The following is a 57,671-nucleotide window of genomic DNA, read 5'->3' as shown; positions in this document are numbered from 1 at the left end:
TTGCCGTTAATCTTTAGCATCGGCTTTGGCATCGTTTCTGTTAGCGGCATCATGCGTTTACCACGGCCCGCCGCTAGGATCATTGCTTTCATTTGGACTCTTTCGTTAATCGCTGCTTAGTCTGTGGAATAATAGTCTGCTCTATCCACTGGCCAAGGGCTGTTAACTCTGGGTATTCTTTACTGACATTACTAATGTATGTAAGGGTTGGCAGCACATTATTCAAATAACCAGACTTACCGTCACGTAATTTTAAGCGGCAAAATATACCTGCAGCTTTTAAATGACGCTGCACGCCGGTTAAGTCAAACCAGCGCTTAAACATCGCAAATGAGGTGTCTTGCAATAGCTGTTGCTCGCTGAATTCGTCATAAGCGTAATGTAAAAGGTAATCTAGCTCTTGCTCTGGTAACTTGAAATAGCAATCCCTTAATAACGACACAAGGTCATAACACACTGGCCCTTGTACCGCATCTTGATAATCGATAATTGCCCATTGCTGCCCCGTGCGCATAATATTGCGGCTATGGAAGTCTCGGTGCACTGTAACAATTGGTTGTTCAAGGGCATTGTTAACTAATAACTCACAAGCCTGTTGCCACATTTGCTGCTCATCAGCAGAAAGTTGCTCACCAATAAAGCTATCGACTAACCAATCTCTAAAAATGCTCAGTTCAAATTGTAAAAACTCGCCATCAAATACTTTCATGTATTGGGCTGGCGGGATTTGCGCCCATTGTGCACTTAACTTTATTAGATGTTTGTAGTGTAAAGTGCGGTCTTCGTCGCCCAGTAAATCAGCCAAATGAGTATTGCCTAAATCACTCAGCAAGAAGAAGCCTTGCTTTTCATCTGCTTGAAGAATTTTTGGTAATTTAAAGCCATGCTGAGAAAACACTTTATTGAGTTCTATATAAGGCGTGTTATCTAATTTATCTGGATCTGAGTCCATGACAATATAGCTCTGATCACTTGTATTTACGCGGAAATAACGGCGAAAACTCGCATCCCCTGTGATGGCGGCTAATTGATATTCATCCTCTTTAAAATGAGGATTCAAAAACTGCTGTAAACTTTTATAACGATTCATTTAGTAAGATATCTATTTTTCACTAAGTCAATTACTGTATTTGCCATTGTTTTCCTTTATTATGTCTAGCTTATATCCAACCAAAGAGCATTAAGGTCATTAAATGAGCAAAACCTGGGGCATAATGATGCTAAGCGTACTTAGCGCACCATCGTTCGCCGAAACTGAACTGACACACAATTTTTGTGGCACTTCAATGCAAACCAGAGCTTGGCAACCGCTCCCTGGCCTTGAACTTAATATGATCGATATCAAATCCGATGATATTGAACTATTGGGTACCCAAAGCGCAGAATTTACCGGTAATGTAGATATTAACACCCTAACGATGAATTTGTCCGCACAAAGTGCACTGATTGACAAACAACGTGGGTTACTTAATGCAACCGGCCCTATCGTTTATCGCGATAAAGTAAGCCAAATTAATAGTTCTGGGCTCAATGCGGATTTAAATAATTCTGAATTAAGCTTGCTTGGTGCTGATTATAAGCTCACCGACCAACTTGGTCATGGTGGCGCAGAAAAACTAACAGTCAACGAGTCTGGCCTAAACCTGATGAACGCAAGCTTTACTACCTGCCCGGGCGAAACACCGGTGTGGGCAATTGAAGCTGACGAAATTGACTTATCAAGTGAAGATGGCTGGGGCGAAACTCACAATACCGTATTACGGGTATTTGATACGCCAGTTCTTTATGTTCCTTATTTTACGTTTCCGTTAGATGACCGCCGTAAATCAGGTTTATTAACACCTAACTTCTCAAGTTCAGGCCGCTACGGTATTGAAACCATCACTCCGTATTACTGGAATATTGCTCCAAATTACGATGCCACCATTACGCCGCGCTATATGTCGAAGCGCGGCTTGCAAATGATTGGTGAGTTTCGTTATTTAACTGAGCAAAACAACGGCCTCATTGCCGTTGAGTACCTAGATAAAGATGATGAAGAGCCAAATGTTGACTCGCGTTATCTATTCCATTGGCAACAGCAAAGTTACTTTGGTGAAAACTGGCGCGGTAATATCGATATTACTAACGTTAGTGATGATAACTACTTAACCGATTTAAATTCTGGCTATGCGACTCGCACAGACACTCAGTTATACCGTACAGGTTCACTCACCCACTTAGGTGACACTTGGCGCACCAATATTAAGCTACAGAGTTTTGAAGTACTTGGTGATCACCGCGAGTCATATGCGGCGCTGCCACAAATTAGTTTTTCGCAAACTGATGCGTATGATTTTTATGGCGTTGATTTAACCCTTGATGGTGAGCTTAGTTATTTCACGAATGATGACGCAGTTATTGATGAAGCAAGCCGTGTTCACATAGAACCTAAAGCAAGCTTTGGTTATCAAGAATACGCATGGTCATTTTTATCTGAGTTCAGCGTATTACATACTGAATATAACCAGCATGGTGATTTAGCAGGGACAGACTACGACGAAAAAGTCACCCGTACCCTGCCAAAAGTGCGTTTATACAGCCAATTAAATTTTGAACGTGATACTGCGTTTTTCTTCAAAGATGGTATTCAAACTCTTGAGCCACAAATTCAGTACTTGTATACGCCAAATAAAGACCAATCCAATATTGGCCTTTACGATACGGCAAAATTACAAGATGACTTTTTTGGTTTATTTAGAGATCGTCGTTTCTCAAGTATCGACCGTATTGCTACTGCGAACCAATTTACGTTAGGTGCGACTACTCGCTTATTTAGCAATGAAAACGAAGAAGTATTTAATTTCAGCGCAGGCCAAATCTTCTATTTAAGTGATGATGCCAAGCCTACATCACAAGGTATTAATGTTGATACTAACTACAATGCCTTGTTCGCAGCGCAAACCATGTTACATTGGCACCGTCGCTGGTATCTATCAGGTGGTATTCAATACGACACTGATGGTAAAGAAATTATTCAATCAAATATCACCTTAGATTATAAAGGTGACGATAAACAGCTCGTGCAATTGAACCATCGCTATGCAAATGATGTCTCAGGCAATACAATCGAGCAAGTTGGTCTATTTACCAGCATTCCGCTATCGCAAGATTGGCAGTTTGTTGGCAGCTATCACCGCGATTTAGAAAGTGGTCGTAGCATTGAGGTTTTCAGCGGTCTTCAGTATGAATCGTGCTGTTGGGCGTTTCAAATCACAGGCCGTCGTCAAATCGAAACTGATTTAAACCAGGCGATTGGTCAAGAGCAAGCAACCTTTGATACCAGTATTGGCTTCAATATCGTATTAAAAGGGCTTGGAAGTAAAAGCCGTTATGATGCACAAAAATTATTACAACAAGGTATTTTTGGCTATCGTAGACCGTATTTTCTTAATAACTAGTACCGCAGTACTATTAGCAAGAGTATTAGAAAAAGTATGAATTTAAAAAAATTATTTGCATCTGCATTATTAACAGTTGGCCTTTGCCAAAGCGTTTTCGCAAAACCTGTCGAAATTGACAAAGTCGTTGGTGTAGTTAACCAAGGTGTTATTTTACAAAGTGAAGTAGACACCATTATCAATCGCGTAAAAACTCAAGCGCAAGAGCAAGGTCAGCAATTACCTTCTGATGATACGCTTCGCATTCAAGCAATCGAGCGTTTAGTAAACCAAACTCTGATGATGCAACTTGCTGAGCGCATGGGCTTAGAAATCTCTGACTCTCAGTTAGACCAAACTCTTGAAAATATGGCTCGTGAGCAAGGCGGTACAATCGCTGATTTACGTCGCACTATCGAGGCATCAGGCGAGAGCTACCCAGCATACCGTGAAGAAATTCGTAAAGAAATCACCACGCAACAAGTAATGCGTGCGAACGTTGACCGTCGTATTTATATTAGCCCACAAGAAATCGATAACCTTCTTAAAATCATGGAAACTCAAGGCAAGAATGCCGAAGAGTATGATATTGGTCATATCTTGATTGATATCCCAAGTGATGCAACAGCTGATGAAATCACCAGTGCTAAAACGCGTGCAGATAAAGTTATCGAGTTTTTAAAAGAAGGCAAAGAGTTCAAGCGTATCGCTATTTCATCTTCTAGCGGTTCAAAAGCCCTTGAAGGTGGTCAGCTAGGTTGGATGAGCATCAACGAAATGCCATCACTATTTGCAGAAGCGGTAAAAGGCCATAAAAAAGACGATATCGTTGGCCCGCTTCGTTCAGGTGCTGGTTTCCACATCATTAAAGTGCAAGATGTTCGTGGTCGCCAAGTTGTTGAAACAACTGAGGTTCGTTCACGTCACATCTTAATTAAGCCTTCTATCATCTTAAGCGAAGAAAAAGCGCGTGACATGCTAAAAGGTTTTGCTAAAGAGCTACGTGAAGGTAAAGCTGACTTTGGTGAACTTGCTAAAGAATACTCTGAAGACCCGGGTTCTGCATTAAAAGGGGGTGAGTACGATTGGACTGATCCAAGCACCTATGTACCAGAATTTAAAAATACCCTGCTTTCTCTAGATAAAAATGAAATCAGTGAGCCATTCAGAACACAGTTTGGTTGGCACATTGTACAGCTACTTGATAAGCGTGTAGCTGATAAAACAGAGCAAGCTAAGCGTAACCGCGCTCACCAACTACTGTTTAATCGTAAATTTAAAGAAGAAAGTTTCAACTGGCAGCAAGAAATGCGTGAACAAGCGCACGTTGATATTTTCCCAACAGAATAAAAATTATGACCATTAGAATTGCAATTACCCCAGGTGAGCCAGCCGGTATTGGCCCTGATTTACTTATCAAGTTAGCCCAGCACCAGTGGGATGCCCAACTGGTGGTGATTGCTGATGGCGCGCTGTTAAAACAGCGCGCTAAATTGCTTGGTTTAGATATTAATTTAATTGACTTCGATGACAGCCAAGCCCCAAGCATTGCCCCTGCAGGCAGCGTTTACTTACATCAAGTAGATTTAGGCTCTGACGTTGAAGTGGGCGTACTTAATGACGCCAATGGTCAATACGTGCTGGATACACTACGTATCGCCAGTGAAAAAAATATGGATGGTACCTTTGCCGCTGTTGTAACAGGTCCTGTGCATAAAGGGATTATCAACAAAGCAGGTATCTCATTCAGCGGTCACACTGAGTATTTTGCGCAGCAATCGAATACTGCCGATGTAGTGATGTTGTTAGCTACAGAAGGCTTACGTGTGGCGCTTGTTACGACGCATATACCGCTTGCTTATGTATCGCGCGCAATCACCGTTGAACGTTTAAGTAAAGTTGCCACTATTTTAAACCATGACTTACAAACTAAGTTTGGTATTGAAAAACCGCGTATCCTCGTATGTGGTCTAAACCCACATGCTGGCGAAGATGGTCATTTAGGCACTGAAGAAATTGATACCATAGCGCCAACTTTAGAGCTGTTAAATAATCAAGGCATGAACTTAATTGGACCATTGCCTGCTGATACCCTGTTCCAAGATAAATACCTTTCGCAAGCAGATGCCGTGCTTGCAATGTATCACGATCAGGGATTACCTGTGCTAAAATACAAAGGTTTCGGCAATTCGGTCAACATCACCCTTGGCCTGCCATTTATTCGCACCTCTGTAGATCACGGTACGGCTCTCGATTTAGCCGGCACAGGTACTGCTGATGTAGGTAGTTTTGAATTAGCGATCCGCGAAGCAATTAAGCTCGCCCATGAAAAAGCACAGAATCAATGACAGATAAAGTACATTTAGGACACCGCGCTCGTAAGCGTTTTGGTCAAAACTTTTTAAACGATGACATGATCATCGACAAAATCGTCACGGCTATCGATCCTAAACCTGAAGACAATTTAGTAGAAATCGGCCCGGGTCTTGGTGCAATCACTGAGCCAGTCGCTGATTTAAGTGGCCACCTAACAGTTGTTGAGCTAGATAAAGACTTAGCAGAACGTTTAACGAGCCACCCATTCTTAGGGCCAAAGTTAACAGTGCATCAAGGCGATGCAATGAAATTCGATTTTAGCTCTTTGATCAAGTCTGACGAAAAGTTAAAGATTTTTGGTAACTTACCATACAACGTTTCGACTCCGCTGCTATTCCATTTATTTGAGTTCGCAGATAACGTAGAGCACATGCACTTTATGCTGCAAAAAGAAGTGGTCAAACGTATGGTCGCAGGCCCGGGCAGTAAAGCATTTGGTCGCTTAAGTGTAATGACGCAATATTACTGTCACGCAATGCCAGTGATTGATGTGCCGCCAGAGTGCTTTAAACCAGCACCTAAAGTAGATTCAGCGGTTATTCGCTTGATCCCTAAAAAGCCTGAGCAACGTTCAGCTAAAAGCACGAAGTTACTAAACACGGTATGTTTAGAAGCCTTTAATCAACGCCGTAAGACTCTGCGTAATAGTTTATCTAACTTACTTACAGCTGAAGAACTAACAAGCATCGGCATTGATATCACTCTGCGTGCTGAAAGCCTGTCTTTACAACAATTTATTGATATAGCTAATTGGATTTATGACAACAAGCAGTAATTTAGGTTCTCCAATTAAGGTGTCGGTTGAGACCTTCTATGTAGAAGGTCAATCAGAGCCTGAACAAGATAAATACGTTTTTGCTTACTCAATCACCATAAAAAACCACAGTTTATGCAGTGCTAAGCTATTGAGTCGTTACTGGTTAATTACCGATGCCAACGGTAAAGAAGTGGAAGTACAAGGTGAAGGGGTTGTGGGTGAAACACCTACCATTGCCCCAGGTGAAAGCTACAAATACACCAGTGGTGCAGTGCTTGATACTCCTGTTGGGACGATGCAAGGCCATTACACCATGCGTAACGAATTTGGCACTGAGTTTGAAGCGCCAATCGAGGTGTTTCGTTTAGCTCGTCCAAACATATTGCATTAGGTAATAATGGCTAACTACGCAATTGGTGACTTACAAGGCTGTTATAGTGAATTTGATGCGTTACTAAAACGTGTCAACTTCAACCCAAGCCAAGATCACCTTTACTTAGTTGGCGATATTGTTGCTCGAGGCCCTGATTCACTCGCTTGCCTCGAGCGCCTTCATACTATGCAAGGCAGTGTAACTATTACTCTTGGTAATCATGATTTACACCTAATTGCTTGTCATTATCTAAATAAACCAGCAAATCCAAAAGATAAGCTTGCTGGTGTTTTTGACAGCCCAAAGCTCCCTGAATATATTCACTTTTTGCAACAACAACCATTAGCGATTTGGCTTGAACGCTATGACATGCTGATAAGCCATGCTGGCTTAAATCCAAATTGGTCAATAAAAAAAGCATTAAAACGCGCTCGCTTTGCCGAAAGTTGCTACCAAGGTAGTGATGCCTATCATTACTTTGCCAATATGTATGAACCCCACCCATTAGAATGGCAATCAACGCTACCTAACGAGGCTAAATTTCGTTATATCGTTAATTACTTCACGCGCATGCGCTTCGTTAATTTGCTTGGTGAACTCGATTTCAGCAATAAAACCAGCATTAGTGAAGATAGCTCAATAATCCCTTGGTTTGAGCATCCGAGTATAAGTAAGCTCAAGCAACAGATCACATTTGGTCATTGGGCTGCTTTAGAAGGTAAAGTTAAAGCCGAAAATATTCATGCCCTCGACACTGGCTGTGTATGGGGAGGCGCGATGACCCTCATGGAACTCAGCAAAAAAGACTGTTTTGTCGAAAAATCCCACTCTTTTATCTAAATAAACTGAAAAATAGCTGAACATCTGTTAGATTTATAACAATTAAAGTTAATTTAATTTTAAGCTAATTAAATTTAAATACTTAACTAATTGGCAACCTTGCCGATAAGTGTTGATTAGTACTATTTTCTGGAATTACATATGAACTTGACCGTTAGACAGCGTATTTGGGGTGGCTTTATTGTTATTACGTTACTCCTGCTATTTATTGGTGGTAACTCGTTGATCAGAATTACCAACATTGATCAATCGACACAGCGAGTTAATCAGCTGTCATTACCGGCCCTCGACAAAAGTTATGAGTTGCAGGTTGAATTCATCCTGATGAGTAAATCAGCGCAAGCTAGTTTTTACACTACATCACAAGATGAATTAGCAACTATTCGCAAGAACTTTACCGAACAGAAAAAGCGTTACGATAGCTCTTATCAAGACCTACAACAAATAGTGAGTAACGACCCTAAATTAAAACAAAGCAGTCAAGAAGTTGAGCAAACTTATAAGCGCTTTGCCAAGTCTGTCGATAACCTTTTTAAGGATAAACAAACTCAACTTGAACTTAACAATACGCTGCGCACCCAGCTTGAAGATATTGAGATCAGCGCAGAAGATGCTAACTCTGTTGTGCTTGACATCATTGATATTGATGGTCTTGAAGAGAACCATTCACGTGCCTACCAAGCTGCTAACAACATGGAAAACAACTTCCAGTCGGTAGTGACTAACAGTACCGATATGCTAACGGTTAAAACTCTTAACACGTTAGATATCGTGAAAAACGAACAAGTTTATTACTTAGAAGAAGTTGAGCGCAGCCTTGGCCTTATTCGCCCAGCTATCATTGAAAGTAATGCTGATTTATATAATGACCTAAACAGTTATGTTGAAAACCTTGTAAATAACGTACGTGGCAACAACAGCCTATCAGCAAATAAAAAGCGTTTAATTGATGCAATTGCACAAACTCAAGCTGAACTTGCAAATGCAGAGAAATCAACGACTGAAGCCCTAAAACAACTTAAAGAGCTTGTTGACCAAGCAACTGTACTTGCTTTTGACTTACAGCAAGATGTAAGTGGTAACGTATCTACAGCAACCATCTGGACTTGGATTGCCATGGTTATCGCCACTTTAATTGCAATTGCTGTTGCAGCAATTACTGTTAGCCGTATTACTAAACCACTTTCTGAAGTAAACCGTATTCTTGATATTGTTGCTAGCGGCGATATGACTCAACGCCTAGACGACTCTGCTAAAGACGAGTTTGGTGAGCTATCACGTAGTTGTAATACGCTAATCGAAAGTTTACGTACGCTTATTCAAGGCATTATCTCTCGCTCTACACAGCTTGCAGCTGCATCTGAAGAAACTTCAGCAATCACTGAAGAATCAAGCCAAGCTATTCGTAATCAACAAGCGCAAGTAGAACAAGCTGCTACAGCAACCACGGAAATGAGCAGCACATCACAAACGGTAAGCAGCAGTGCTCAACAGGCACTTAGTGAAATCAAGAACGCAGATAAAGAAGCTGACCGTGTTAAAGGTATTTCTTCGCAAAACAAAGCGACTATTGAACAACTTGCTCGTGAAGTTGATGATGCATCACAAGTTATCAATAAGCTACACAAAGATAGCGCATCAATTGGTGGCATCTTAGATGTTATTCGTGGCATTGCAGAGCAAACTAACCTACTTGCACTGAATGCTGCAATTGAAGCAGCCCGTGCCGGTGAACAAGGTCGAGGCTTCGCTGTTGTAGCTGACGAAGTACGCTCTCTAGCGAGTAAGACTCAAGAATCGACGCAAGAGATCCAAGCTATGATTGAATCGCTTCAAGTTGGTGCAGAGGCTGCTGTATCGGCAATGTCGAAAGGTAAGCAACAGGCTGAGTCTTGTGTTGAGCAATCAGACCTTGCCAACACAGCCCTTGACTCAATCACAGCAGCCGTTGCACAAGCGCATAATGTAAGTGAAGAGATCTCGACAGCCGCTCACGAACAGCAACAAGTATCGCAAGAAATTAGTGAACGCTTAGAGTCAATTGTGGCAATTGCAGAGCAAACAGCTGAGGGCGCAAACCAAACCAATATTTCAAGTTCAGAAGTTGCTAAGTTAGCCGAAGAACTACGTTTATCGGTAGACGCGTTTAAAGTTTAAGAAGCTGTAAACGAGTTACGAGTTAACAAAGATAGAAGCCGTGTTTGTGAAAACAAACACGGTTTTTTGTATGTATTCACTTTATAAGGTGTTATTCAGGCACAAAAAAACCGCAACGAGTGCGGTTTCTTAAATTCTATTGGCGTTTCAATTAAAGGCCTGCGCGGTCTTTAATAACAGCGATTAGTGGAGAACCACCGTGGCCGTTTGATTCTGCCCATGCGATGTCTGCACCGTCTGCTAAAGAGCTTTTAGATAAGTTCTTAACGATGTATTCACCAGCATCCGCAGCGCCGCTTTCAATTGCATGACGAAGCATATTGTTGCCGTTACATTTTACAGCATCAAAGATGTTACGAATTTTCACACGTGAGCTTTTAAGCTTACTACGTAAACGGTTTTTATCATCAGCTGCGATGTACTCACAGATAGAAACCGCTAATTGATCATCAGCTATTTGCTGGTGCTGTATACGCAACTGACGCTGAAACAACAGCCGCTGCAAGTAACATATTTGGTAACTTCATCATATTTTGCCCTTATGTAATACTTTCTTCTTACCAAGATTGTGTAATATTGTACCAACTAATTAATTTTACCGCAATAATGTTACGAGTTTTTATACAGGGTTACAAAAGTATACGAGTAAGGGTTTTTGTTATCAGGCTGATGCTTTTCTTGCTCGGCAACTGTCCAATTAGCAACACTTTCGTAATCTGGAAACTGCGTATCACCGGCCACTTCAAGGTCGATGAATGTTAAGTATAGACGATCTGCTTGAGATAGAAATTGTTCGTATATATTTCCGCCACCTATAATCATTACTTCTTCAACATCAGCAACCAATTCCAGCGCAGCCTCTGGTGAAGTAACCACCTCAATACCTTCAGCTGTGTAATCAGCATTACGCGTGATAATAATATTTTGACGACCTGGTAAAGGCCGACCTATTGATTCAAATGTTTTACGGCCCATGATCACAGGCTTTGCCATGGTTACTTTTTTAAAGTGTTGCAGATCGGCGGGTAAATGCCATGGCATTTGGTTGTCTTGGCCAATTACTCGGTTATTTGCCATAGCAGCAATCATTGAAATTTTCACACTAAACCTTAATACTTTTTTCTTATTAATAAAAAAGGAGCGCATGGCTCCTTTTCAGTTTTAAAATTTTATCGTTGGTAGATAACTTCTACATCGTAGTCATCATCATCCCAGTCGTCATCCCAATCATCATCGTCTTGAGATGTTGCTTTCTGATGATAAGTATCCCACTTAAATTCAACTTCTTCTTTCTCTTCTTCAGCGAATTTCTCTTTCGGCATACTATCAAGTAGCGCCATAATGTCATGACATAGTGCTTGAGTATTTTGCTTATTTGCTGCAGAGATACGGTAAACATTAACCTCTTCACCTAGCTCTTCGGCAATTTCATTACACAGCGCTTCAGCTTCATCTTCTGGTAATAGGTCAATTTTGTTAAATACTAACCAGCGCGGCTTTTCAGCAAGCTTAGGACTATATTGGTGTAGCTCATTAATAATCGCAAAGGCATTATCAACCGGATTTGTGCCATCAACAGGCATAACATCAATGATATGCAGTAATACACGACAACGCTCTAAGTGCTTTAAGAAGCGAATACCAAGGCCTGCACCATCTGAAGCCCCTTCGATTAGACCTGGAATATCAGCAATTACAAATGACTTATTCGCATCTGGGCGTACTACACCAAGATTAGGAATAAGCGTCGTAAACGGGTAATCTGCCACTTTTGGTTTAGCTGCAGAAACACTGCGGATAAACGTTGATTTACCAGCATTTGGTAAACCAAGTAAGCCAACATCAGCAAGTAGCATTAGCTCTAAGCGTAAGCTGCGAACTTCACCAGGTGTACCTAGTGTTTTTTGACGTGGCGCACGGTTTGTACTTGATTTAAAACGTGCGTTCCCCAAGCCATGGAAACCACCTTTTGCAACAACAACCTTTTGACCATGCTGGGTTAAATCACCTAATGACTCTTCAGTATCAACATCAATGATACGTGTACCAACAGGCACCTTAAGCGTTAAATCAGCGCCTTTTTTACCAGTCATGTTACGGCTTTGGCCATTTGTGCCGCGCTCTGCTTTATGAAAACGCTCAAATTGGTAATCAATTAACGTATTTAAGTTTTCATCGGCTTGTAGATAAACGCTGCCGCCATCGCCGCCGTCGCCGCCATCAGGACCGCCATCTGGTACATATTTTTCACGTCGGAAAGATACGACACCGCTGCCGCCATCACCCGCGTCACAACGAATTTCTACTTCATCTACAAACTTCATGATTACTCACTTTAAGATTGGCTTGTTAATAACTCTATTATATACCTAAGTGCCTTATTCAGCACCCAATGCCAAGGCGCTTAGGTATATATTTATGAGCCTTAAAACAAAAAACCCCGCAAAGGCGGGGTTTTTCAAATATCGAGATGATTACTCAGCTACGATATTTACGTATTTACGGTTTAAAGGACCTTTCTGTTCGAATTGAACTTTACCATCTGCTTTTGCGAAGATAGTGTGGTCTTTACCGATACCTACGTTTGCGCCAGCGTGGAAACGAGTACCACGTTGACGAACAATGATGCTACCCGCTAGAACTGATTCGCCACCAAAACGCTTAACACCTAGGCGTTTGCTTTCTGAATCGCGACCGTTACGAGTACTACCAGCTGCTTTTTTATGTGCCATTTCTCAGTACCTCTAATTAAGCGCTAATGCCAGTGATTTTAACTTCAGTGAACCATTGACGATGGCCCATTTGCTTACGAGAATGCTTACGACGTCTAAATTTAACAATCTTAACTTTCTCACCGCGACCGTGTGAAACAACCTCAGCTGTTACTTTACCACCGTTTACGAACGGTACACCGATCTCGATTTTCTCACCATCAGCAACTAAAAGTACTGAATCAAATTCAACTGCTGCACCAGTTTCAACGTCTAATTTCTCAAGACGAATTGTTTGACCTTCAGTCACACGGTGCTGTTTACCACCACTTTGGAAAACCGCGTACATAATTAACTCCGTCTGTGCGCCCTCAAATCGACGCAACTAAAATATTCTTCAATAGGGCGCGAAGTTTACGCTAATGTGCAAAAACTAGCAAGCCTCTTTTTCGATAAAATGAATAAAAAATAGCTGCATTGAGAGCAATTCAATATTTTCCCCTATTCTATCCTAAAAACACCACATGCCAAGCGGTTTTTACGATCTCATGACAATTAAATTACGCTAATAATACGCACCTTGAAAATTCAAAAAGCTGATCACTTATTAATCAAGACTATAAATTTATCTAGGCAAAATTGATCTCAAATAAAAAACTTTACAGTGTTTTTTTACTGAATCATCACAAAATATCGAGCAAGCGCTTTTTTTGTTGTACAATCAGCCCCGTATACCCATAAATATTGGCTCGGAGATCAATGGATATAAAAGCTATCCAGACGTTAATCGAAAATGAAATGGATGACGTCAATCAACTTATACATGCCCAAATGCGCTCAGATGTCGCATTGGTTAACCAACTCGGTTTATACATAGTAAACAGTGGCGGTAAACGCGTTCGTCCTATGTTGGCCATTTTAGCGGCAAAAGCACTTGGTTATGAGGGCAAAGACCATATTACGCTTGCCACTATCATCGAATTTATTCATACCGCAACTTTATTGCATGACGACGTTGTCGACGAGTCACATTTGCGCCGTGGTACGCCTACAGCCAACGCAGAGTTTGGTAATGCAGCGAGCGTTTTGGTGGGTGACTTTATCTATACACGTTCATTTCAGCTTATGGTTGGCCTAGGTAAAATGCCAATCATGCAAATTTTAGCTGATGCAACCAATGTCATCGCTGAAGGTGAAGTATTACAGCTAATGAATTGTAATGACCCTGACACCACAGAACAAAGCTATATGCAGGTTATTTACAGCAAAACGGCAAAATTGTTCGAAGCTGCAACCGGCCTTGCTGCAATTATTACCGAGCAAGACGAACAAACCCTTGAAGCATTAAACTTATACGGTATGCATCTTGGCACTGCATTCCAATTAGTGGATGATGTTCTAGATTACAATGCTGATGCCGAGCAACTTGGTAAAAACATTGGCGATGATTTAGCTGAAGGTAAACCTACCCTACCGCTTATCTACGCAATGCAAAAAGGCACACCAGAGCAAGTTAAGCTAGTACGCGAAGCAATTGAGCTTGGTAATGGTATGGAGCACTTAGAGAGCATTCTAGCAGCATTAGCTGACACTAAGGCCCTTGAGTTTGCAATGCAAAAAGCTGAGCAAGAAGCTGACAAAGCAATTGCTTGTATTGCGTTCTTACCAGACACACCGTACAAACAAGCCTTAGAGAGTTTGGCACGCATCGCCGTTGCCCGCGATCACTAAACGCTATTTATTCGAGCCATTAAAAAAGCCTGCATTTGCAGGCTTTTTTGTTTTCGGCGATTTAAAAAACCGCCTATCATCTGTCGGAATTAACCGTTGATGAAATCAACACCTTCTTGGATGTCTTTGTTAAGTGTAGCTAGCATGTCGTTTTTAGCTTGCTCTTCGAATGCACTTAACTCACCGTAAGAAAGGATTTCTTCAACGCCGTTTTTACCTAGACGAACTGGATGTGCGAAGTATGCTGCGTCACCGTTTTCAACTGCAACGTATGCGTAATCAACTACTTCTTCACCTTGTAAGCCTTTAACTAAAGACATACAGAAGCGTGCTGCAGCAGCACCCATTGAAAGAGTCGCTGAACCGCCACCCGCTTTAGCGTTAACAACTTCAGTACCAGCGTTTTGGATACGTGGAGTTAATGCTGCAACTTCTTCGTCAGTGAAAGTAACACCTTCAACTTGAGATAGAAGAGGAAGAATTGTAGTACCTGAGTGACCGCCGATCACTGGAACTTTAACATCAGTTGCGCTTAAACCTTTAAGTTCAGCAACAAATGCTTCTGAACGGATGACGTCAAGCGTTGTGATACCGAATACACGGTTAGCATCGTAAGTACCCGCTTTTTTGAATACTTCAGCAACGATTGGCACAGTGCCGTTTACTGGGTTAGTGATGATACCTACTAACGCTTTAGGACAGTTTTTAACGATGCCTTCAGCTAATGTTTTGATGATACCTGCGTTTACGTTGAAAAGGTCCGCACGGTCCATGCCTGGCTTACGTGGCATACCCGCTGGGATAAGAACGATATCACAACCAGCTAATGCTGCGTCTAGGCTGTCAGCACCAAAGCCTTCAACTTTAACGTCTGTTGGGATGTGAGAAAGATCAACCGCTACACCAGGAACAACAGGGGCAACATCGTATAACGATAATTCAGAACCTGCAGGTAAACTTGTTTTTAATAATAAAGACAATGCTTGGCCGATACCGCCAGCTGCGCCTAAAACAGCAACTTTCATTGGAATTCTCCGTAATTTGAGGTAGGAAATATTTGTGGCTCTAAAGATAATGAAATTAGCGACTAAAAACAAATTTATCCTGCTTATTTCGCGTATAATTTCGACCATAGTTGTAAACTTGGCTGTAAAGACACAGCATTTTGGACGACTTTGTAAACTAATACTGCATAAATATGCAGAGTTGTGTAGAATTACCCTACATTTTATGAATAAAGAAACGGCAACATGCAACCACAAGACAAACAAGAAGCACTGATCAAAGCGTTTAAAGCGCTATTAAAAGAAGAAAACTTCGGCTCACAAGGTGAGATTGTCGAAGCATTAAAAGAGCAAGGCTTTGATAATATTAGTCAAAGTAAAGTCTCTCGCATGTTAAGCAAGTTCGGTGCAGTACGTACTCGTAATGCAAAACAAGAAATGGTCTATTGTTTACCGGCTGAAATGGGTGTGCCAACAGCGAAAAGCCCACTGCGTCAGCTTGTTATTGATATTATGCATAACGAAATGATGATTATTATTCGCACCAGTCCAGGCGCAGCACAATTAATTGCTCGTTTACTTGATTCACTCGGTAAAGCAGATGGCGTACTAGGTACCATTGCAGGCGACGACACTATTTTTATCGCCCCTGCGAAGATTTCTGAAATTGATGTAACGCTTGATCGCGTACGCACTTTATTCGATACCGTTTAAAGTTGCTTTAAGAAGTTTACAGACGGGGCGAAAAACGCAGATCCCATATCGGCTTGAGTAAAATCGAGCCAATGATCATAGCAATCGCCCTGCCCCAAGCGACTCTTTAATACCTGCTCAAACGCATCCCCTTGCGCAGCACACGAAACCATTAAAATTCCCTGCTTATGCACATCACCAAATGGCATGCTTTGGTTTAGCAAAAGTGGCTGGCCATGCTCATCTTTTAATTCACTACGAACCGCATGACTGGTTTCTACAGCAGGCACAATCAAGGTATTATCTAGACGCGTGCGCCCCATGATTTGCTCTTGCTCAGACAACGATAAATGCTGCCAGACACTCAAATCATGCACAAAGCGCTGAACATGAATATAACTGCCTTGGTCTTCAAAGTGACCCGGTTTATCGATAAGTGCTGTACTACGTTTTTGACGGCCATGGGGTGTATCGCCTGCATAAATGAAGCCGTTAAAATCACGTCCATCTAAAAACCGAAAATTACGGACCTGCTCCACCAGCTCAACATCCGGTGTTAATAATTTTAGAATTTGCAGAGCAAATAGATGGTTTACATCTTCACGGTCTGAACGAATTTGCACAAACAAGTCAAATGGCTGCGCACTAATCACATGCTCACTATGAGTCACATTCGGAAAGCTTTGCAATTGGCTTGGGATAAACTCGGGCAGAATATGCGGCCAATACTGAGCGCCAAGGGCAACCACACACGATAGCATGGCTTCTGAGAACTGATCAGCAAACTCATCTTGAATGACGCTAACGCGTTTTAGTTTTTTACGTAATGACTCATCATGGCCATCGTAAACATTAAAAAACAGGTGCAAACCATGTAAGTTTGCTTCAGCACAAATCCCAGATTGCGCTTGCGCCATAGTGAATCCTTAGCTTCTCGTTATTTGCACAAAGCCAAGGATTCAAGATTGTTATTTATTACTAATCATGAAAAAAATTGACTGTGTGCGGCATTATTTTTATTTTTACAGGCTGCTCAACAGCTAACACGCGGTCTTGCTCTGCAGCAACTTCACACTCTTGCCCTGCAATATTGATACGATAAACATAACGCGTACCGATAAAGCGCCTGTGCAAGATAGTTAAACTGTTTGCGTCACTGTGCGCAGCTTCACACAACTGAATATGATGCGGCCTTATATACACTTGGCCTTGCTGACAATCTGCATTGTTCGCCGTCAAAGAGTGAACCACACCAAACGCCGTCTCATATTCAGTTGGCGTTAATACTTTTGCCGTTAAGTATATGCCCGTACCAAGAAACTCTGCAACCACCTTTGAGTTAGGTTGGCTAAATAACTGCTCAGGAGAGCCTTGTTGGGCGATTTTTCCACCATGCATAACCGCAAGCGTGTCGGCAAACGCGAAAGCTTCTTCCTTCGAGTGGGTAACAAATACCGCAGAAACCTGCTGATCTTTAATAATGCGACGTATATCGGCAATAAGCTCAAAACGCACTTGTGTATCAATATTCGAAAATGGCTCATCAAGTAGTAATAAACTTGGTTTGTAAGCAAGTGCACGGGCTATTGCCACTCGTTGCTGCTGTCCACCAGAAAGCTGATGCGGATATCGCTGTGCACAACCATCGAGTTTAACAAGGCTAAGCATTTCATCTACACGCTCGCGCTTTTGCGCTTTACTCATATTGCTTAGGCCAAACGCAATGTTGTCGCTTACCGTTAAATGAGGAAACAACGCATAGTCTTGGAACATCATGCCAATATTACGTTTTTCCGGTGCAACAAACAGCCCACTATCGTTGACCACTTTTGAATCAATACTCATATAGCCTTGCTCAGGTTGTAAAATTCCGGCAATTGCCTTTAAGGTAGTAGTTTTGCCGCAGCCACTTGCGCCAAGCAAACAGACGATTTCATCTTGTTCAACATTGAGGTTTAGTTCACTCAACACTTGAGTCGCATTGTACTGATAAGCTAAGTCTTTAATTATCAAATGACTCATGAGTGATTTTGCTCCATCGAACGATTAACGAAATACAAAGGGATTAACCCAACTAACACGATAAACAAGGCTGAAATTGACGCAAGCTCCAATTGCTCATCACTAACATATTGAAAAACATGAGTTGCCAGGGTTTCAAAATTAAAAGGTCTGAGTAATAAAGCCGCAGGTAACTCTTTCATGCATTCAATAAACACTAACAAGCCAGCTGTTAAAATGCCGCGTTTTAATAGCGGTAAATGTACTCGCCAAAGGGTTTGTAAGGGCCCTTTGCCCATTGATTGACTGGCCATATCTAGCGATGGGCTAATACGTAAAAAACTGCTTTCAAGCGCGCCATGCGCAATCGCATAAAAACGTACAACATAAGCAAAAATCATCGCAAATAAAGTGCCGCTCAAAAGTAATCCTGGTGATAAACCAAAAGGCTCAAGCCAATTGTTTAACGCATCATCCAGCTGAGTTAATGGTAGTAATACGGCAATAGCTAACACAGTACCAGGTAAGGCGTAGCCAGTACTTGCTAAACGTCCTGGGATCAAAGGGTAAGCTTGTTTCGCAATGCGCTGATAAAACAATACCAATAAGCTCAATAGGATAGTTGCAATGCTCACCACAACAGCCACTTTAAAACTTTGCCAAGCGTAATTAAAAAATGCCCCATTCCATGCTTCATCTGCATAGACAATGGCGTATTTAACTAACACCCCAACCGGTAGGATAAAAGCCAATACCAGCACAACTGTGCAAGCCAAGCTTGCAGCCCATGCGGCACTGCCTTTTAAGCGATACAAGGTTGCACTGTTAACGCTTGACTGACGTTCATACACAGCTTGATTGCGACGACTAAAGCGTTCAACCATAATGGTTAAAAACAAAATCAATAACATGATACCTGAAATTTTCGCCGCTGCCGTTAATGAGTAATAGCCAAGCCACGTATCGTATACAGCGGTAGTGAGCGTACTTACAGCAAAGTAATTGACGGTAGCAAAATCAGCCATGGCCTCCATACTGATTAATGTAACCCCTGCCACAATCGCCCCACGACCAAGAGGCAAACTAACGCGTAAAAAGCTTTGTAATGGTGATAGACCCATCAGTTGACTAGCTTGTACTAGTTTAAAAGACTGCTCTCTGAGTGCCGTTTTAAAAATAAGGAATAAGTAAGGATAGAGTACCAAGGCAATCATAATAATAGCCCCAGATAATGTACGAATATCAAAAAACCAGTAATCGTCTGGTGACTGCCAACCAAACCAGTCTCGAAGGGCGATTTGTACTGGCCCAGCGTAATCAAGCAAGTCGGTATACACATAGGCGATTAGATAAGTTGGCATTGCTAATGGCAGCATTAATGCCCATTCAAATTGCTTACGCCCAGGAAACTCACAATATGCAGTTAACCAAGCTAACGGCAATGCTATTACACAGCTCAGCAGCCCTACCCCTGCAATGAGTATGAGAGTATTACGGGTATAATCCCACAGCACAGTATCGAAAAGGTGCTGAAATACATCTGAATCTCCTTGCAGAGATTCAAATAGTAAAAAGCCTAATGGCGTAACAAGCAACAGGCCAATAAGCCAGGCTATAAGCTGCCAACGCGACAGCGAAAACTTCACATGCATAAGTGGATTAATACCAGATAAAATAAAAGCTGTTAAAAAACAGCTTTTATAAAAATGTGTTACGAGAAATATCCTCGTTATAAATCAAACTTTACTTCGTCAATCAGCTTCAGTGCCACAGGGCGATATTTGCTGATCTCATCAAGAGGAAGGCTATCTTCTTTAAACTCACCCCATGATGCAACCATCTCAGATAATGCAACCCCTTGCTTTACGGGGTATTCCATATTAACTGAAGCATACATATTTTGCGCCTTATTGTCGGTCATATACTCAACCAGTTTCAAGGCATTTTCAGGGTTTTTAGCATAACGGGTCATAACAACGCCCGATACATTGATATGAGAGCCACGGTTTGTTTGGTTAGGGAAGTTAATATAAACCGCTTCAGCCCATGATTTTTGCTGCTCATCTTGCATCATTTTGCCAAAATAATAGCTGTTGCCTAACGCCAGATCGCATAAACCTTCTTTTACGGTTTTGACTTGCGCTCTGTCATTACCTTGCGGCTTACGTGCTAAATTGGCTTTTACGCCCTCAAGCCATTGCTTAGTTTTTGCTTCGCCATGGTGAGCAACCATAGAAGCAACTAAACCTAAATTGTAAGGGTGTTTACCAGATCGAGTGCAGATCTTACCTTTGTATTTTGGATCGGCTAAATCCTCGTAAGTTAATTCAGCAAGTGCACCAACACGCTCTTTTGCAGAGTAAACATTACGTACACGTTTAGTAAGTGCTATCCATTGACCGTCGGCATCACGAAAAGTGCTTGGCACATTCGCATTAACCACATCACTATTAATTGATTGCGTTAAGCCTAAATCTTCTAATTGAATCAGCGCACTAAAATTTGAGGTTAATACTAAATCAGCCTTACTGTGCTTACCTTCACGCTTTACACGCTCAATCAAACCTTTTTTGGCAAAAACCACATTAGTTTTAATACCTGTTTGCTTAGTGAAATCATCCAAAATAGGCTGAATTAAGAATGGTTGACGAAACGAGTAAATATTTACTACATCTGCAGCGAATGTAGGCGCGCTTAATAATGCGCTAAGTAATACTAAGGCTGTTTTCTTCATTTTATAGCACCTAAATAGTAACAATTATCAAAATATTTTACCTAGAGTTAGGGCAAAGTGCACCCGTTTAAACTTATATTTCAATCAACCTAACTGCCATTTAGGAATTTGCATGTAAGACATATCTCACCCACATGGCAGTTATTGAGTAAAAACCACCAGCAAACACTGCACAAAATAACATAAGCACTTGAAATACAAAAACATCTTTTAAATGACAATAAAATAACCAGCAGATTAAGTAAGATTTTGACCTACTCAGCTTCGCCCATTTCTCTATAATTACTTACATCAACTAAGCAAGAAGCTTAATGAGTAGATGGATAAGGAAGCATTACTCATAATACCGCGGAATAAGGTTCATTAGGAGAATAAGGAATCAAGGACAGGCTCAGGAAGAGTAACGCAATGGAGTGACAACCTACGGACAACATCAGGATGATGTGGAATGGCATGACAACAGGACGTTGTTATACAGGAAGTTCAAAAAGTGGAATAAAGGACAGGCCGTTAGGGCATCGCAATGGATTTGCAAACAGAGGGATAGTGTCAGGATGGCACGTAAGGGAGTGGTAAAGTAATTACCAGCATGGATGTAAAGGACTAACAAGGAAACAAGGCGGGATTGCCTTATATTGCACAGAACCAATAAGTAAAGTGTAATCGCATGGATTGGCAAAGTTTAGGGAGTTGATTAGATTCAATTGCAGGATGCAAAAAATTAAGAAGATTCCGCAAGCGCGACTAGAGATAGTACGCGCTTTTCTTTTGCCTAAAATTTAGTAAAGAGTTATTGCTCTGGGCGTCCCTTATTACGCTTACCTAGCAGATAAGCATCTCTAAACTTAATAAAATGTTGCTCAAGCTTTTGTGTAGCCTCGTCTTCACCCGCAAGGGCAAGTACCATAATAGCCACCTCAGCGGTGCCTAACTGATGCTCATGCGGAGCAACACGTAATCGATAATCAGATAGCTTTTCAGGCGTAATTGAAAGCACAGGAAAATTATCTAGATAAGGGCTTTTACGGATCATTTTCTTTGCTTCGCGCCAAGTCCCATCTAAAAAGATAAACAAAGGACGCTTACCTTCAACAGGAGTTACTTCGGTGATCACGCGCTCTTCGTCGTCAACATCGCTGGCAGGAAAAATAACCATAGGCTGATACTGAGGATTTGCCAACAAGCTTAATAAGGCTTCATCTGGATTTGTTCTATCCCACTTAAAGGCATGGTTATCTGGCACGATTTCAGCAATTAAACGGCCAGTATTTGACGGCTTAAAACTCTCATTATGGTACATAAGTAAACAGACCGCGGCATCACACTGAGCTTGCTCAACGCCTTCACAAATACAATAGTGTTCCGCTAATAAACAACGCTCACAACGCGTTAGCTTTGCTCCTCGCGCTTTAAATTCACGACGAGACTCAGTCATTTGCTGAGCACGAAGCATTAACACTGAATTATTTGAGATAGTAGCCACTGCGTATTTACCAGAAAATTAAACGGCGCGTATTGTAGCTAAAAATATGGGGAATAGATATTAATCAAAGTGGTTAGTGGTTAGTGGTTAGTGGTTAGTGGTTAGTGGTTAGTGGTTAGTGGTTAGTGGTTAGTGGTTAAACAAGTATAATTCATTTCATGTATGACACGCTTTTGTTCAATTACAAAAAATAAAACCACTCTCTCGATCAACTAACGTCTGACATCTGATATCTAACCTCTAAAAAGCTTATTGTTAAAAACAAAAAACCCAGCCGGGGCTGGGTTTTTAAAAAGATTAGTCAAAAGAACTTACTTCTTTTTAACTGCTTTTTTGTTTGGAAGGTCAGTGATTGAACCTTCGAAGATTTCAGCAGCTAGACCGATTGATTCGTTTAATGTTGGGTGAGCGTGAATAGTTAACGCTAGGTCTTCACCGTCTGCGCCCATTTCAACTGCTAAGCCGATTTCACCTAGCATTTCACCTGCGTTGATACCAACCATAGCACCACCGATAACACGACCAGAGTCTTTATCGAAGATTAGCTTAGTTTGACCTTCAGTACGTGCTGAAGCAATTGCACGGCCAGAAGCAGCCCAAGGGAATACAGCAGTTTCGATGCTTAAGCCTTGCTCTTTTGCTTCTTTCTCAGTTACACCAACCCATGCGATTTCTGGATCTGTGTATGCGATTGAAGGAATGCACTTAGGATCGAAGAAGTGTTTCTGACCAGAGATAACTTCTGCAGCAACGTGAGCTTCGTGAACCGCTTTGTGCGCAAGCATTGGTTGACCAACGATATCACCGATAGCGAAGATGTGATCAACGTTTGTTTTAAGCTGCTTATCAACATTGATGAAACCGCGCTCATCAACGTTAACGCCTGCTTTATCAGCGTCAAGTAATTTACCGTTAGGTGTACGACCAACAGCAACAAGTACTTTGTCGTAACGTACTGCGTCAGCTGGTGCGTTTTTGCCTTCGAATGAAACGTATAGACCGTCTTCTTTCGCTTCAACGCCAACAACTTTAGTAGAAAGCATTACGTTGAACTTGTTCTTAACGTATTTTTGGTAGATCTTGATAACGTCTTTATCAGCTGCTGGTACTAATTGATCAGCAAACTCAACTACGTCGATTTCAGAACCTAGTGCACGGTATACAGTACCCATTTCAAGACCGATGATACCACCACCTAAAACTAGTAGCTTCTCAGGAACGTCTTTAAGCTCTAGCGCACCAGTTGAGTCAATTACACGGTCATCTTCAGGGATGAAAGGTAAGTTAACAGGTTGAGAACCCGCTGCAATAATAGCATTGTCAAAAGTGATTGTTGTTGTACCGTCTTCACCTTCAACAGCAAGTGTGTTGCTGCCAGTGAATTTACCGTAGCCGCTAACTACTTTCACTTTACGCATTTTAGCCATGCCGTCTAGGCCGCCAGTTAGTTGACCGATTACAGACTCTTTCCAATCACGGATTTTGTCTAGGTCGATTTCAGGCTTGCCAAAAGTAACGCCGTGAGATGACATTTCAGCTGCGTCATCAATCACTTTAGCTACGTGTAAAAGTGCTTTTGAAGGAATACAACCCACATTTAGACATACACCGCCTAATGTGTTGCGAGATTCTACCAGTGTAACTTCTAAGCCCAAGTCAGCAGCACGGAAAGCCGCAGAATAACCACCAGGACCACCGCCTAGTACAACAACTTGAGTTTTTAATTCGTTGCTCATGCTATTACCTTAAATGTTTGAACGGGACACTGCCCCTAAGTTTAACTGCCATGTTTCTGCAAGGCAGAAAGGGAGAGCAGATATCTATACCAAGATTGTTCTATGGCAAAGATTGTATCATTGCCAATGGTAAAAATCCCAGCAAAAAACAACTTGCTGGGATTTGATTCTTATAAATTATGAGACGATTACATCACCAATTGACGAATATCGCTCATGTAGCTTGCTAGCGTCACAGTAAAGCGTGCTGCTAGTGCACCGTCAATAACCCTATGGTCGTATGACATTGATAATGGAACCATTAATTTAGGTTCAAACTCTTTGCCATTCCACTTAGGTTTCATTTCTGACTTAGATACACCCAAGATAGCAACTTCTGGCGCATTCACAATTGGCGTGAACGCTGTACCACCGATACCACCAAGGCTTGAGATTGTGAAACAACCGCCTTGCATATCAGATGAAGTTAGCTTGCCGTCACGTGCTTTCTTAGAAATATCCATTAACTCACGAGAAAGTTCAATGATGCCTTTCTTATCAACATCTTTGAACACTGGAACAACTAGACCATTTGGCGTATCAACTGCAACACCGATATTGATGTATTTCTTCAAGATTAAGCTTTCGCCGTCTTCAGACAGTGAAGAGTTAAACGTTGGGAATTCAGCTAATGCTTTCGCAGCTGCTTTCATCACAAATACAAGAGGTGTGATTTTAACACCCAGCTTTTTCTTCTCAGCAAGCGCATTTTGCTCTTTACGGAATGCTTCAAGGCTTGTGATATCAGCTTCGTCAAACTGTGTAACATGCGGGATTTGCACCCAGTTACGATGTAAGTTAGCACCTGATAACTTCTGGATACGAGAAAGTTTCTTCTCTTCGATTTCACCAAACTTAGCAAAATCAACCTTAGGCCAAGGGATAAGACCTAACTCACCGCCACCAGCATTACCTTTACCTGAAGACAGCTGACCTGACTCAACTTTCTTCACAAGGTCTTTCACGTAGTTTTGTACGTCTTCTTTCACAACACGATTCTTACGACCCGTGCCTTTTACGTTTGCTAGGTTAATACCAAACTCACGCGCTAAACGACGAACAACAGGCGATGCATGTGCATACGCTTTGTTATCTGCAAAACCTTCGTTGCTTGCAGGTGCTGATGCTGGCTTTTCAGCCGCAGGCGCTTTTGCTGCAGGTGCAGGCGCTGCTTCAGCTTCAGCTTTTGCAGGAGCAGGTGCCGCTGCTGCTGGTGCACTACCCGCTACTTCAAATACAAAGATAAGTGAGCCAGTTGATACTTTATCCCCAGCAGCTACTTTGATTTCTTTAACAGTACCAGCAAATGGTGCTGGTACTTCCATTGATGCTTTATCGCCTTCAACGTTTAAGATTGATTGATCTTCTTCAACCTTGTCGCCTACAGCAACCATCACTTCGGTTACTTCAACTTCGTCACCACCGATATCAGGCACGTTAACTTCTTTAGTGCTTGATGCCGCTGCTGCCGGCGCTGCTTCAGCTGGTGCTGATTCTGCAGCAGGCGCTTCTGAACCGCTTGAAGCTGTTTCAAAAACGAAGATTAGAGAGCCCGTTTTCACTTTATCGCCAGTCGCGATTTTGATCTCTTTAACCGTACCCGCCATTGGAGCAGGTACTTCCATTGATGCTTTATCGCCTTCAACGCTTAATAAAGATTGCTCTTCTTCAACCGTGTCACCTACCGCAACCATGATTTCAGTTACTTCAACTTCATCATCACCGATATCTGGCACAGTTACTTCCTGCACAGCAGAAGCTGCAGGCGCAGCTGCTGGAGCTGGCGCATCTTCTTTAGCCTCTGCAGGAGCCGCAGCTTGTTCTTCACCTTCGAAGATCATGATAAGTGAACCCGTCGTTACCGTATCACCTTCAGCTACTTTAATTTCTTTAACCGTACCTGCTTGTGCAGCAGGTACTTCCATTGATGCTTTGTCGCCTTCAACCGTTAATAACGATTGGTCAACCTCAACCTTATCACCAACGCTAACAAGGATTTCGGTTACTTCAACTTCATCGCCACCGATATCTGGTACATTAATTTCAATACTCATTGGAACCTCTTATGCGTATAGCGGGTTAACTTTGTTTGTGTCGATGTCGAATTTCTTGATTGCTTCAACAACTACTGACTTCTCAACTTCACCACGTTTAGCAAGCTCAGATAGTGTTGCAACCACAACATAACCAGCATTCACTTCGAAGTGACGACGTAAGTTTTCACGGCTATCAGAACGACCGTAACCATCAGTACCTAACACTTTGTAGTTGCTGCTTGGTACGAATGAACGAACTTGTTCTGCGTAGTTCTTCATGTAGTCTGTTGCTGCAACAGTCACGGCATCAGTTAATGCCTCCGTGATGTAAGCAGTCTTTTGCTCTGCTTCTGGATTAAGCATGTTGAAACGCTCAGCGTCTTGACCGTCACGAGTTAACTCATTGAATGACGTTACAGAGAATACATCTGAACCAATACCATACTCTTCGCTCAGGATTTGTGCCGCTTTACGCACTTCAATCATGATAGTACCTGAACCTAGTAACTGTACTTTCGCTTTATCGCCAGCCACAGTTTCAAGCTTATAGATACCTTTACGAATACCTTCTTCAGCGCCTTCTGGCATTGCCGGTTGATGGTAGTTTTCGTTCATTAGCGTTAGGTAATAGAACACGTTTTCTTGGTCTTCACCGTACATGCGACGGATACCGTCTTGCATGATTACCGCTACTTCGTATGCGAATGTCGGATCATAAGAAATACAGTTAGGAACCGTGTTAGCAAGAATGTGGCTGTGACCATCTTCGTGCTGTAAACCTTCACCGTTTAGTGTAGTACGACCTGCCGTAGCACCTAGTAAGAAACCACGTGCTTGTTGGTCACCGGCCATCCACGCCATATCACCTACACGTTGGAAACCAAACATTGAGTAGTAGATGTAGAATGGGATCATTGGTAAATCGTTAGTGCTGTATGATGTTGCAGCAGCAACCCATGATGACATTGCACCTAACTCGTTGATACCTTCTTGTAGTACCTGACCTGATGTTGCTTCTTTATAGTAAGAAACAATGTCACGGTCTTGCGGCGTGTAGTTTTGGCCATGTGGGTTATAAATACCGATTTGACGGAATAAACCTTCCATACCAAATGTACGCGCTTCATCAGCGATGATAGGAACGATGTTTTTACCAATGCCTTTGTCTTTTAGTAACACGTTAAGTGCACGTACAAAGCCCATTGTTGTAGAGATGTCACGTTTTTGCTCTTCAAGTAGTGGCTTAAACGCGTCAACTTCTGGCAATGTTAAGCTTTCAGAAAACTTAGGAATACGCTTAGGTGTGTAACCTTGAAGCGCTTCACGGCGAGCGTGAAGATACTTGTACTCTTCAGAACCCTCTTCAAGAGTAAGATATGGTAAGTCTTTAATTTCTTCATCAGAAACTAAATCTTGTAGACCTAAACGTGAACGTAGGTGCTCAACATGAGTCATGTCCATTTTCTTAACTTGGTGCGCGATGTTTTTACCTTCAGCCGCTTCACCCATGCCGTAACCTTTTACAGTTTTAGCTAGGATCACAGTAGGACGATCTTTGGTTTCTTCCGCTTTTTTGAATGCAGCGTAAAGTTTTGAAGGCTCATGGCCACCACGCTTAAGTGCGAAGATTTCTTCATCAGTCATATCAGCAACAAGTGCTGCTGTTTCTGGGTAACGACCGAAGAAGTGCTCACGAACATATGCACCGTCTTTTGCTTTATATGTTTGGTAATCACCGTCAATCGTTTCGTTCATTAACTGCAGTAATTTACCTGATGTATCTTTAGCAAGTAGGATATCCCAACCACTACCCCATACAACTTTAATCACGTTCCAGCCTGCACCTTTGAATAGGCCTTCAAGCTCTTGAATGATCTTACCGTTACCCATTACTGGGCCATCTAAACGCTGTAAGTTACAGTTGATTAGGTAACATAAGTTATCTAGCTTCTCACGTGCAGCGAATGAGATTGCACCACGTGATTCTGGCTCATCCATTTCACCATCGCCTAAGAAAGCGTATACACGTTGGTTTTTAGTGTCTTTTAAGCCACGACCGTCTAGGTATTTTAAGAAACGAGCTTGGTAGATTGATGCAATTGGACCAAGACCCATTGATACCGTAGGGAACTGCCAGAATTCAGGCATTAACTTAGGGTGTGGGTATGAAGGAAGACCTTTACCATCAACTTCTTGACGGAAGTTGTCAAGCTGCTCAGCTGTTAAACGACCTTCAACAAATGCACGTGCATAGATACCTGGAGAAATGTGACCTTGGTAATAAACTAAATCACCACCATCTACATCGTTTGGTGCTTTGAAGAAGTGGTTAAAACATACTTCATAGAATGCAGCTGAAGACTGGTAAGAAGCCATATGGCCGCCTAAGTCTAGATCTTTTTTCGACGCGCGTAATACGATCATGATCGCATTCCAACGAATGATTGAACGGATACGACGCTCAATGTTTACGTCACCTGGGTAAGCAGGTTCTTGATCTACCGGAATGGTATTAACGTAGTTAGTGGTTGTGCCAGTAGGCATATCAACACCGTCTAAACGGGCTTGCTCTAACACTTGCTCAAGTAAGAATTGAGCACGTTCAACACCTTCTTCGCGCACAACAGACTCAAGGGCTTGTAACCACTCTTGTGTTTCTAGCGCGTCTACGTCAATTTTATTGACTTCAGACATATGGAGGTTTCCTTATGTTTAAAATACTAATTATTTTAATAAATCTTAAATTAAGTAGTTAACTAAACTTAGCTAATCACTTGCTTAATGTTGTTTGGTGCGTCTTAAACTACGTTCAATCCGCGAATGCTCTTTGCCAGCCTCAAGTAAGGCTTCTTCGATAAAGGCTAAGTGAGCATTACTAGCAAGACGTGCTTGCTCTGGGTTTCCTTCAATAACCGCATCCATCAACAGCCGTCTATGTTCTGCGAGCTGCTGGCTGATCTGTGGTTTTTTTAACAGTACAGTTAAATTCTGTAATACATTTTGCTCTAGCAAGGCCTGCATACCACGTACTAAATGTAGCAGTACAACGTTATGAGACGCTTCTGCCACACTAAAATGAAATGCATTAATTGCTTTTGCTTTTTGCACAATGTCGTCATTAACGAGCGCAATGTTGTCAAAGCTTTGTTTTACTTTTTTGAAGTCATTCGTTGTGCCGCGCATAGCTGCATAATATGCTGCAATTCCTTCAAGGGCATGACGAAATTCGAGTAAATCAAATTGTGACTCTGGATGCTTACTAATCAAATCAAAAAGCGGATCAGTGAGCCCCTCTTCAAGCTGATTTTTTACGAACGTTCCACCACCTTGGCGACGCGTTACTAACCCCTTAGCTTCTAGCTTTTGAATTGCCTCACGCAGTGAAGGTCGCGATACTTCAAATTGTTTCGCTAACTCACGCTCAGGAGGCAGCTTTTCGCCTGGCGCCAACGACCCCTCAAGAATCATATTCTCAAGTTGTTGTAAAATTACATCAGATAATTTTGCTGCTTTAATCTTTAAAGACATTTATTAACGTCCGCATTGTTATGCGCTAACCCCATAAATATCGGGTATTTAGCCTTGTGCTTTGACCAAAAAGGTAAATTGGTCATACCAAATTTGTCGCATACGTTATCAAAAACCCGTATTTCTGTCAATTTCACTACGTTCAGCGCCTAGTTACACCCTAACGTAATTCGTCTAAAGATTAAACAGTATGGATTAAAGTGGCTTTTTCTGAAGGAAAAAACAATAAAAAATAAATGGTCAGACCAGATTAAACGGCAGAACTTTTAGTGGTCAGGTATTAGATTAGTGGTCAGGTATTAGATGTTAGATGAATTGAGTAGCTTTGTAGCAGCGGGTTTACCCCGCATCGTTGAATTGAATGCTGAAAAATATTCGAAGTAGGATGCACTTCAGTGCTGAAAAATTAAAACTCAATCAAAGTGCAACCGCAGAGATTCATGACTAGTAACTTTCCTACAAGCTTTACTCTTGAAACTTGCTAACTCAAACACATTCCCGGCTAAAGCCAGTCCTACATCTCGTAACTTGCTAACTTTACACGCTACGCCAAACCACCAAATAAAGTAAGTGCTGCGATGATCACTAAAAAGAATAATACATTTCTTTTTACAAGTTTCATCATACAGGTGGCTTCATAAGTACAGCCAAAATGTTGCTGCTCAATTTGCTCAGCGGCAAGTGCAGTTTGCGTAACTACTTTTCGGTTACTCACTGAAAAGTCGAGCACATACTTGAGCCAACAACTGGTACCTTTATTAAAGTTACCAATAACTAAATAACCAAAGCTTGCAACCCGAGCTGGTAACCAATCGAGCCAAAACAGTAAGCTATGTACTAGTTTAAAACGCTTAGCATAGGCAACACTGTGATCATCCCTTACTTTGTCAGCAAAAGTACGAACTAATGCGTAAAGCACCGCGCCAGGCACACCTAAAACCACAAACCAAAAAATAACTGCACAATAAAAGCGAAAATTTAACCAAGCTAAAGTTTGGCCAAAAGTCTCACCATGAGGGTCATCTTCTGTCTTCTTTTGGCCCATTTGTAACGCAAATAGGGTTGCCGCTTCTTGATCGTTGCGGGTTAACGCATTTAAGTAAGACTTATATAAAGCACGTTGCTTAGCACAGCCAAAACAAACCAAAAGTACAGCAACATTAACAGCCAGTTGCCAAATAATAAAATCAGAGAGTTGATAAACTAAACCTGCGGCAACGACAGGCAGCATTAACCAAATCAAAAAACCAATTGGCGAATTAAATAAGCCTTTTTCTGAGAGTTGTTTTTGCGAGTGCTTAAGGTAGGTATTGGCATAAAAACCGATTTGCCAGTAGTTAGCTCGAGCCCCTAAACGCTCAATTACCAAAGCAATAATTATTGAAATTAAGATCATGCTTTTACCTATATCCTTTAACTAAAACACTAAATCAAAATAGTATTGCCAATCAAAACTCGCACCAGGGTCAGTTTTTCTGCCCGGTGCAATATCACAGTGGCCAACAATGCGTGAACGGTTTATCTCAGGGTACTTTGCCATCAACGCCATAGTCACTAAGTGTAATGCATTATACTGGGCTTGGGTATACGCTTGGTTGTCGGTACCTTCAAGCTCAATGCCCACGCTAAAATCATTACAGCGCTCTCGTCCTTCAAACGTCGAGATACCGGCGTGCCAAGCCCTTTTCTCAAAAGGCACGTACTGAATAATTTCACCGGTACGACGAATAAAGCAATGCGCAGACACTCTTAAGCCTTTTAAATCAGTAAAGCTTTCGTGCGCCGTACAATCAATTGCCCCCATGAACAAATCATCAACATAAGGCGTTGCGAACTGCCCAGCAGGCAATGAAATATTATGAATAACAAGTAATGACACCTCGCCCTCAGGGCGCTCATCGTAATGTGTACAGGGCCTTTGTAACACATTGTTTAATTGGCCCAATTCATTTATATGCATATTAAAAACTAACGATGACAATAAAGTTAAATAGTGTAAAGGGTTAAAATCTCAGGGTCTAGTTGCTTTGATTCAATCACTTAAAGTAAGAGTAAGGATACTTTACTGTGGCCGATCTTTGTCTTCTATTAAGGGGTTAAACATAGTAAAATTTCGCCAATTTATTAATAAACAATGAGCTTTCGACATGTCAGTCCCTCACACTTTAATTAGCCAGCTGGTAAAACTCACCCTTGATGAAGATTTAGATTACCAAAGCGCAAATGACGGTGATATTACCGCGCAACTAATTCCAGAAAACGAGCTAGCCAATGCCAAAGTAATTACTCGTGAAGACTGTGTATTTTGTGGTAAAGACATTATTTTAGAAGTATTTAAGCAAGTTGACCCTACAGTAAACGTTGAAGTACTCGTAAATGACGGCGACAAAGTAGCAGCAAATAGTACACTATTTACAGCATCAGGCTCAGCTCGCGCAATTTTAACCGCAGAGCGCACTGCCCTTAACTTTGTACAAACACTCTCAGGTACAGCAACAACAACAGCTCATTATGTAAAAGAGCTTGAGGGCACGACTACGCAGCTACTCGACACGCGTAAAACAATTCCAGGTTTACGTGCGCTACAAAAATACGCTGTGAAATGTGGTGGTGGCGCGAATCATCGTATCGGCCTTTTTGATGCCTTTTTAATTAAAGAAAACCACATTGCAGCCTGCGGGGGTATTGATAAAGCCGTCGCTCAAGCAAAAATCAACCACCCTACCAAGCCAGTCGAAGTGGAAGTAGAATCACTAGATGAACTTGAACAAGCGATCACTGCGGGAGCTGATATCATCATGCTCGATAACTTTACTGTAGAGCAGATTCAACAAGCAGTTGTGCTTACAGATAAGCGAGCAAAGCTTGAAGTATCAGGCAACATGACACTTGAAACTTTAAAAGCCTATTCACAGGCCGGTGTTGACTTTATTTCAAGTGGCGCACTTACAAAAAATTTACAATCAATCGATCTTTCAATGCGATTTAACGGCTAAAATTTCCCATATGCGTATTTAATGTTTTACCTAATTCGTTGACAAGAAAATAAAAAAAGCATTAAATACGCAGAAAGCCTGAATCGGTAACAAAAAATCAATATCTTTTTAGCGCTTTTGACTATTTTGTATACGCACGTCCTGAACCTACACAAGATTGCAATCAATTCAATAAGTTCCTGCAAGGATGCGGTGTCTATAAATAGTACAAATATGTGTAACTAAGCTTATTTTACATCAAACAAAGGTAGGAAAGTTCTGAAAAACTGCTTACTGAACAGGAAAATAGCTTCCAAAAACATTTATTGATGCTAAAGTAAATTTATACACGCTTAACCAGTAAGGTTTTTACTACTTTGTTAACATTTAAGCGTTAATAAAAGTTGTTTTAAGTAAAACTGTAAGATTTATCCTGTAAATTAAGCAATGGTTTTACAACGCTGAAGTTACAGCTAAACTTACTAAATCATCATATCCTTTAGGAGAGGAACAAATGACACAACAAAACCAATAGGGTTTCACCCTAATTTAATTAATGATTGTAGTTGCAATCATCGGTATTCTTGCTGCAGTAGCTCTTCCAGCATACTCTGACTACCAAGCATCATCAAAATTAACAGCTGGTCTAGCTGAAATTACTGGTGCAAAGACCGAAATGGAAATTGACGCTAATAACGGTGAAACGATTGGTTCAGTATCAGATCTTAAAGCTATCAAAAATGCTTCTACTCAAAATTGTACAATCACTGCTAGCTTAGCATCTGATGGTACTGGTAGTATTGTTTGTACTATTGACAATGCTCCATCTCAAGTATCATCGGCTGTTATTACTTGGTCTAGAGCGGCTACAGGTGAATGGACTTGCGCTACCACTGGTTTAACTGGTGATGCAACTGAATTAGCTCCTAAGAGCTGCCCTCATTCATAATATATGAATCTACTAAAGCGCCTTTTAAAGGCGCTTTACTTTAAATAATGAGTAAACTTCCTTATACATTAACTTTTATTACTTTATATTTTTCATTAACCCTTCTTCCGTTTATTCCGATATTTTCATTTGATTATCATAATCACCAGAGATTTCTACAAGTAACTTTACTACTTTTAAGTTCTATACTTTTCTTGGTTAAGGTAAGCAAAGATAAAGAGCTACTACTAGCCTCCCCAATAAACAAATTTGTATTTCTTTTCATTCTCATGGGGTTTATTTCATCTGCTTTTGCTAATGAAATAATTTTTAGTTTTTTTTATACTATCCACTTCCTATTCCTATTTATGTTTTTTTACATAGTGATAAATGAAGAAAGTGAACAGACCACCTCCTATTTTATAGCTTCTATTGCAATCATTCATAGCATTCTTGTATTAGTTTGTTTTTTGAATGTAATCTTTTCAATTGTTGACCAAGTAAAGCTTAATCCATTTGTTATCTATCAGAATTTCATTAACATACGATTTTTTAATCAAGTCCAAGTTTTCATAATACCTTTGCTTATATTCTTATTGAAATATAAGGATATTAAACGCGTAGTATACTTTTTTCTTACTTTAAACTTTCTATTAATATTTATAGGATATGCAAGAGGTGCTTTACTAACATTTTCTATTGTTTTCTTATTAGCTCAGCTTTTTGATAAGCATGAAAGAAAAAAGTACCAAACTGCATTATTTTGCCTTTTGATAGGTTTGTTAACTTATTACACCTGTAATGTACTTTTTAGCTCTGGTGAAGTTTCATTAAAAACAGGCTCTTCAGGTAGATTATTCATTTGGCAACAAACTATCTCTGAATTTACCTGGAAACAATTTTTTATAGGTAATGGACCTGGGGTATTTCAAGCCTCTTTAGAGGGAAAAGCACCAATGAGCCACCCTCATTCCTCAGTCATAGAGGTTACTAACGAGTGGGGTTTTTTAGCATTTGCTTTTTTATCTTCAGCTATTTATTTTACAATTAAAAATGCAGTCGCTTACCTTGTACTGAATAATGAAGACAGTACGTCAAAAGCACTACTTTACTCTTTTCTCTCTGGCCTCATATATTCTCTGTTATCAGGTGTACATGTAATGCCTGTTTCACAAACTTTACTATTTATAGTATGGGCCCTACTGCTGGCTCGAACTTCAAGTAAAACTCTAACATTTATTAACTTTACAAAATGGAAATTAGTTATTTTTGTTATTATATTAACCTCATTGTGGTATTTTTATGGATGGGTAGCTTTAGAAACCTATCAAAAAATGAACCCTGATACAGGTTATATATTTGGGCCAAGATTTTGGTCTATCGCTCATAGATTATGAAATATAACAGTCTAAACTTTCAGAATAATATTTTAAAACATTACAATAAGATGGGTTTTATCCATGGCTAAAAAACAGGAAGATAAAGATCTAGATACCTTTCAGTGGATAGGTGTTAATGCTAGGGGTAAAAAGCTAGAAGGAGAGCTAACGGGAAGTAGTATTGCTCTCATTAAAGCTCAGTTGCGTAAACAAGGCATCACTCCATCAAAAGTTAAACGTAAACCAATGACGTGGTCAACCAAATTCAGACACCTCAGTTAAGCAACCATAGTTAATTCTTCAGCCACCAATTCAAAGTTATTTGGACTTTGATAATTCAGATAAGAATGAAGCCGTTGGCTGTTGTACCACATCGTTATGTAATTCATAACATCTTGCTGCGCTGCATAGCGGGTTTCATAGTGACGCCAGTGAACACGTTCCTGTTTCAAACTGCCGAAGAAGCTTTCTGCAACCGCATTATCCCAGCAGCAACCTTTTTTACTCATGCTACCAATAAAGCTATGTTTTTCTAATAATCGCCGATATTGATGGCTCGCATATTGAACGCCTTGATCTGAATGAACAATCAATCCCGATAGTGGCTGACGTTGCCAAATAGCCATAGTCAACGCATCACAAACCAGTTGAGCTTTCATTCTCGCTCCCATACTCCAGCCGACCACTTTACGAGAATATAAATCAATGACAACCGCTAGATATAACCAGCCTTCGGTTGTCCAAACATAACTGATATCCTGCACCCACGCTTGATTGGGTGCTGCAACAGTAAAATTTTGCTTCAGTTCATTGGCGTAAACAGGCTTATTGTGGTCACTGTTTGTTGTCACTTTGTATTTCTTTTTATAACGAACCCATACACCCGCTTCTTTCATGAGCTGCGCGGTTTTTTGCCGACTCACGGGATAACTCAGCGCGTTTAACACTTTTTGAATACGTCGCTCGCCATAGGTGTTATCGCTGAACTTGGCAATATCTTTGACCCAATCAAGCATTTCTTGATGCGTTGGGTCTTCCGGTTTGTTAACGTTACGTTTTTGATAACTATAATAATTATTACTCTTAACACCCAGTACATGGCACATTATGACCACAGGCCAGATCTTCTTATGTTGGGCAATAAACGAATACTTTACTTCGTTTCTTTGGCAAAGAAGACCGTTGCCTTTTTTAATATTTCACGCTCCATTTCGAGGCGTTTTACTTGTGCTTTTAAGCTGCGGATCTCTTCTTGCTCTGGGGTTAGTTTGCCATTCCCCCGAAAAGCATGACCATCATCATTTTCGGCTTCTTTGATCCAACGGCCGAGCATGTTGGGATTAATCCCCAGGTTTCTCGAAGCTTCCGCTTGACTATAGTTTTGCTCAACGACCAATGCAATCGCATCCAATTTGAATTCTTTTGAATATTTTTTACGTTTTGTCATTTTCGATCTCCAATTAAGATTATTATCTCTTAACTGGGGTAGTCGAATCCATTAAACCACGTCACAAAGCCACTTTTTGGAATAAAAAGTGTGCAAAAAATAACCCCTAAAGATATAGCATTAATCACTCGTCAAATAGCGACTATGCTTATTGCTGGTGTACCTTTGATTCAATCAATCGAACTTATAGCATCAGGCGCAAAAAACAAAAGTGTTGCAAAATTAATGGACGAAGTCGGTGATGAAGTGAAAGCTGGTGTACCACTTTCTCAAGCTCTTCGAAAGCATCCTCGTTACTTTGATGATTTATACTGCGACCTGGTTGCTTCTGGTGAGCAATCTGGTGCCCTTGATAAAATATTTGACCGTGTTGCTATATACAAAGAAAAAGCCGAGGCATTGAAGTCAAAAATAAAGAAAGCCATGTTTTACCCTATTTCTGTAATCGTCATAGCTATCATTGTTACTTCAATCCTTCTAATTTTTGTTGTACCACAATTTCAAGATATTTTTAGTGGCTTTGGTGCTGAATTACCAAGTTTTACTTTAATGGTGATTGGTATTTCCGAATTTCTGCAAGAATACTGGTGGATAATCCTAATCGCTCTAATCGCATTTGGTTACGTATACAAAGAAGCTTTACTTAGAAGTAAAAAATTCCGCGATGCTAACGATAGAGCCATATTAAAACTGCCTGTCATTGGTATGATTTTAAATAAAGCGGCGGTTGCACGTTATGCTCGCACGCTTTCAACTACCTTTGCTGCTGGTGTCCCCCTCGTTGATGCGCTTGATTCTGCTGCAGGTGCCTCCGGTAATGCGGTGTATCGTTATGCAATTTTAGAAATCAAAGCCGAGGTAAGTTCAGGTAACTTAATGAACTGGGCGATGAAAAACGCTAAAATCTTCCCTGATATGGTGGTGCAAATGGTGGCCATAGGTGAAGAGTCGGGTTCACTTGATGGTATGCTTGCAAAAGTGGCAACGATTTATGAGCAAGAAGTCGATGATGCCGTAGATGGTTTATCAAGTTTACTTGAGCCCCTTATCATGGCGGTTTTAGGTGTGCTTGTTGGTGGGTTAATTGTTGCTATGTACTTACCTATATTCCAATTAGGTTCGGTGATTTAAACATAGCTGTAAGCTGTAAGCTGTAAGCTGTAAGCTGTAAGCTGTAAGCTGTAAGCTGTAAGCTGTAAGCTGTAAGCTGTAAGCAAAACTATAAACGCTAGTTGATTGCTTGCTACATTAAATAAATAATAACAACGCTTCAACACAGCGAAATAATATCGGCCTGCAAATGGCCAGAAGTTAGGTATTTTAATGGAAAACTTTTTTCTTGATATAACCACTGCGATGCAAAGTCAGCAGTGGTTTTATTTTTTGACGGTAGGCTTAGTAAGCCTGTGTATTGGTAGCTTTTTAAATGTGGTGATTTATCGTTTACCACTGATGATGAAAAGAGAATGGCAAACTGAATGCCGTATTGTATTGGCCGATGAGCTCAATTCAAAACAGCAAACAGAACAAGCTCCCTTTAATTTAGTAAAACCTAATTCGACCTGCCCTAAATGCAAAGCACTGATTAAAGCTTGGCAAAATATCCCTGTCTTAAGTTGGCTATTGCTAAAAGGTCGCTGTGCAAATTGTCAAACACCGATTTCTGTGCGCTACCCTATTGTTGAAATGCTTACTGCGGTTCTAAGTTTAGTTGTCGCCGTTGTTTTTGGCCCGACAAAACTAGCTCTTCTATATATATTGATTACTTGGTTTTTAGTTGCATTAACCTTTATCGATATCGATCATATGTTACTGCCCGACCAGCTCACCCTGCCGCTCGTTTGGTTAGCGCTGATTGCTGCCACTATGGATATTACCATTGCACCGAGCGATGCCATTATCGGCGCAGCAGTTGGCTACCTGAGCTTATGGAGTGTCTACTGGTTATTCAAGCTTGCTACAGGTAAAGAAGGCATGGGTTATGGCGACTTTAAGCTGTTAGCCGTGTTTGGTGCGCTACTTGGCTGGCAAGATATTTTAACTATCGTGCTGCTATCAAGTGTCGTCGGTGCCATCATCGGCATTGCGCAAATCATTATTCAAGGTAAAGACAAAACTATGCCAATCCCATTTGGGCCTTATCTTGCCATCGCAGGATGGGTCACCTTACTTTGGGGTGAGCAAATTAAAAGTTATTACTTTAACTATTTAGGTTACTAATTATGGCAAACTGGGTTTTAGGGCTAACCGGTGGTATTGGCTCAGGAAAAAGTGCAGTAAGCGCCATATTTGAAGAGCTTGGTATTCAGGTGGTTGATGCCGACATAGTTGCCAGAGAAGTCGTCGAGCCTGGCTCTGTTGGCCTTACAAAAATTACAGCACATTTTGGTGATGAAATACTCACGAATAACGGCACGCTTGATCGCGCAAAACTAAGAGCAATTATCTTTGCCAATGAATCACAAAAACAATGGCTAAATAACTTATTGCACCCGCTTATTAGAGAAACAATGCTGAGCCAGTTAAAGCAGGCCACCAGCCACTATGTCATCTTAGTTGCTCCCTTACTTTTTGAAAATAGCTTAGAAAAATATTGCAATCATACCTTACTAATTGATGTTCCGGTTGATGTACAAATAACAAGAACAACAGCCCGTGATAATGTCTCTGTTGAATTAGCCGAGCAAATCATAGCCTCACAAATGAGCAGAGCTGATAAACAACAAAAAGCGGGAGATATTTTAGATAACAACCGCCCTCTTGAAGAAGTAAAAGCTGATGTGCAAAAACTGCACAAAAAGTACCTAATGCACTCTCACTAGGGTATTGATTTTATTTATAGATTCTCATGAATTTGAACCCATAAAAACCAATACAAAAGTACCAAAACACATTCTAAATAACTGAGTTTTAGGTTAATTTTTTTTGCAATTTTCCTAAAATCAGACAAGACTGATGTAATAGCCTTACTTTTTCTGTTAGATTGTGGCAATAAAGGATCAATCTAGGTGCGCAATGAATATAAACTCACCGCTACTTCGAAAATTTATTACACTCGGTCGCATTGATGCAGAGACCGTAAAATCAAAGCAGCGCGAATATAACTCTACTGCAGAGCTTATTTCTAAAACATGTGGAATGGCTGGCCATGAGCTCGCAGAGCAATGTACAGACCTTTTTCGTGTGCCTTATTTTGACATCAAAGACTTTGATGTTGCGAACATTAGCGAAGAACTAGTTAAAGATAAACTAATTCGTGAGCACCACATTTTACCTCTAGTTAAAAAGGGCCGTAAGCTCTACATTGCAGCCTCAGATCCAACCGACTACGGTGCCTTTGAAAACTTTGAATTTAGTACTGGCCTTTCATGCGAAGTGGTCGTTGTTGATTACACGCAACTTGAAAATAAAATTGAGCAATTACTTGATGCCGCAGGTGGCTTACATTTAAGTGAAGATGAGTTTAAAGAACTTGGTGAGCTTGAAACAGAAGCCCCTCGCGACTTAGCTAGCAAAGATGAAGATAAAGACGATGCCCCTATTATCGTTTACATCAATAAAATTTTGATGGACGCAATTAAAAAAGGAGCCTCGGATCTACACTTTGAACCTTATGAACACCGCTACCGTGTGCGTTTTCGCATCGATGGTATTTTGCATGAAATGGCAAGTCCACCGAATAGCTTAGCGAGCCGTTTATCTGCACGTATCAAGGTTATGTCACGACTAGACATAGCAGAAAAACGTAAACCTCAAGACGGCCGTATTAAGCTTAAAATTACTGAACGTAAAAGTATCGACTTCCGTGTCAGTACCTTGCCTACCCTTTGGGGCGAGAAAATCGTAATGCGTATTCTCGACTCATCAAGTGCTATGCTAGGTATCGATGTGCTTGGTTATGAGCCAGAACAGAAAAAACTCTACATGGACGCACTTGAGCAACCACAAGGCATGATCTTAGTAACCGGTCCAACGGGCTCTGGTAAAACGGTATCACTTTATACGGGTTTGAATATTCTTAACCAGCCAGAGCGTAATATCAGTACCGCCGAAGATCCAGTAGAGATCAACCTTGAAGGGATTAACCAAGTACAAATTAATCCAAAGGCAGATATGACCTTTGCCAATGCATTAAAGGCTTTCTTACGACAAGATCCCGATGTCGTAATGGTTGGTGAGATCCGTGACCTTGAAACCGCTGAAATAGCAATTAAAGCGGCGCAAACAGGTCACTTGGTATTATCAACTCTGCATACAAACTCTGCGCCAGAGACCCTTACTCGTCTTTTAAATATGGGTGTTCCTGCTTATAACGTAGCAAGCTCTATCAGCCTTATTATTGCGCAGCGTCTAGCAAGACGACTTTGCCCTAAGTGTAAAACACCAGAAAAACTACCTGATGAAGAATTGATTCGCCAAGGTTTTGATAAAGACAAGCTCAATGAGGTTCAGTTATTCGCACCAAAAGGATGCGATAGCTGTACTGAAGGCTATAAAGGTCGAGTTGGTATTTATGAGGTAATGCAAATTACCCCTGAAATAGCACAAATTATTATGCGTGGTGGTAACTCACTCGAAATCGCTGAAGTATCTCTGCGCTCAGGCTTTAATGATCTGCGTTTATCTGGCCTGAAAAAAGCCGCTGATGGCGTTACCTCTTTAGCAGAAATAAACCGAGTAACGAGTTTCTAAACAAATTCGTTACTGGATTATCAGCTAACTGTTCAGTAAGATCTGACAAAAGTGCTTATTTGAGAGTTATTCCATGCCAACAGTTGTAAACTGCCCAACATGCAAAGCCAAAGTTGAATGGTCAGAGCAAAGCCCGCATCGTCCATTTTGCTCAAAACGCTGCCAGCTAATTGATTTAGGCGAGTGGTCGTTTGAAAACAATAAAATTTCTAGCCCAATTAGCAATGCTAATGATTTGAGCCAAGATATGATTGAAGATATCGAAGCAATGCTGGCTAAAAACGATGATTCATTCTTTAAAGAATAAAGCGTCAAATACAAAAAATGCGGCATATGCCGCATTTTTAATATAACCTATCACTTTTAACCTTCAGAACGCTCAGCTTTGCGTTCGCCTCGATGACCATGGTGGCCCTTTTTGTGACCTTTTTTACGCAGGTGCTTTTTAATCTCTTGATAGCTTTCGCGCTGTTCTGCATTTAAAACCTGCCAAATCGCATGGTCAGATTTCATTTTTAGCATGGCAAACTGCTGGCCTTTTTCTTGGCGCGCTTTAATCAGCTCTAATGCTGCATTTTCGTCAAATGCTTTTGTTGCTAATAACGCATCCATTTTCTCTTTGTGTGCTACACGAGCGGCTTTCATTGCATCTTTATCGCCACGCAGTGCTGCAAATTGTGTTTTCTGCTCGGCAAAAATTGCTTTAAGTTGCGTTTGCTGCTCTTCGGTAAGTTGTAATTTATCAATACCACGCTCAGAAAGTAAAAAACGAGCCTGTGGGTTCATACCACGGTTAAAGTCTCCTTTCGCCATTGCTGAAGTAGCACCTACACTGGCTGCTGCTAAACCACAAACAAGTACGAATTTAGAAAGCTTATTTGAAATAGTCATAATCATTACCTTTTGTTGGGTTGTGCTCTGTTGTCGTTTCCGACTGATGGGTTAACTATAACTAATTCAATGCAAAGGAACGCAAACCAGTGTAAAGGTTGTGTAAAGATTCACTTTTACACAATTTACTGAGTAAAATAACCTTAAAGAAATAAATAGCTAGGTGTCAGAATGAAACTATTAATGATCGACGACGATACAGGATTGTGCGAATTACTCAGCGAGTACTTATCAGCACAAGGTTTTACAGTAGAGTGTGTTCATGATGGCGCTGAAGGCCTAAAGCAAGCTATTAAGCATAACTATGAGCTAATATTGCTTGATGTGATGCTACCCTCTATGGATGGCTTTGAGGTGCTAAAGCAGTTAAGACAACATAAGCTTACTCCGGTGATCATGCTAACCGCGAAAGGCGAAGACTTTGATCGTATCTTTGGTTTAGAGCTAGGCGCAGATGATTATATTCCTAAGCCATTTAACCACAGAGAACTGCTAGCTCGCGTTAAAGCAATTACCCGTCGCATCGAACATATCAATAGCTTATCGAGCCAACAGACCAGCTCATTGAGTGTTAACAGCATCAATATTAATCTCGCAACACGAGAAGCTTCTGTTAAAGATAATGTACTGAGCCTAACCGGCACTGAGTATGAGATCCTTGCCATGCTAGTGCAACATGCCGGTGAAGTGATCAGCAAAGAGCAAATAAGTGAGCAAGTATTAGGTAGACGCCTTGCTCCTTTTGACCGCTCAATCGATATGCATGTCAGCAACATCCGTAAAAAAATTGCAGAGCATGTTAGTAATGAACGGATCAAAACCATGCGTGGCAGTGGTTATGTATTAATACAAGGCGAATAATATGCAAACTCCAAGCTGGCTAAAGCATCCCCGCCATTATTTGTTTTTAAAAATATTTGCTTGGTTTTGGGTTACTGTCATAGCGACTATCACAATACTGGTGTTTTTAAGCCAGTTAACGAGCAATGTCGGCAATGACGACCTGCGTGGACCCATGCTGAAAAATCTTGAGTACACTGCTAAAAGTATTGAACGCATTGTTGCTAAACACGGAAAATCAACTCAAGAGGTTTTATCTCATCCGCGCTTATCAAAGCATAAATTACTGTACTTAAATGGTGAGGTTCATGGTGTTGAAATGCTTAGCGAACCTGTATCCAAAGACATTGATTTAAGCTTGCTGAACTTTACCAAATATATGCGTCCGCAAATTATTTTTACCGATGAATACCAAGCTTATGGGCCGGTAGCTTTGAATGTACCCGAAGGTAAATTTTATCTTTATGAAATCGATGAAAAACGCAAGAAACCGTTTTTTGTCAGCCTATGGCTAATGCCAGTTTGGCTCAAGCTGCTTATTGCTTTAATCGCCTCATTGATGTTGAGTTTCTTCTTTAGCCGTAACTTAATTGCACCTATTAATAGTTTAAAAGAAACCGCAAAAAAGCTTGCTCATGGCGATTTAACTGCCCGTGCCGATGTATCTCCTACTCGTCAAGATGAGTTAGGTGTACTTGGTCGTGACTTTAATACCATGGCAGTACAACTTGAGCAGCTTATTAGCGCTCAAAAACGACTGCTAGCAGATATTTCTCATGAACTACGTTCACCATTAACGCGCTTAAAAATGGCTACAGGCCTTGCACAAATGCAAGCCGATGATGCTCAACACGCTTATTTAGAGCGCATTGAAAAAGAGGCCAATCAGCTCGATAAAATGATTGCCGATGTACTTCAAGTTTCACGCTTAGAAGCCAAAAGCCAGACTCTGGCGCTGAGTACACAATCCTTACAAGTGATTGTTGATCATGTACTCAACGATGCTCAATTTGAGGCCAAGCAAAGTAATAAAGAGCTTATCGTAAATGGTACACTAACAGCCGATTTAAAATGCGATGAAACCTTAATAGCCAGCGCGCTTGAGAATGTACTTCGCAATGCCATTAAATACGCAGAACATTCAATCTCAATAGGCTTAGTTGAATCAGATGCTATCTACATCACTATTTGTGATGACGGTAAAGGGGTTGATGAAGCAAACCTAGCAAGGCTGTGTGAACCTTTCTTCCGTCAGGAGCATGCACGTGATAGAAGCACTGGCGGCACGGGCTTAGGTCTTGCTATTGCAAAGAATGCTATCTCAGCACATGATGGTACACTAACACTTGAAAACCAAGAACATGGCGGACTGTGCGTAAACATCCGCCTACCTTATAAGAGTGAGTAAATGTTTTATAGTAGCGAAGCAAGTCTTGTTAATAACCTACCTAATATTAATCAGTTTTTTTCTGAGCAATTACAGCAAGACTTTCTGAGCACCGCTCATGGCAAGCTTTATTACGGCTATGCAATTCCCCAACAAGCAAAAACGGCCATCGTTATCAGTACTGGCCGAATAGAGTCTTTAATTAAGTACAAAGAGTTACTGTGGGAGCTATATCAAAATGGCTTTGCAGTTTTTAGTGTTGATCACCAGGGGCAAGGTCGCTCTTATCGTCATTTAAAAAACTCTCATAAGGGTTTTGTAAACCGCTTTACTGACTACGCAGATGACTTTGCTGTATTTATAGAAAAAGTGGTGCATCAACACTGGCAAGGAAAGCAGGTTTTGCTTGGCCACTCTATGGGCAGTGCCATTGCCTATGATTACCTATCGCGCTATCAGCATCAATTTGCGGGTGCTTTTTTATCAGCGCCGATGTTTGATATCTATACCAAAGGCACGCCAAAGCCTGTAGCAAAACTGGCTGCTAAAATTGCATCCTTACTTGGTCTTGGCCGCAGCTACGCATTTGGCCAAAGCGATTATTTACCAGTCGACTTTGCAGCTAATGAACTAACCAGTAGTGAAATTCGATATAAACTGTTCAGAGAGCTTTATGCAGCAGAAGGTGATTTACAACTAGGTGGCGTAACCTATGGCTGGCTCAATGCATCGTTTGATTTTATTGCTTCTTTAGTCGATAAAAAAGTCGATATTCCTTTGTTTATCGCAAGCGCCGAGCAAGATACCGTAGTCGATAACGCTGCGCAATTTGCACTTACCCATAGGCAAAAGCAAGCACAACTAAAAAGTTATGCGGGCGCTCGCCACGAACTATTGTGTGAACGCGACGAGATCAGACAAACAATACTCAGCGATTTTTATCAATTTTGTGCAGAACTTTGACGTGTTTTGTTAACCACAGAAAGTGGGTCTAGGTGCATCAAAATATCCATTTCACAATCAAAATGCGTTTGAATTAACGCTTCTACTTCATCAGCAACTTGATGCGCTCTTATCAATGATAATGAGTCTTCCAGCTCTAAATGCATCTGAATAAACTTAATTTTACCACCTTGGCGGGTGCGAATATCATGGGCGCCAAATACGTCTTGATGGCTATTCACAATGGCCAGTATTTGTTGTTTTTCTTCATCTGGGAGCTCTTTATCCATTAAGTGATCAGCACTTTCGCGAGCAATATCCCAGCTGTTATAAAGTAAATAAACAGCCACCCCAATAGCAAATAATGGATCGGCATAAGCGACGCCGTACTTAGCTAACACAATTGCCAGTAATACCGCCAAGTTTAAGATTAAATCGCCTTTATAGTGAATTGAGTCTGCTTTAATGGCGATTGATTCGGTGTGATTAATCACCTTAGTTTGTACAAACACCACCACGAGCGTACAAACAATAGCGAAAATACTAACCCAAATACCAAGGTCTGAATGCTTTAAGGTTACCGGATTAAATAAGCGCTCAATGCCATGAAACGCTAAAAAGCAACCTGAGCCAGCTATAAAAGCGGCCTGTGCAAGCCCGGCTAATGCTTCGGCTTTTCCGTGACCAAAGCGATGGTCGTCATCAGCAGGGCGTAGTGCATAACCTAGCACTAAAAAACTCATCAGTGAGGCTGTGATATCCATTAACGAATCGGTCAATGAACCCAGCATTGACGCCGAGCCAGATGCAAGCCAAGCCCAGCTTTTTGCTGCGATCATTAAACTCACCATAACAATGGTGACTATACTGGCTGTTTTAACCCAAAACTCATAACTACGATGCTGCACAACAACTTACCTTTAGTGAGTAACTGTGTTGAGTATATCATCTTTTAATTCTAGTTCGTGTATACTCAGCAGCAGATCAAATCCTTATAAATGAGATTCACATGCTTGATATTGTGTTGTACCAACCAGAAATTCCACCAAACACGGGTAATATCATTCGCTTATGCGCAAACACAGGTTATGCGTTACACCTAATTGAACCCCTTGGTTTTGAGTGGGATGATAAACGCGTAAAACGTGCAGGTCTTGATTATCATGAGTTTAGCCATGTACAGCGCCATGCCTCGTTTGAAGCTTATCTAGAAAAATGCCAACCGAAAAAAGTCTATGCTTGCACCACAAAGGGCAGTCAATTTCACCATCAAGCACAATACCAACCTGGTGATTGTTTAGTGTTTGGCCCTGAAACGCGTGGCTTACCTGATGAACTCATTCAATCGTTGCCGAAAGAGCAACGTGTACGCATTCCAATGCAAAAAGATAGCCGTAGTATGAACTTATCTAACTCAGTTGCTGTATTTGTTTATGAATCTTGGCGTCAGCTGGGGTTTGTGAACGGTCAATAACTCATTGAAAAAGCGCTTGTAATAAATATTTACTAATTGTTTAGCACGACCATTTTTTATGGACTAACCTAAATAGGTTAGTTTGTTCCTAAAGATGGATTTTAATGCGCTTTTTCGCCAGAGTATGCAGTATCATTTTGCTGATGCAGCACTTTTATAGTGCTGCTTCTGCTGCTGTGTCTAATCCCTCTATCTCGCAAGCCCCTAATACAACGCCCCTGTTACTACTGATCCTTTTAGCGATTGTCATCCTCATTGGTGCAGTCATTTACTATCAAAGAAACCAAAAGATGACGCTGATGGATGCCCTACTTTCCCAGTCTAAAGATGGCATTTGGGTCACCGATGAACAGTTTAGGATCATAAAAATCAATAACGCATTTAGTGAAATATCGGGTTATAAGAAAGCTGATGTACTTGGTAAAAAATTCAAAGCATTAACGCAAGCCGGCCGTGATACACAACTCGAAGAAATCATCCAACAAGAACTAAGAAATGACGGTTATTGGTCTGGCGAAATTTGGAATTTACGCAAAGATGGGCAACCCTACGCCATTGATTTATGTATAACAAAAGTGACCACACCACGCTTTGCAAAAAGCTCTGTACGTTACGTTGGCATGTTTTCTGATGTCACAGCTCGTAAGAATAACGAGCGAACTATGCTCAAGCTCACTACCAAAGACAGTGTCACAGGCTTATCAAACCGTGCCATTTTTATAGAGTCCCTTGAAAAAGCAATCAATGCTTGTAACGACACTTACCCTAGCCTGTTGATCATCTTTATTGATATAGACAACTTTAAAAAAATTAACGATTCGCTCGGTCACACAATTGGCGATGTACTACTAAAAGAGGTAGCCTGTCGTTTAACTGACTCTCTAAATTCAGGCTTTACCATTGCAAGACTCGGTGCAGATGAATTTGCGGTACTGGTACCGCCCTATCTTTATTCAGGTCAAACCGTATTCTTTGCAAAAAAACCGCAGACATCGTCCTTCAGCAGTTTAAAACCCCATTTATGTTAGATGGCTTTGAGACTTCACTATCTGCCTGCTGTGGTCTTGCTATCTACCCAGACAACGCCTACAACTGTGAATACTTAATGCGCAGCGCAAATAGTGCTTTGAATCATGCAAAAAAAAATGGGCCGTAATACGTATCAATTTTTTGATAAAGAGCGCCATACTCTCGATCCAACCGAATTAACCAAAGAGAGCGCTTTATTTAAAGCCATTACCAACAATGAGTTTGAGCTTTATTTTCAGCCTAAGTTTGATGCCCAGCATAATCAGTTATACGGCTTTGAAGCATTAGTTCGCTGGCCTCAAGAAGATGGCAGTGTTATTAACCCCGATGAGTTCATTCCGCTTGCCGAACAAAATGGTGCCATTATTCCGCTCACCCAATTACTGATGGAGCAGCTGCTTAATCAACTGGCCCAGTGGCGAAAACAAAACATTTCGTTTGGTAATGTCGCTATTAATATTTCAGCCTTACACTTTCAGCAAAGTAGTCTTATTGAAACACTCATCGACAACTTAGCTAAATTTGACGTACCGGCACATTGCTTAGAACTCGAGATCACAGAAAGCGCCATGATGGATAACCCTGAGTTTGCAGAGCAGCAAATGAAACGCATTAAATCGATTGGTGTGCACATCGCGCTGGATGACTTTGGCACCGGTCATTCATCACTCAGTTACTTAAAGCGTTTTCCAATCGATACACTCAAAATCGACAAATCATTCGTTAAAGATATCGATAAAAACGACCAAGATCGCAACATCACCGCCACCATAGTGCGGCTAGCTAAGTATTTGGACATAAATGTGGTTGCTGAAGGAGTAGAAACTGAAGAGCAAGCCTACATGCTGCATATTATGGGCTGTCATTTTCAACAAGGTTACTATTACTGCAAGCCATTAAAAGCCAATCAAGTCAGCGAATTTATTAATGACACGCTAGAAAAGCAGCAATCTAGCTAATGGTTGCAACGGTACATCAAATAAAAACGCGATTAATAAATCGCGTTTTTTATTTAACAGTGCACAATCTAAATTATTCAGATTTTTGCTCACGGCCAAGTAGTGCCATCGCAGCTTCTTTTACATCTTTATTTTCATAAAGTACTTGGTAAATTTGCTCCGTTATTGGCATTTCAATACCTGTGCGTTCAGCAAGTAAATACACTTCTTTGGTATTTCTGTAGCCTTCAACAACCTGACCAATAGATTCAATTGCAGCTTCTACGCCTTCACCCTTGCCAAGAGCAAGACCAAAGCGACGGTTACGAGATTGGTTATCTGTACAGGTTAAGATCAAGTCACCAAGGCCAGCCATACCCATAAAGGTATCTGAACGGGCACCTAATGCACACCCTAAACGGCAAAGCTCAGCTAAACCGCGAGTGATTAAGGCAGTACGTGCGTTGGCACCAAAGCCAAAACCATCAGACATACCAGCGCCAATCGCAATCACATTTTTAACTGCACCACCAAGCTGTATTCCAATAAAGTCATCATTGTTATACACCCTAAATGAGCGGCCACAGTGTAAAAGATCAGCTAGTTGCTTGGCAAAATCTTTAGAGGTAGACGATACCGAAATAGCGGTTGGTAAACCCATTGCCATTTCTTTTGCAAAAGTAGGTCCTGAAAGCACAGCCAGAGGAACATCATCTCCTAGCTCTTGTACCGCTACTTCTTGCAATAAACGCCCTGTATTTGGCTCTAAACCTTTGGTAGCCCATGCAACTTCAGCACCTTCTGACAACCAAGGTTTGATTTTTTGCAGCGTGCCAGCAAAAGCATGACTCGGCACAACAACCAAAATGATCTTGCTTGCTTTAACTGCCGTTTCTAAATCTGCTTCTAGTTGGAGGGTTTCAGGAAAGCTAACATCCGGAACATAACGTTGATTCTTTCGCTCAGCTGCAAGCGTAGCAACGTCATCGCTATTGCGGCCCCACAAAGTTACTGGGTGGCCATTTCTGGCAAAGCAAATAGCAAGGGCGGTGCCATAAGACCCCGCCCCTAATACTGTAACAGCTGATTGTGCTGTACTCATAGCTTATGCGTCTGCAGTTGCCTGTTGATCTTGAGCTGCACGTTGTTGCATGTATTGAGCAAATAGTGCGTCAAAGTTAACTGGCGCTAAGTTTAATTGTGGGAAAGTACCACGGTTAACTAGGTTTGATACTGCTTCACGTGCGTAAGGGAAAAGTACGTTCGGGCAGAAAGCACCTAACATGTGTGCAAGTTGAACTTCTTCAACTTCACCAATTGTGAAAATACCCGCTTGTTGGATTTCACATAGGAATGCAGTTTCTTCACCGATTGAAGCTGTTACTGTTAACGCAAGAACAACTTCAAACACACCTTCTTCTAATTTGTTAGAACGAGTATCTAAGTCAAGCTTAACTTCAGGAGTCCACTCTTTTTGGAAAATAGCAGGTGAGTTAGGCGTCTCAAAAGAAACATCTTTAGTGTAGATGCGTTGGATTGAGAATTGAGCGCCGGCTTGTTCTGCTGCTGCGTTTTGATTTTCTTCGTTCATTGTAATTCCTAACTTGTATTCGTTTTTATATTTAAAGTTTATTAAGCGTTAAGCTTTGCGTCTAAAAGGCCTTGCGCTTCAATTGCCATCATGTCGTCACAACCGCCGATATGTTCATCATTAATGAAAATTTGCGGAACTGTGTAACCACCATTTGCTTTGTCGATCATTTCATCACGACGCTCAGGGTGAACACCAATATCGATATTCGTGTAGTCTACACCTTTACTGTCTAATAACGCCAAAGCACGTTGGCAGAATGGACAGTATGCTTTTGTGTAAAGAACAACATTACTCATAATAATTCCTCTATCGGGCAGTGAGCCTTATTAACGACCGGTCGTTGTTGGTAAGCTAGCTGATTGCCAAGCGCCCATACCGCCCGCTAATACATAAACACGCTCAAAACCAGCTTTATGCATTGCAGTTGCGATACCTGAGGCAGTCATGCCCGTGGTACATACTAGTATAATGGGTTTAGTCTTAAACTTTTCAAGGCTTGAAAAATCAGATTGCTTTGCTTTTTCCGGATTTAAGTGAGTTGCGCCTGCAATACGGCCAGAGTTAAACTCTTTTTGTGCACGTATATCAATCACTTGACCATCATCACGGTTAATTAGCAAGGTAAGTTGCTGTGGGTTGATTTGACGGATAGCCGAAAATTTACTTTTAAACCAACTGCTGATCAGCATAGCGACTAATGCTAACCAGATAATGCTCAAAACCGGATGATTCGAGATAAATTCAATATATTGATCCATGCGTTTTCCACTAAGAAATTTAGGTACCATAGCGCATAGCCATGGGTTAATTAAAATTTGCCACGCAAGTATACGTGCTTCAATTGAAAATGCTAGGGCGTGAAATATTTTAATATGACATATTGATAGCTGATCAAAACCATAAAACACGGTATGCTAGTGATATATAAGTGCCAATCTTCAGGAGCTATAATGACAGAGCATAAAAAACCATTGGTATTAATGATCTTAGACGGTTGGGGATACCGTGAAGACACAGAAAGTAACGCCATACTTGCTGCTAATACCCCAGTACTCGACAACCTTTGGGCAACCCGCCCACATACATTAATTTCAGGTTCGGGACTTGATGTTGGTTTACCTGCAGGACAAATGGGTAACTCTGAAGTAGGCCATGTAAATTTAGGTGCTGGCCGTATCGTTTACCAAGATTTTACTCGCATCACTAAAGCCATTGATGATGGTGAGTTCGATAGCAACCCAGCGCTTGTTGATAATATCGACAAAGCTGTAAATGCAGGCAAAGCCGTGCATATTATGGGTCTTTTAAGTCCAGGTGGTGTTCATAGTCACGAAGACCATATTGTGGCAACGATTGAACTTGCAGCTAAGCGCGGTGCAAAAGAAGTTTACTTCCACGGTTTCTTAGACGGCCGTGACACACCGCCACGTAGCGCAAAAGCATCAATTGAGCGGATCGAAGCCCTATTTGCGGAACTAGGCTGTGGCCGTTTAGCGACGCTTGTTGGTCGTTACTATGCAATGGACCGCGATAACCGTTGGAATCGTGTCGAGCTTGCTTATGATGTTATGGTGAGTGGGATTGCAGAATACAGCTACACTGACGGTGTAACCGCACTAGAAGCTGCTTATGCACGTGACGAGAACGACGAGTTCGTAGCTGCAACAACTGTTGTACCAGAAGGCCAAACAGCGGCTGAGATCAATGATGGCGACACTGTTATCTTTGCTAACTTTAGAGCAGACCGAGCACGTGAAATGACTCGTGCCTTTGTTGATGCTGACTTCAGTGGTTTTGATAAGAAAAAATCACCACAGTTAAGCGCATTTGTAATGATGACTGAGTATGCAGCAGACATTAAAGCGCCGATTGCATTTGCCCCAGAGCCTTTAACAAATGTATTAGGCGAATGGTTAGAGAAGCAAGGTAAAACACAGCTACGTATTTCTGAAACAGAAAAATACGCACACGTGACCTTTTTCTTCAGCGGTGGCCGTGAAGATGAATTTGTTGGTGAGACTCGCGAACTAATTCCATCACCACAAGTAGCAACATACGATCTGCAACCAGAAATGAACTCTGAAATGCTGACCGATAAACTTGTTGAAGCAATCGCTAGCGGTAAATACGATGCCATCATCTGTAACTACCCTAACGGAGACATGGTAGGTCACTCTGGCGTATTCGAAGCAGCAGTGAAAGCATGTGAAGCAGTTGATCATTGTATTGGTCGTGTAGTTGCAGCACTTGAAGAACATGGTGGTGAAGCGCTTATTACAGCCGATCATGGTAATGCTGAACAAATGGCTAACCCAGCAACGGGCCAAGCACATACCGCACACACTAGTGAGCCAGTGCCATTTATCTATGTTGGCCGTGATGCAACACCACATGATGGTAAAACATTGAGTGACGTGGCTCCAACTATGCTTCACCTACTCGGCTTAGAGCAGCCAAGTGAAATGACTGGTAAACCAATCATGACGCTGAAATAAGCTATGAGTAAATGTATTAACCACTTCCTTAAAACTGGTTTAATACTGACTTCATTAGTAACAACTTCGGTTGTTGCTAATGAAGATCAAACCAAAAAAGACTTATCAGACATTCAATCAGCTTTACAAAAAACAGAGGCTGAGCTTAAAGGTCAACGCAAGTCCATTGCCCAAATGCGCAAAGATCTGCGCGCCCATGAACTCGACATAGCTCAAAATGCCAAAGCATTAAACCTTGCCGCCCAATCAGTTAAAGAAAATGAGCAACAACAACGAGAACAACAAGCTAAAGCTGAGCAACTTAAAGCCCAGCAAGCACAGCGCCAAACCTTATTAGCTGCACAACTAAAAAGCGCCTATATGGCGGGTAGCCATGACTACTCTAAAATGTTGCTTAACCAACAAGACACAGCCAAAATTGAGCGCACATTAAGTTATTACAATTACCTAAATAAAGCACGTATCGAACAAATCGAAGAGCTCAAAGCACTGCAGCAAGAAATTGCAGACAACCAAGCTGAGCTTGAAAAAACCAAACAACGTCTAGTTGCCTTATATGATGAGCAAAAAAGACGCCAGCAAGCTCTAGTCAATGCACAGCAAGAGCGTAAAACTAACCTCAATAAACTCCAGTCAGCGTTAAAAGAAACGAAGAGCTCAATTGATTACTTAAAAGAAAATGAGCAAACCCTGATCACCGCCATTGAAGAGCTTGAACAAGAGCGAAACGAAAAAGTTGAATTACTAGGCTTACAAAGTAGTAAGGGCAAACTCGACTGGCCAACCAAAGGAGCTTTACGCCACCGCTTTGGACAACGCAAGCACGGCAACATAGATTGGAAAGGCGTACTTATCAGCGCCAAAGAAGGCAGTAATGTTAAAAGCGTACAGAACGGCCAAGTGGTTTACGCTGACTGGCTAAATGGCTTTGGCTGGGTTATCGCAATTGATCATGGCGATGGCTTTATGAGCTTATATGGTCACGCTCAAACTCTACTTCGCGATGTTGGCGACCTTGTTAGAGAAGGTGAAACAATTGCATTAGTCGGTCAAAGCGGCGGACAACCGGATCCTGGTCTATACTTTGAAATACGCCACAAAGGACGCGCAGTAAATCCTGTAAAATGGTGCAGACGCATTTAATTGATTAAATAGCTGCACTCTATGAGGAGCAGCTGATGCTAAACACAACTTACTCTTACAAAGCTCATTTTTCCCCAGCTAAGTTTTTTACTCAGCTGTCTTTTTTATTACTTGTCAGCTTGCTATGCCTGATACTGCAATCGTTTCAGGCTGTTGCAAAACCCTCGTTGCAGTCTCTACAGCATCAGCAACTAAACGAAATCCTATTTAATATCCATACATATTATGTTGATGATCTGAAGCTACAAAACTCATTTGTAACCCAGCCTGATAACTTACAAGTTGAGGCGTTATTCGAACGCCTTGATCCATACTCAAAATATCTCGACGAAACTGAGCTCGATGCTATCTTCAGTAGCACTAATGGTAGATACACAGGACTCGGTATAGAAGTAAAAGTTGAAGATGGTCGGGTTTATATTGTTAACACTATTAATAACTCACCTGCGGCGCTTGCGGGTCTTCAGGTAAATGATGAAGTTATAGCGATTAATCAACAACCTATTTTAGACAAAAGCATCGAAGAAGTGGCTAAATTAATTCGCCAAAGCGGTCAAAGTGCTGTCGATGTCGCTGTAAAAAGAGAGAAAGATACTGAGCTAAACTTCTCGATTAAGCGCCAACAAATCAACTTACAAAGCGTTCATGGCCATTTAGCAGATACAGGCGTTGCGCTTATCAGTATCAACTCATTCAATAACCACACATTACACGATGTTGCTCGGGAGCTTGCAAAAATGCAGGTCACCAATAGCTTCCCTCTTTCAGGTTTAATTATTGATTTACGCGATAACCCAGGCGGTACATTACAAGGGGCCATTGAAGTTGCAGATCTGTTCTTAGATAACGGCACCATAGTGTCAACCAAAGGCCGCTTTAATGAAGCTAATCAGAAGTATAAAGCCCATAAAGGCGACATACTCAGTGGCGCTCCCATTGCTGTACTGATTAACGAAAACTCTGCCTCTGCGGCTGAAATACTCGCAGCAGCACTGAGAGATAATCAACGAGCGGTGCTAATTGGCGAAACTTCTTTTGGTAAGGGCTCAGTGCAATCGCTGATACCTTTAGGTAACGGTAATACCGCATTGAAACTGACTACAGCACGTTATTACACACCCGCGGGTCAATCTATCGATGGAAAGGGGATCACCCCAGATGTGAGTATTAATCAAACAATGCTTTCAGAAATTGACCAAGGCGTTATAATAAAAAACATCCAAGAATTGGCGCTTTTTAGCTCACTTCTAGATGGACAAGACAAAAAGCAACTTACAGCAAAGCAGCTCTTTATTATGCAGTAAGTAAATGCTCACAACGGATATAATAATTACAAAAAGTGAATTTAAAAACAGGCTTATTACTCGCCGTATGTTGCCTACCGCTATTCTGCCAAGCAAAGCAAATAGCCATAGTAATTGATGATATAGGCAATCATCAGCGCGACCTTGAAATATTAAACTTACCAGGGCAAGTGACCTTCTCAATCTTGCCCCATACACCCTATTCACAAATATTTGCTGAGCGCGCTAGTAAAACTCATAAAGAATTACTTTTACATGTACCAATGCAAGCGCTTGATAAAACTAAAGCACTTGGTCCGGGTGCACTCACCGATACTATGAGTAAGTCAGAGTTACAAACAACCCTTGGTCATGCGTTAGCCTCTCTACCACAAGTAAAAGGGGTCAATAACCACATGGGTTCTGAGTTAACACAACTTACAGAGCCAATGAAATGGACGATGGAAATATTAAAGAAACGCGGTTTATACTTCTTAGATAGCCGAACAACCAGTCAAAGTGAAGCACAAAACGTTGCTAACCTCTATGGTGTGGCTAATGTATCTCGCCATGTATTTCTTGATAACAATGTCACCCAAAGCCAGCTACAACATCAACTTGAAGAACTAAAAAGCAAAGCTGAACACTTCAACTACGCAATCGCCATAGCCCACCCCTATCCAGAAACCGTTGCTTTTCTACAACAAGCTCTCCCAGAATTACAACAGCAAGGCTTCGAGCTTGTTCCCCTCTCACAACTAGTCGAAACAAAATACATTCAGCTTGCCAAAGCAGAGCAAAGGCAAGGGGAATGAGTGTTATAAAAGTAAGTTAGCGAGAGTAAAGTTAGCGAGGGGAAAGTTTTAAGGTCTGGCGTAGGTTGGGTAGAGCGAAGCGAAACCCAACACAGAGCTTTCAGCCGTCAGCGATCAGCCGCGCGGTTTGGGTGTTTGGTGCTGCGTCTTCCTATGCCGGAGGCTCTAGGTTCTAGGTTCTAGGTTCTAGGTTCTAGGTTCTAGGTTCTAGGTTCTAGGTTCTAGGTTCTAGGTTCTAGGTTCTAGGCAAAGTGTACTTGTAGGAATGGCCTTAGCCATGAATGTGTTTGTTATGGTCTAGATTCGGCACTGAAGTGCCTCCTACTGGGGTGTTGCTGAGGGAGACTCTGTGTTTCAACTGACGTCTGACGGCTGAAAGCTGACAGCTCCAAATGCAAAAAAGCCCGACTCTTTCGAATCGGGCTTTCTCTTATTTGGAGCCTGGCGATGACCTACTTTCACATAGCAGCTGCTACACTATCATCGGCGCTGTTTCGTTTCACTACTGAGTTCGGCATGGGGTCAGGTGGGTCCAAAACGCTATTGTCACCAAGCAAATTTGGTTTTAATTCGCTCTTTTGAGCAAATTAATAAATTTGGAATTCTGATATCAAGTAAATATCTACTTTAGTAACTTAACTTCTGTCGTTACGCTGTCATAAAACGCGTTTGGCGTTGTATGGTTAAGCCTCACGGGTAATTAGTACAGGTTAGCTTAATGGCTCGCACCACTTCCACATCCTGCCTATCAACGTTGTAGTCTTCAACGGCCCTTCAGAGACTTTAAAAGTCTAGTGAGAACTCATCTCGAGGCCTGCTTCGCGCTTAGATGCTTTCAGCGCTTATCAGTTCCGAACGTAGCTACCGGGCAGTGCCATTGGCATGACAACCCGAACACCAGCGGTTCGTTCACTCCGGTCCTCTCGTACTAGGAGCAACCCCTCTCAATTCTCAAACGCCCACGGCAGATAGGGACCGAACTGTCTCACGACGTTCTAAACCCAGCTCGCGTACCACTTTAAATGGCGAACAGCCATACCCTTGGGACCGACTTCAGCCCCAGGATGTGATGAGCCGACATCGAGGTGCCAAACACCGCCGTCGATATGAACTCTTGGGCGGTATCAGCCTGTTATCCCCGGAGTACCTTTTATCCGTTGAGCGATGGCCCTTCCATTCAGAACCACCGGATCACTATGACCTACTTTCGTACCTGCTCGACGTGTCTGTCTCGCAGTTAAGCTGGCTTCTACCATTACACTAACCGTACGATGTCCGACCGTACTTAGCCAACCTTCGTGCTCCTCCGTTACTCTTTGGGAGGAGACCGCCCCAGTCAAACTACCCACCAGGCACTGTCCGTAATCCCGATTAGGGACCAACGTTAGAACATCAACACTACAAGGGTGGTATTTCAAGGACGGCTCCACAAAGACTAGCGTCTCTGCTTCAAAGCCTCCCACCTATCCTACACATGTAGGGTCAATGTTCAGTGCCAAGCTGTAGTAAAGGTTCACGGGGTCTTTCCGTCTAGCCGCGGGTACACAGCATCTTCACTGCGATTTCAATTTCACTGAGTCTCGGGTGGAGACAGCGTGGCCATGGTTACACCATTCGTGCAGGTCGGAACTTACCCGACAAGGAATTTCGCTACCTTAGGACCGTTATAGTTACGGCCGCCGTTTACCGGGGCTTCGATCAAGAGCTTCGTCCGAAAACTAACCCCATCAATTAACCTTCCGGCACCGGGCAGGTGTCACACCGTATACGTCATCTTGCGATTTTGCACAGTGCTGTGTTT

52 protein-coding genes, 2 rRNA genes and 3 pseudogenes (2 of these 57 only partly in view) are annotated in these 57,671 nt (G+C 41.5%); 29 read left to right on the top strand and 28 right to left on the bottom strand.

The genetic code is table 11. The features are described 5' to 3' along the window. A protein-coding gene (murU, locus tag J8Z28_RS03515; protein WP_055197664.1) for an N-acetylmuramate alpha-1-phosphate uridylyltransferase MurU crosses the window boundary here: on the bottom strand, window positions 1–92 show its start. It extends 565 nt beyond the left edge of the window; the window shows 92 of its 657 coding nt (coding positions 1–92); its start codon is at window positions 90–92; its stop codon lies off the left edge, out of view. Continuing rightward, window positions 89–1,090 carry an aminoglycoside phosphotransferase family protein gene (locus J8Z28_RS03510; protein ID WP_055021168.1) on the bottom strand — a complete coding sequence of 334 codons (1,002 nt, stop codon included), beginning with the start codon at window positions 1,088–1,090 and terminating at the stop codon, window positions 89–91. Before J8Z28_RS03510 ends, murU begins: the two co-directional genes overlap by 4 nt. A 103-nt stretch (window positions 1,091–1,193) precedes the next feature. Here J8Z28_RS03510 and lptD point away from each other — a divergent pair, with 103 nt between their 5' ends. From lptD to J8Z28_RS03475, 7 genes are all read left to right on the top strand, one after another. Then, the gene (gene lptD, locus J8Z28_RS03505; protein ID WP_054562770.1) at window positions 1,194–3,440 is read left to right on the top strand and encodes an LPS assembly protein LptD; all 2,247 of its coding nucleotides are present in this window, start codon (window positions 1,194–1,196) and stop codon (window positions 3,438–3,440) included. A gap of 36 nt (window positions 3,441–3,476) precedes the next feature. Continuing rightward, window positions 3,477–4,769: a peptidylprolyl isomerase SurA gene (gene surA, locus J8Z28_RS03500; RefSeq protein WP_055021167.1), complete on the top strand. Its 1,293-nt coding sequence runs from the start codon at window positions 3,477–3,479 to the stop codon at window positions 4,767–4,769. A 5-nt stretch (window positions 4,770–4,774) separates the two neighbouring features. Further along, window positions 4,775–5,767, top strand: coding sequence for a 4-hydroxythreonine-4-phosphate dehydrogenase PdxA (gene pdxA, locus J8Z28_RS03495; protein WP_054562772.1), 993 nt, complete (start codon window positions 4,775–4,777; stop codon window positions 5,765–5,767). Beyond that, the gene (gene rsmA, locus J8Z28_RS03490; protein WP_054550997.1) at window positions 5,764–6,570 is read left to right on the top strand and encodes a 16S rRNA (adenine(1518)-N(6)/adenine(1519)-N(6))-dimethyltransferase RsmA; all 807 of its coding nucleotides are present in this window, start codon (window positions 5,764–5,766) and stop codon (window positions 6,568–6,570) included. The genes pdxA and rsmA overlap by 4 nt, the downstream gene beginning before the upstream one ends. After that, the gene (apaG, locus tag J8Z28_RS03485) at window positions 6,554–6,943 is read left to right on the top strand and encodes a Co2+/Mg2+ efflux facilitator ApaG/CorD (protein WP_054550996.1); all 390 of its coding nucleotides are present in this window, start codon (window positions 6,554–6,556) and stop codon (window positions 6,941–6,943) included. The genes rsmA and apaG overlap by 17 nt, the downstream gene beginning before the upstream one ends. Before the next feature lie 6 nt (window positions 6,944–6,949). After that, the gene (locus tag J8Z28_RS03480; RefSeq protein WP_055197656.1) at window positions 6,950–7,765 is read left to right on the top strand and encodes a symmetrical bis(5'-nucleosyl)-tetraphosphatase; all 816 of its coding nucleotides are present in this window, start codon (window positions 6,950–6,952) and stop codon (window positions 7,763–7,765) included. Between the two features lie 141 nt (window positions 7,766–7,906). Further along, the gene (locus J8Z28_RS03475) at window positions 7,907–9,922 is read left to right on the top strand and encodes a methyl-accepting chemotaxis protein (RefSeq protein ID WP_250659899.1); all 2,016 of its coding nucleotides are present in this window, start codon (window positions 7,907–7,909) and stop codon (window positions 9,920–9,922) included. Between the two features lie 151 nt (window positions 9,923–10,073). Here the strand turns inward: J8Z28_RS03475 and J8Z28_RS03470 are convergent. The 5 genes and pseudogenes from J8Z28_RS03470 to rplU all read right to left on the bottom strand — a co-directional run bounded on the left by J8Z28_RS03470 (window position 10,074) and on the right by rplU (window position 12,982). Continuing rightward, window positions 10,074–10,452: pseudogene (locus J8Z28_RS03470) on the bottom strand (DUF3718 domain-containing protein). 79 nt (window positions 10,453–10,531) lie between these two features. Further along, entirely contained in the window at window positions 10,532–11,011 is a 480-nt protein-coding gene (gene folA / locus J8Z28_RS03465) for a type 3 dihydrofolate reductase (protein ID WP_082401652.1), read from the bottom strand. Between the two features lie 80 nt (window positions 11,012–11,091). Next, window positions 11,092–12,246, bottom strand: a complete 1,155-nt coding sequence (cgtA, locus tag J8Z28_RS03460; RefSeq protein WP_054562776.1) for an Obg family GTPase CgtA — start codon at window positions 12,244–12,246, stop codon at window positions 11,092–11,094. A 150-nt stretch (window positions 12,247–12,396) separates the two neighbouring features. Beyond that, window positions 12,397–12,654, bottom strand: a complete 258-nt coding sequence (gene rpmA / locus J8Z28_RS03455; RefSeq protein ID WP_054551015.1) for a 50S ribosomal protein L27 — start codon at window positions 12,652–12,654, stop codon at window positions 12,397–12,399. Window positions 12,655–12,670: 16 nt separating this feature from the next. Continuing rightward, window positions 12,671–12,982 carry a 50S ribosomal protein L21 gene (rplU, locus tag J8Z28_RS03450; RefSeq protein ID WP_036965957.1) on the bottom strand — a complete coding sequence of 104 codons (312 nt, stop codon included), beginning with the start codon at window positions 12,980–12,982 and terminating at the stop codon, window positions 12,671–12,673. Window positions 12,983–13,392: 410 nt separating this feature from the next. On the opposite strand from rplU, the gene ispB reads away from it, so the two are divergent. Further along, window positions 13,393–14,364 carry an octaprenyl diphosphate synthase gene (gene ispB, locus J8Z28_RS03445; RefSeq protein WP_248529289.1) on the top strand — a complete coding sequence of 324 codons (972 nt, stop codon included), beginning with the start codon at window positions 13,393–13,395 and terminating at the stop codon, window positions 14,362–14,364. An 89-nt stretch (window positions 14,365–14,453) separates the two neighbouring features. On the opposite strand, the gene mdh is transcribed toward ispB, so the two are convergent. After that, a complete protein-coding gene (mdh, locus tag J8Z28_RS03440) occupies window positions 14,454–15,389 on the bottom strand; it encodes a malate dehydrogenase (RefSeq protein ID WP_054562778.1) in 936 nt (311 codons plus the stop codon). 225 nt (window positions 15,390–15,614) lie between these two features. On the opposite strand from mdh, the gene argR reads away from it, so the two are divergent. Continuing rightward, window positions 15,615–16,082, top strand: coding sequence for a transcriptional regulator ArgR (gene argR, locus J8Z28_RS03435; protein WP_054551012.1), 468 nt, complete (start codon window positions 15,615–15,617; stop codon window positions 16,080–16,082). On the opposite strand, the gene J8Z28_RS03430 is transcribed toward argR, so the two are convergent. The 11 genes from J8Z28_RS03430 to ampD all read right to left on the bottom strand — a co-directional run bounded on the left by J8Z28_RS03430 (window position 16,079) and on the right by ampD (window position 31,578). Next, complete coding sequence (locus tag J8Z28_RS03430; RefSeq protein WP_054562779.1) at window positions 16,079–16,978, bottom strand: Dyp-type peroxidase; 900 nt, start codon at window positions 16,976–16,978, stop codon at window positions 16,079–16,081. The genes argR and J8Z28_RS03430 overlap by 4 nt on opposite strands. A gap of 61 nt (window positions 16,979–17,039) precedes the next feature. Continuing rightward, a complete protein-coding gene (locus J8Z28_RS03425; protein ID WP_054562780.1) occupies window positions 17,040–18,083 on the bottom strand; it encodes an ABC transporter ATP-binding protein in 1,044 nt (347 codons plus the stop codon). Further along, on the bottom strand, window positions 18,080–19,714 hold the full coding sequence (locus J8Z28_RS03420; RefSeq protein ID WP_054562781.1) for an ABC transporter permease: 1,635 nt from the start codon (window positions 19,712–19,714) through the stop codon (window positions 18,080–18,082). The genes J8Z28_RS03425 and J8Z28_RS03420 overlap by 4 nt, the downstream gene beginning before the upstream one ends. A 77-nt stretch (window positions 19,715–19,791) precedes the next feature. Further along, entirely contained in the window at window positions 19,792–20,796 is a 1,005-nt protein-coding gene (locus J8Z28_RS03415; protein ID WP_250659898.1) for a Fe(3+) ABC transporter substrate-binding protein, read from the bottom strand. Between the two features lie 790 nt (window positions 20,797–21,586). Next, window positions 21,587–22,249 carry a tRNA-uridine aminocarboxypropyltransferase gene (locus J8Z28_RS03410; protein ID WP_055197840.1) on the bottom strand — a complete coding sequence of 221 codons (663 nt, stop codon included), beginning with the start codon at window positions 22,247–22,249 and terminating at the stop codon, window positions 21,587–21,589. A 341-nt stretch (window positions 22,250–22,590) separates the two neighbouring features. Then, window positions 22,591–24,015: a dihydrolipoyl dehydrogenase gene (gene lpdA / locus J8Z28_RS03405; RefSeq protein WP_054562783.1), complete on the bottom strand. Its 1,425-nt coding sequence runs from the start codon at window positions 24,013–24,015 to the stop codon at window positions 22,591–22,593. Between the two features lie 188 nt (window positions 24,016–24,203). Beyond that, window positions 24,204–26,108, bottom strand: a complete 1,905-nt coding sequence (gene aceF, locus J8Z28_RS03400; protein ID WP_250659897.1) for a pyruvate dehydrogenase complex dihydrolipoyllysine-residue acetyltransferase — start codon at window positions 26,106–26,108, stop codon at window positions 24,204–24,206. A 9-nt stretch (window positions 26,109–26,117) separates the two neighbouring features. After that, complete coding sequence (aceE, locus tag J8Z28_RS03395) at window positions 26,118–28,784, bottom strand: pyruvate dehydrogenase (acetyl-transferring), homodimeric type (protein ID WP_055197650.1); 2,667 nt, start codon at window positions 28,782–28,784, stop codon at window positions 26,118–26,120. A gap of 84 nt (window positions 28,785–28,868) precedes the next feature. Beyond that, entirely contained in the window at window positions 28,869–29,618 is a 750-nt protein-coding gene (pdhR, locus tag J8Z28_RS03390; protein WP_036965924.1) for a pyruvate dehydrogenase complex transcriptional repressor PdhR, read from the bottom strand. 544 nt (window positions 29,619–30,162) lie between these two features. After that, window positions 30,163–31,014, bottom strand: coding sequence for a beta-lactamase regulator AmpE (ampE, locus tag J8Z28_RS03385; RefSeq protein WP_054562786.1), 852 nt, complete (start codon window positions 31,012–31,014; stop codon window positions 30,163–30,165). A gap of 21 nt (window positions 31,015–31,035) precedes the next feature. Beyond that, window positions 31,036–31,578 carry a 1,6-anhydro-N-acetylmuramyl-L-alanine amidase AmpD gene (ampD, locus tag J8Z28_RS03380; protein ID WP_054562787.1) on the bottom strand — a complete coding sequence of 181 codons (543 nt, stop codon included), beginning with the start codon at window positions 31,576–31,578 and terminating at the stop codon, window positions 31,036–31,038. Between the two features lie 187 nt (window positions 31,579–31,765). On the opposite strand from ampD, the gene nadC reads away from it, so the two are divergent. From nadC to J8Z28_RS03360, 4 genes and pseudogenes are all read left to right on the top strand, one after another. Beyond that, on the top strand, window positions 31,766–32,614 hold the full coding sequence (gene nadC, locus J8Z28_RS03375; protein ID WP_250659896.1) for a carboxylating nicotinate-nucleotide diphosphorylase: 849 nt from the start codon (window positions 31,766–31,768) through the stop codon (window positions 32,612–32,614). Between the two features lie 535 nt (window positions 32,615–33,149). Beyond that, entirely contained in the window at window positions 33,150–33,542 is a 393-nt protein-coding gene (locus J8Z28_RS03370; protein WP_250659895.1) for a pilin, read from the top strand. 47 nt (window positions 33,543–33,589) lie between these two features. Continuing rightward, entirely contained in the window at window positions 33,590–34,918 is a 1,329-nt protein-coding gene (locus tag J8Z28_RS03365; protein WP_055197644.1) for an O-antigen ligase family protein, read from the top strand. Window positions 34,919–34,981: 63 nt separating this feature from the next. Next, window positions 34,982–35,143 (top strand): annotated as a pseudogene (locus J8Z28_RS03360) (type II secretion system F family protein); the annotation flags it as partial. 35 nt (window positions 35,144–35,178) lie between these two features. On the opposite strand, the gene J8Z28_RS03355 reads toward J8Z28_RS03360, so the two are convergent. Beyond that, window positions 35,179–36,347, bottom strand: a protein-coding gene (locus tag J8Z28_RS03355; protein WP_502934611.1) for an IS3 family transposase whose coding sequence is annotated in 2 segments (ribosomal slippage) — window positions 35,179–36,101 and window positions 36,101–36,347 — 1,170 coding nt in all. Because the reading frame shifts where the segments join, the coding sequence is not laid out codon by codon here. A gap of 66 nt (window positions 36,348–36,413) precedes the next feature. On the opposite strand from J8Z28_RS03355, the pseudogene J8Z28_RS03350 reads away from it, so the two are divergent. The 5 genes and pseudogenes from J8Z28_RS03350 to yacG all read left to right on the top strand — a co-directional run. Beyond that, a pseudogene (locus J8Z28_RS03350) lies at window positions 36,414–37,478 on the top strand (type II secretion system F family protein); the annotation flags it as partial. Between the two features lie 192 nt (window positions 37,479–37,670). After that, a complete protein-coding gene (locus J8Z28_RS03345; protein WP_284693432.1) occupies window positions 37,671–38,567 on the top strand; it encodes a prepilin peptidase in 897 nt (298 codons plus the stop codon). Between the two features lie 2 nt (window positions 38,568–38,569). Then, window positions 38,570–39,169, top strand: coding sequence for a dephospho-CoA kinase (coaE, locus tag J8Z28_RS03340; protein WP_054562795.1), 600 nt, complete (start codon window positions 38,570–38,572; stop codon window positions 39,167–39,169). 193 nt (window positions 39,170–39,362) lie between these two features. Then, the gene (pilB, locus tag J8Z28_RS03335) at window positions 39,363–41,039 is read left to right on the top strand and encodes a type IV-A pilus assembly ATPase PilB (RefSeq protein ID WP_055022084.1); all 1,677 of its coding nucleotides are present in this window, start codon (window positions 39,363–39,365) and stop codon (window positions 41,037–41,039) included. Between the two features lie 73 nt (window positions 41,040–41,112). Beyond that, a complete protein-coding gene (gene yacG, locus J8Z28_RS03330; protein ID WP_054562797.1) occupies window positions 41,113–41,346 on the top strand; it encodes a DNA gyrase inhibitor YacG in 234 nt (77 codons plus the stop codon). Window positions 41,347–41,402: 56 nt separating this feature from the next. Here the strand turns inward: yacG and J8Z28_RS03325 are convergent, their stop codons facing one another. After that, entirely contained in the window at window positions 41,403–41,930 is a 528-nt protein-coding gene (locus J8Z28_RS03325) for a Spy/CpxP family protein refolding chaperone (protein ID WP_250659894.1), read from the bottom strand. Between the two features lie 171 nt (window positions 41,931–42,101). Here J8Z28_RS03325 and J8Z28_RS03320 point away from each other — a divergent pair, with 171 nt between their 5' ends. Genes J8Z28_RS03320 through J8Z28_RS03310 form a run of 3 tightly spaced genes read left to right on the top strand, consistent with a single transcriptional unit; the run spans window position 42,102 to window position 45,120 of the window. Beyond that, window positions 42,102–42,791, top strand: coding sequence for a response regulator (locus J8Z28_RS03320; RefSeq protein WP_250659893.1), 690 nt, complete (start codon window positions 42,102–42,104; stop codon window positions 42,789–42,791). A gap of 1 nt (window position 42,792) precedes the next feature. After that, complete coding sequence (locus J8Z28_RS03315) at window positions 42,793–44,178, top strand: ATP-binding protein (RefSeq protein ID WP_250659892.1); 1,386 nt, start codon at window positions 42,793–42,795, stop codon at window positions 44,176–44,178. After that, window positions 44,179–45,120, top strand: coding sequence for an alpha/beta fold hydrolase (locus J8Z28_RS03310; RefSeq protein WP_250659891.1), 942 nt, complete (start codon window positions 44,179–44,181; stop codon window positions 45,118–45,120). On the opposite strand, the gene J8Z28_RS03305 is transcribed toward J8Z28_RS03310, so the two are convergent. Beyond that, window positions 45,099–46,007 (bottom strand): cation diffusion facilitator family transporter, encoded by a 909-nt coding sequence (locus tag J8Z28_RS03305; protein WP_082401648.1) that lies wholly within the window; start codon window positions 46,005–46,007, stop codon window positions 45,099–45,101. The genes J8Z28_RS03310 and J8Z28_RS03305 overlap by 22 nt on opposite strands. Before the next feature lie 101 nt (window positions 46,008–46,108). On the opposite strand from J8Z28_RS03305, the gene trmL reads away from it, so the two are divergent. From trmL to J8Z28_RS03290, 4 genes are all read left to right on the top strand, one after another. Then, window positions 46,109–46,573 carry a tRNA (uridine(34)/cytosine(34)/5-carboxymethylaminomethyluridine(34)-2'-O)-methyltransferase TrmL gene (gene trmL / locus J8Z28_RS03300; protein ID WP_054550977.1) on the top strand — a complete coding sequence of 155 codons (465 nt, stop codon included), beginning with the start codon at window positions 46,109–46,111 and terminating at the stop codon, window positions 46,571–46,573. A 104-nt stretch (window positions 46,574–46,677) separates the two neighbouring features. Beyond that, window positions 46,678–47,601, top strand: coding sequence for a diguanylate cyclase domain-containing protein (locus tag J8Z28_RS03295; protein ID WP_250659890.1), 924 nt, complete (start codon window positions 46,678–46,680; stop codon window positions 47,599–47,601). Further along, window positions 47,595–47,729, top strand: a complete 135-nt coding sequence (locus J8Z28_RS21895) for a hypothetical protein (RefSeq protein ID WP_350338384.1) — start codon at window positions 47,595–47,597, stop codon at window positions 47,727–47,729. The genes J8Z28_RS03295 and J8Z28_RS21895 overlap by 7 nt, the downstream gene beginning before the upstream one ends. Further along, window positions 47,707–48,561, top strand: coding sequence for a putative bifunctional diguanylate cyclase/phosphodiesterase (locus J8Z28_RS03290; protein WP_250659889.1), 855 nt, complete (start codon window positions 47,707–47,709; stop codon window positions 48,559–48,561). Before J8Z28_RS21895 ends, J8Z28_RS03290 begins: the two co-directional genes overlap by 23 nt. A gap of 73 nt (window positions 48,562–48,634) precedes the next feature. Here J8Z28_RS03290 and gpsA read toward each other — a convergent pair whose 3' ends face one another. The 4 genes from gpsA to J8Z28_RS03270 are packed head-to-tail and all read right to left on the bottom strand — an operon-like array spanning window position 48,635 to window position 50,892. After that, a complete protein-coding gene (gpsA, locus tag J8Z28_RS03285) occupies window positions 48,635–49,642 on the bottom strand; it encodes an NAD(P)H-dependent glycerol-3-phosphate dehydrogenase (protein ID WP_055022087.1) in 1,008 nt (335 codons plus the stop codon). Window positions 49,643–49,645: 3 nt separating this feature from the next. Further along, window positions 49,646–50,131 (bottom strand): protein-export chaperone SecB, encoded by a 486-nt coding sequence (gene secB / locus J8Z28_RS03280; protein WP_054550974.1) that lies wholly within the window; start codon window positions 50,129–50,131, stop codon window positions 49,646–49,648. A gap of 41 nt (window positions 50,132–50,172) precedes the next feature. Then, window positions 50,173–50,430: a glutaredoxin 3 gene (grxC, locus tag J8Z28_RS03275; RefSeq protein WP_054550973.1), complete on the bottom strand. Its 258-nt coding sequence runs from the start codon at window positions 50,428–50,430 to the stop codon at window positions 50,173–50,175. A 30-nt stretch (window positions 50,431–50,460) separates the two neighbouring features. Further along, a complete protein-coding gene (locus tag J8Z28_RS03270; RefSeq protein ID WP_054562817.1) occupies window positions 50,461–50,892 on the bottom strand; it encodes a rhodanese-like domain-containing protein in 432 nt (143 codons plus the stop codon). 192 nt (window positions 50,893–51,084) lie between these two features. Here J8Z28_RS03270 and gpmM point away from each other — a divergent pair, with 192 nt between their 5' ends. From gpmM to J8Z28_RS03250, 4 genes are read left to right on the top strand one after another with little or no spacing between them, the layout of a single operon-like run. After that, window positions 51,085–52,629, top strand: coding sequence for a 2,3-bisphosphoglycerate-independent phosphoglycerate mutase (gpmM, locus tag J8Z28_RS03265; RefSeq protein WP_250659888.1), 1,545 nt, complete (start codon window positions 51,085–51,087; stop codon window positions 52,627–52,629). Between the two features lie 3 nt (window positions 52,630–52,632). Continuing rightward, complete coding sequence (locus J8Z28_RS03260) at window positions 52,633–53,772, top strand: murein hydrolase activator EnvC family protein (protein ID WP_250659887.1); 1,140 nt, start codon at window positions 52,633–52,635, stop codon at window positions 53,770–53,772. A 35-nt stretch (window positions 53,773–53,807) separates the two neighbouring features. Next, window positions 53,808–55,076 (top strand): S41 family peptidase, encoded by a 1,269-nt coding sequence (locus J8Z28_RS03255; RefSeq protein ID WP_058586641.1) that lies wholly within the window; start codon window positions 53,808–53,810, stop codon window positions 55,074–55,076. 35 nt (window positions 55,077–55,111) lie between these two features. After that, window positions 55,112–55,870: a divergent polysaccharide deacetylase family protein gene (locus tag J8Z28_RS03250; protein WP_062566186.1), complete on the top strand. Its 759-nt coding sequence runs from the start codon at window positions 55,112–55,114 to the stop codon at window positions 55,868–55,870. A 439-nt stretch (window positions 55,871–56,309) separates the two neighbouring features. Here J8Z28_RS03250 and rrf read toward each other — a convergent pair. Together rrf and J8Z28_RS03240 are read right to left on the bottom strand one after the other, a co-directional pair. Next, a 5S ribosomal RNA gene (rrf, locus tag J8Z28_RS03245) occupies window positions 56,310–56,424 on the bottom strand. A 125-nt stretch (window positions 56,425–56,549) separates the two neighbouring features. Further along, window positions 56,550–57,671: ribosomal RNA gene (locus J8Z28_RS03240) — 23S ribosomal RNA — on the bottom strand; it runs 1,761 nt beyond the window's last position.

The sequence above is a fragment of the Pseudoalteromonas sp. SCSIO 43088 genome (assembly GCF_023650795.1).
Lineage (GTDB): Bacteria > Pseudomonadota > Gammaproteobacteria > Enterobacterales > Alteromonadaceae > Pseudoalteromonas > Pseudoalteromonas shioyasakiensis.
This window is presented reverse-complemented; position numbering and strand designations above follow the sequence as displayed.

Bases quoted from the DNA above. Each gene is read 5' to 3' on its own strand.
- J8Z28_RS03425 (WP_054562780.1), bottom strand. From the start codon at position 18,083: ATGAGTCATTTGATAATTAAAGACTTAGCTTATCAGTACAATGCGACT.
- J8Z28_RS03310 (WP_250659891.1), top strand. From the start codon at position 44,179: ATGTTTTATAGTAGCGAAGCAAGTCTTGTTAATAACCTACCTAATATT.
- J8Z28_RS03370 (WP_250659895.1), top strand. From the start codon at position 33,150: ATGATTGTAGTTGCAATCATCGGTATTCTTGCTGCAGTAGCTCTTCCA.
- aceE (WP_055197650.1), bottom strand. From the start codon at position 28,784: ATGTCTGAAGTCAATAAAATTGACGTAGACGCGCTAGAAACACAAGAG.
- ampE (WP_054562786.1), bottom strand. From the start codon at position 31,014: ATGATCTTAATTTCAATAATTATTGCTTTGGTAATTGAGCGTTTAGGG.
- pdhR (WP_036965924.1), bottom strand. From the start codon at position 29,618: ATGTCTTTAAAGATTAAAGCAGCAAAATTATCTGATGTAATTTTACAA.
- ispB (WP_248529289.1), top strand. From the start codon at position 13,393: ATGGATATAAAAGCTATCCAGACGTTAATCGAAAATGAAATGGATGAC.
- J8Z28_RS03430 (WP_054562779.1), bottom strand. From the start codon at position 16,978: ATGGCGCAAGCGCAATCTGGGATTTGTGCTGAAGCAAACTTACATGGT.
- rsmA (WP_054550997.1), top strand. From the start codon at position 5,764: ATGACAGATAAAGTACATTTAGGACACCGCGCTCGTAAGCGTTTTGGT.
- J8Z28_RS03410 (WP_055197840.1), bottom strand. From the start codon at position 22,249: ATGCTTCGTGCTCAGCAAATGACTGAGTCTCGTCGTGAATTTAAAGCG.
- J8Z28_RS03475 (WP_250659899.1), top strand. From the start codon at position 7,907: ATGAACTTGACCGTTAGACAGCGTATTTGGGGTGGCTTTATTGTTATT.
- J8Z28_RS21895 (WP_350338384.1), top strand. From the start codon at position 47,595: ATGTTAGATGGCTTTGAGACTTCACTATCTGCCTGCTGTGGTCTTGCT.
- surA (WP_055021167.1), top strand. From the start codon at position 3,477: ATGAATTTAAAAAAATTATTTGCATCTGCATTATTAACAGTTGGCCTT.
- folA (WP_082401652.1), bottom strand. From the start codon at position 11,011: ATGATTGCTGCTATGGCAAATAACCGAGTAATTGGCCAAGACAACCAA.
- J8Z28_RS03255 (WP_058586641.1), top strand. From the start codon at position 53,808: ATGCTAAACACAACTTACTCTTACAAAGCTCATTTTTCCCCAGCTAAG.
- J8Z28_RS03260 (WP_250659887.1), top strand. From the start codon at position 52,633: ATGAGTAAATGTATTAACCACTTCCTTAAAACTGGTTTAATACTGACT.
- lptD (WP_054562770.1), top strand. From the start codon at position 1,194: ATGAGCAAAACCTGGGGCATAATGATGCTAAGCGTACTTAGCGCACCA.
- rplU (WP_036965957.1), bottom strand. From the start codon at position 12,982: ATGTACGCGGTTTTCCAAAGTGGTGGTAAACAGCACCGTGTGACTGAA.
- J8Z28_RS03320 (WP_250659893.1), top strand. From the start codon at position 42,102: ATGAAACTATTAATGATCGACGACGATACAGGATTGTGCGAATTACTC.
- secB (WP_054550974.1), bottom strand. From the start codon at position 50,131: ATGAACGAAGAAAATCAAAACGCAGCAGCAGAACAAGCCGGCGCTCAA.
- gpsA (WP_055022087.1), bottom strand. From the start codon at position 49,642: ATGAGTACAGCACAATCAGCTGTTACAGTATTAGGGGCGGGGTCTTAT.
- aceF (WP_250659897.1), bottom strand. From the start codon at position 26,108: ATGAGTATTGAAATTAATGTACCAGATATCGGTGGCGATGAAGTTGAA.
- J8Z28_RS03270 (WP_054562817.1), bottom strand. From the start codon at position 50,892: ATGGATCAATATATTGAATTTATCTCGAATCATCCGGTTTTGAGCATT.
- lpdA (WP_054562783.1), bottom strand. From the start codon at position 24,015: ATGAGCAACGAATTAAAAACTCAAGTTGTTGTACTAGGCGGTGGTCCT.
- pilB (WP_055022084.1), top strand. From the start codon at position 39,363: ATGAATATAAACTCACCGCTACTTCGAAAATTTATTACACTCGGTCGC.
- argR (WP_054551012.1), top strand. From the start codon at position 15,615: ATGCAACCACAAGACAAACAAGAAGCACTGATCAAAGCGTTTAAAGCG.
- mdh (WP_054562778.1), bottom strand. From the start codon at position 15,389: ATGAAAGTTGCTGTTTTAGGCGCAGCTGGCGGTATCGGCCAAGCATTG.
- J8Z28_RS03295 (WP_250659890.1), top strand. From the start codon at position 46,678: ATGCGCTTTTTCGCCAGAGTATGCAGTATCATTTTGCTGATGCAGCAC.
- trmL (WP_054550977.1), top strand. From the start codon at position 46,109: ATGCTTGATATTGTGTTGTACCAACCAGAAATTCCACCAAACACGGGT.
- rpmA (WP_054551015.1), bottom strand. From the start codon at position 12,654: ATGGCACATAAAAAAGCAGCTGGTAGTACTCGTAACGGTCGCGATTCA.
- J8Z28_RS03415 (WP_250659898.1), bottom strand. From the start codon at position 20,796: ATGAAGAAAACAGCCTTAGTATTACTTAGCGCATTATTAAGCGCGCCT.
- J8Z28_RS03365 (WP_055197644.1), top strand. From the start codon at position 33,590: ATGAGTAAACTTCCTTATACATTAACTTTTATTACTTTATATTTTTCA.
- J8Z28_RS03315 (WP_250659892.1), top strand. From the start codon at position 42,793: ATGCAAACTCCAAGCTGGCTAAAGCATCCCCGCCATTATTTGTTTTTA.
- ampD (WP_054562787.1), bottom strand. From the start codon at position 31,578: ATGCATATAAATGAATTGGGCCAATTAAACAATGTGTTACAAAGGCCC.
- cgtA (WP_054562776.1), bottom strand. From the start codon at position 12,246: ATGAAGTTTGTAGATGAAGTAGAAATTCGTTGTGACGCGGGTGATGGC.
- gpmM (WP_250659888.1), top strand. From the start codon at position 51,085: ATGACAGAGCATAAAAAACCATTGGTATTAATGATCTTAGACGGTTGG.
- coaE (WP_054562795.1), top strand. From the start codon at position 38,570: ATGGCAAACTGGGTTTTAGGGCTAACCGGTGGTATTGGCTCAGGAAAA.
- J8Z28_RS03420 (WP_054562781.1), bottom strand. From the start codon at position 19,714: ATGCATGTGAAGTTTTCGCTGTCGCGTTGGCAGCTTATAGCCTGGCTT.
- nadC (WP_250659896.1), top strand. From the start codon at position 31,766: ATGTCAGTCCCTCACACTTTAATTAGCCAGCTGGTAAAACTCACCCTT.
- J8Z28_RS03480 (WP_055197656.1), top strand. From the start codon at position 6,950: ATGGCTAACTACGCAATTGGTGACTTACAAGGCTGTTATAGTGAATTT.
- J8Z28_RS03345 (WP_284693432.1), top strand. From the start codon at position 37,671: ATGGAAAACTTTTTTCTTGATATAACCACTGCGATGCAAAGTCAGCAG.
- yacG (WP_054562797.1), top strand. From the start codon at position 41,113: ATGCCAACAGTTGTAAACTGCCCAACATGCAAAGCCAAAGTTGAATGG.
- pdxA (WP_054562772.1), top strand. From the start codon at position 4,775: ATGACCATTAGAATTGCAATTACCCCAGGTGAGCCAGCCGGTATTGGC.
- J8Z28_RS03510 (WP_055021168.1), bottom strand. From the start codon at position 1,090: ATGAATCGTTATAAAAGTTTACAGCAGTTTTTGAATCCTCATTTTAAA.
- grxC (WP_054550973.1), bottom strand. From the start codon at position 50,430: ATGAGTAATGTTGTTCTTTACACAAAAGCATACTGTCCATTCTGCCAA.
- J8Z28_RS03325 (WP_250659894.1), bottom strand. From the start codon at position 41,930: ATGACTATTTCAAATAAGCTTTCTAAATTCGTACTTGTTTGTGGTTTA.
- apaG (WP_054550996.1), top strand. From the start codon at position 6,554: ATGACAACAAGCAGTAATTTAGGTTCTCCAATTAAGGTGTCGGTTGAG.
- J8Z28_RS03290 (WP_250659889.1), top strand. From the start codon at position 47,707: ATGCAAAAAAAAATGGGCCGTAATACGTATCAATTTTTTGATAAAGAG.